Source organism: Candidatus Sodalis pierantonius str. SOPE (assembly GCF_000517405.1).
Taxonomy (GTDB): Bacteria; Pseudomonadota; Gammaproteobacteria; order Enterobacterales; family Enterobacteriaceae; genus Sodalis_C; species Sodalis_C pierantonii.
Map to the genome: position 1 here is coordinate 2,246,028 of NZ_CP006568.1, position 55,298 is coordinate 2,301,325.

52 protein-coding genes and 18 pseudogenes (2 of these 70 cut by a window edge) are annotated in these 55,298 nt (G+C 54.9%); 47 read left to right on the forward strand and 23 right to left on the reverse strand.

Features of this window, described 5'->3' with window-relative positions:
• Positions 1-2,934 carry the 5' portion of a ribonuclease E gene (gene rne, locus SOPEG_RS11425; protein ID WP_025245436.1) on the reverse strand. It extends 594 nt beyond the left edge of the window, so only the first 2,934 of its 3,528 coding nucleotides appear in the window; the start codon lies at positions 2,932-2,934; its stop codon lies off the left edge, out of view.
• 561 nt (positions 2,935-3,495) lie between these two features.
• Here rne and rluC point away from each other — a divergent pair.
• A complete protein-coding gene (gene rluC, locus SOPEG_RS11430) occupies positions 3,496-4,452 on the forward strand; it encodes a 23S rRNA pseudouridine(955/2504/2580) synthase RluC (RefSeq protein ID WP_025245437.1) in 957 nt (318 codons plus the stop codon).
• Positions 4,453-4,482: 30 nt separating this feature from the next.
• On the opposite strand, the pseudogene SOPEG_RS11435 reads toward rluC, so the two are convergent.
• Positions 4,483-5,067: pseudogene (locus tag SOPEG_RS11435) on the reverse strand (Maf family protein).
• 142 nt (positions 5,068-5,209) lie between these two features.
• Between SOPEG_RS11435 and yceD the strand changes: the two are divergent.
• The 17 genes and pseudogenes from yceD (at position 5,210) to SOPEG_RS11520 (ending at position 19,176) form a co-directional block, all read left to right on the forward strand.
• Complete coding sequence (gene yceD, locus SOPEG_RS11440; RefSeq protein ID WP_025245438.1) at positions 5,210-5,731, forward strand: 23S rRNA accumulation protein YceD; 522 nt, start codon at positions 5,210-5,212, stop codon at positions 5,729-5,731.
• Positions 5,732-5,747: 16 nt separating this feature from the next.
• A complete protein-coding gene (gene rpmF, locus SOPEG_RS11445; protein ID WP_025245439.1) occupies positions 5,748-5,918 on the forward strand; it encodes a 50S ribosomal protein L32 in 171 nt (56 codons plus the stop codon).
• 16 nt (positions 5,919-5,934) lie between these two features.
• On the forward strand, positions 5,935-6,969 hold the full coding sequence (plsX, locus tag SOPEG_RS11450) for a phosphate acyltransferase PlsX (protein ID WP_025245440.1): 1,035 nt from the start codon (positions 5,935-5,937) through the stop codon (positions 6,967-6,969).
• Between the two features lie 6 nt (positions 6,970-6,975).
• Positions 6,976-7,929, forward strand: coding sequence for a beta-ketoacyl-ACP synthase III (locus SOPEG_RS11455; protein WP_025245441.1), 954 nt, complete (start codon positions 6,976-6,978; stop codon positions 7,927-7,929).
• A gap of 18 nt (positions 7,930-7,947) precedes the next feature.
• Positions 7,948-8,877 (forward strand): ACP S-malonyltransferase, encoded by a 930-nt coding sequence (fabD, locus tag SOPEG_RS11460; RefSeq protein ID WP_025245442.1) that lies wholly within the window; start codon positions 7,948-7,950, stop codon positions 8,875-8,877.
• Positions 8,878-8,891: 14 nt separating this feature from the next.
• A complete protein-coding gene (fabG, locus tag SOPEG_RS11465; RefSeq protein WP_025245443.1) occupies positions 8,892-9,626 on the forward strand; it encodes a 3-oxoacyl-ACP reductase FabG in 735 nt (244 codons plus the stop codon).
• Positions 9,627-9,780: 154 nt separating this feature from the next.
• Entirely contained in the window at positions 9,781-10,017 is a 237-nt protein-coding gene (acpP, locus tag SOPEG_RS11470) for an acyl carrier protein (protein WP_011410921.1), read from the forward strand.
• Between the two features lie 80 nt (positions 10,018-10,097).
• A complete protein-coding gene (gene fabF, locus SOPEG_RS11475) occupies positions 10,098-11,339 on the forward strand; it encodes a beta-ketoacyl-ACP synthase II (RefSeq protein WP_025245444.1) in 1,242 nt (413 codons plus the stop codon).
• A 76-nt stretch (positions 11,340-11,415) separates the two neighbouring features.
• Positions 11,416-12,213, forward strand: a complete 798-nt coding sequence (gene pabC / locus SOPEG_RS11480) for an aminodeoxychorismate lyase (RefSeq protein WP_025245445.1) — start codon at positions 11,416-11,418, stop codon at positions 12,211-12,213.
• An 85-nt stretch (positions 12,214-12,298) separates the two neighbouring features.
• On the forward strand, positions 12,299-13,324 hold the full coding sequence (gene mltG / locus SOPEG_RS11485; protein ID WP_025245446.1) for an endolytic transglycosylase MltG: 1,026 nt from the start codon (positions 12,299-12,301) through the stop codon (positions 13,322-13,324).
• A complete protein-coding gene (gene tmk, locus SOPEG_RS11490; protein WP_025245447.1) occupies positions 13,314-13,952 on the forward strand; it encodes a dTMP kinase in 639 nt (212 codons plus the stop codon). Before mltG ends, tmk begins: the two co-directional genes overlap by 11 nt.
• Entirely contained in the window at positions 13,949-14,944 is a 996-nt protein-coding gene (gene holB / locus SOPEG_RS11495) for a DNA polymerase III subunit delta' (RefSeq protein ID WP_025245448.1), read from the forward strand. Before tmk ends, holB begins: the two co-directional genes overlap by 4 nt.
• Positions 14,945-14,963: 19 nt before the next feature.
• A complete protein-coding gene (locus SOPEG_RS11500) occupies positions 14,964-15,761 on the forward strand; it encodes a metal-dependent hydrolase (RefSeq protein ID WP_025245449.1) in 798 nt (265 codons plus the stop codon).
• Between the two features lie 327 nt (positions 15,762-16,088).
• The gene (ptsG, locus tag SOPEG_RS11510; protein WP_025245451.1) at positions 16,089-17,525 is read left to right on the forward strand and encodes a PTS glucose transporter subunit IIBC; all 1,437 of its coding nucleotides are present in this window, start codon (positions 16,089-16,091) and stop codon (positions 17,523-17,525) included.
• A gap of 143 nt (positions 17,526-17,668) precedes the next feature.
• The gene (locus SOPEG_RS28270; RefSeq protein WP_158382384.1) at positions 17,669-17,806 is read left to right on the forward strand and encodes a hypothetical protein; all 138 of its coding nucleotides are present in this window, start codon (positions 17,669-17,671) and stop codon (positions 17,804-17,806) included.
• Positions 17,803-18,863 (forward strand): annotated as a pseudogene (locus SOPEG_RS11515) (phage portal protein). The gene SOPEG_RS28270 and the pseudogene SOPEG_RS11515 overlap by 4 nt, the downstream one beginning before the upstream one ends.
• 46 nt (positions 18,864-18,909) lie before the next feature.
• Positions 18,910-19,176, forward strand: a complete 267-nt coding sequence (locus SOPEG_RS11520) for an ogr/Delta-like zinc finger family protein (protein ID WP_025245452.1) — start codon at positions 18,910-18,912, stop codon at positions 19,174-19,176.
• Positions 19,177-19,208: 32 nt separating this feature from the next.
• Here SOPEG_RS11520 and SOPEG_RS11525 read toward each other — a convergent pair whose 3' ends face one another.
• Entirely contained in the window at positions 19,209-20,135 is a 927-nt protein-coding gene (locus tag SOPEG_RS11525) for a Fic family protein (protein WP_051419640.1), read from the reverse strand.
• An 89-nt stretch (positions 20,136-20,224) separates the two neighbouring features.
• A complete protein-coding gene (locus SOPEG_RS22900) occupies positions 20,225-20,605 on the reverse strand; it encodes a hypothetical protein (RefSeq protein WP_148297062.1) in 381 nt (126 codons plus the stop codon).
• A gap of 208 nt (positions 20,606-20,813) precedes the next feature.
• Here SOPEG_RS22900 and SOPEG_RS11530 point away from each other — a divergent pair.
• The 3 genes and pseudogenes from SOPEG_RS11530 to SOPEG_RS27460 form a co-directional block, all read left to right on the forward strand.
• Positions 20,814-20,996: pseudogene (locus tag SOPEG_RS11530) on the forward strand (transposase); the annotation flags it as partial.
• A 76-nt stretch (positions 20,997-21,072) separates the two neighbouring features.
• Positions 21,073-21,996 (forward strand): IS5-like element ISSoEn1 family transposase, encoded by a 924-nt coding sequence (locus SOPEG_RS11535; protein WP_025243834.1) that lies wholly within the window; start codon positions 21,073-21,075, stop codon positions 21,994-21,996.
• 52 nt (positions 21,997-22,048) lie between these two features.
• Positions 22,049-22,801, forward strand: a pseudogene (locus SOPEG_RS27460) (IS5 family transposase); the annotation flags it as partial.
• A 45-nt stretch (positions 22,802-22,846) separates the two neighbouring features.
• Here the strand turns inward: SOPEG_RS27460 and SOPEG_RS11550 are convergent.
• The 9 genes and pseudogenes from SOPEG_RS11550 to SOPEG_RS11585 form a co-directional block, all read right to left on the reverse strand.
• Complete coding sequence (locus SOPEG_RS11550; RefSeq protein ID WP_051419646.1) at positions 22,847-24,400, reverse strand: replication endonuclease; 1,554 nt, start codon at positions 24,398-24,400, stop codon at positions 22,847-22,849.
• 71 nt (positions 24,401-24,471) lie between these two features.
• Complete coding sequence (locus tag SOPEG_RS28275; RefSeq protein WP_158382386.1) at positions 24,472-24,729, reverse strand: hypothetical protein; 258 nt, start codon at positions 24,727-24,729, stop codon at positions 24,472-24,474.
• Positions 24,707-25,453 carry a DNA adenine methylase gene (locus SOPEG_RS11560; RefSeq protein WP_236851451.1) on the reverse strand — a complete coding sequence of 249 codons (747 nt, stop codon included), beginning with the start codon at positions 25,451-25,453 and terminating at the stop codon, positions 24,707-24,709. Before SOPEG_RS11560 ends, SOPEG_RS28275 begins: the two co-directional genes overlap by 23 nt.
• Positions 25,454-25,466: 13 nt before the next feature.
• Positions 25,467-25,511, reverse strand: a pseudogene (locus SOPEG_RS29530) (hypothetical protein); the annotation flags it as partial.
• Positions 25,512-25,603: 92 nt separating this feature from the next.
• Positions 25,604-26,173, reverse strand: a complete 570-nt coding sequence (locus tag SOPEG_RS11565) for a 3'-5' exonuclease (RefSeq protein ID WP_025245458.1) — start codon at positions 26,171-26,173, stop codon at positions 25,604-25,606.
• Positions 26,170-26,430, reverse strand: a complete 261-nt coding sequence (locus SOPEG_RS11570) for a hypothetical protein (RefSeq protein WP_025245459.1) — start codon at positions 26,428-26,430, stop codon at positions 26,170-26,172. Before SOPEG_RS11570 ends, SOPEG_RS11565 begins: the two co-directional genes overlap by 4 nt.
• Positions 26,431-26,511: 81 nt before the next feature.
• A complete protein-coding gene (locus SOPEG_RS11575) occupies positions 26,512-26,724 on the reverse strand; it encodes a hypothetical protein (RefSeq protein ID WP_025245460.1) in 213 nt (70 codons plus the stop codon).
• Between the two features lie 303 nt (positions 26,725-27,027).
• Positions 27,028-27,240, reverse strand: a complete 213-nt coding sequence (locus SOPEG_RS11580) for a hypothetical protein (protein WP_025245461.1) — start codon at positions 27,238-27,240, stop codon at positions 27,028-27,030.
• A 46-nt stretch (positions 27,241-27,286) separates the two neighbouring features.
• Positions 27,287-27,511, reverse strand: coding sequence for a hypothetical protein (locus SOPEG_RS11585; protein ID WP_025245462.1), 225 nt, complete (start codon positions 27,509-27,511; stop codon positions 27,287-27,289).
• Between the two features lie 194 nt (positions 27,512-27,705).
• Between SOPEG_RS11585 and SOPEG_RS26315 the strand changes: the two are divergent.
• The 3 genes and pseudogenes from SOPEG_RS26315 to SOPEG_RS27475 all read left to right on the forward strand — a co-directional run bounded on the left by SOPEG_RS26315 (position 27,706) and on the right by SOPEG_RS27475 (position 30,789).
• A pseudogene (locus tag SOPEG_RS26315) lies at positions 27,706-28,586 on the forward strand (IS5 family transposase).
• A 40-nt stretch (positions 28,587-28,626) separates the two neighbouring features.
• Positions 28,627-29,835, forward strand: a complete 1,209-nt coding sequence (locus SOPEG_RS11600) for an IS256-like element ISSoEn2 family transposase (protein WP_025245465.1) — start codon at positions 28,627-28,629, stop codon at positions 29,833-29,835.
• 720 nt (positions 29,836-30,555) lie between these two features.
• Positions 30,556-30,789 carry a hypothetical protein gene (locus SOPEG_RS27475; protein ID WP_071882181.1) on the forward strand — a complete coding sequence of 78 codons (234 nt, stop codon included), beginning with the start codon at positions 30,556-30,558 and terminating at the stop codon, positions 30,787-30,789.
• Positions 30,790-30,957: 168 nt separating this feature from the next.
• Here the strand turns inward: SOPEG_RS27475 and SOPEG_RS11605 are convergent, their stop codons facing one another.
• Positions 30,958-31,137 (reverse strand): YciY family protein, encoded by a 180-nt coding sequence (locus SOPEG_RS11605; RefSeq protein ID WP_025245467.1) that lies wholly within the window; start codon positions 31,135-31,137, stop codon positions 30,958-30,960.
• A 173-nt stretch (positions 31,138-31,310) separates the two neighbouring features.
• Between SOPEG_RS11605 and cls the strand changes: the two genes are divergently transcribed.
• Both cls and SOPEG_RS11615 read left to right on the forward strand, forming a co-directional pair.
• Complete coding sequence (cls, locus tag SOPEG_RS11610) at positions 31,311-32,771, forward strand: cardiolipin synthase (protein ID WP_025245468.1); 1,461 nt, start codon at positions 31,311-31,313, stop codon at positions 32,769-32,771.
• A gap of 54 nt (positions 32,772-32,825) precedes the next feature.
• The gene (locus SOPEG_RS11615; protein ID WP_038470043.1) at positions 32,826-33,149 is read left to right on the forward strand and encodes an HI1450 family dsDNA-mimic protein; all 324 of its coding nucleotides are present in this window, start codon (positions 32,826-32,828) and stop codon (positions 33,147-33,149) included.
• Between the two features lie 129 nt (positions 33,150-33,278).
• Here the strand turns inward: SOPEG_RS11615 and oppF are convergent.
• The 4 pseudogenes from oppF to oppB (SOPEG_RS11635) all read right to left on the reverse strand — a co-directional run.
• Positions 33,279-34,294, reverse strand: a pseudogene (gene oppF / locus SOPEG_RS11620) (murein tripeptide/oligopeptide ABC transporter ATP binding protein OppF).
• A pseudogene (gene oppD / locus SOPEG_RS11625) lies at positions 34,291-35,284 on the reverse strand (oligopeptide ABC transporter ATP-binding protein OppD). Before oppD ends, oppF begins: the two co-directional pseudogenes overlap by 4 nt.
• A 44-nt stretch (positions 35,285-35,328) precedes the next feature.
• Positions 35,329-36,176 (reverse strand): annotated as a pseudogene (gene oppC / locus SOPEG_RS11630) (oligopeptide ABC transporter permease OppC).
• Between the two features lie 66 nt (positions 36,177-36,242).
• Positions 36,243-36,923 (reverse strand): annotated as a pseudogene (oppB, locus tag SOPEG_RS11635) (oligopeptide ABC transporter permease OppB); the annotation flags it as partial.
• Between the two features lie 76 nt (positions 36,924-36,999).
• Here oppB (SOPEG_RS11635) and SOPEG_RS11640 point away from each other — a divergent pair.
• Entirely contained in the window at positions 37,000-37,923 is a 924-nt protein-coding gene (locus tag SOPEG_RS11640; protein WP_038468663.1) for an IS5-like element ISSoEn1 family transposase, read from the forward strand.
• A 43-nt stretch (positions 37,924-37,966) separates the two neighbouring features.
• Here the strand turns inward: SOPEG_RS11640 and oppB (SOPEG_RS11645) are convergent.
• Both oppB (SOPEG_RS11645) and SOPEG_RS11650 read right to left on the reverse strand, forming a co-directional pair.
• A pseudogene (gene oppB / locus SOPEG_RS11645) lies at positions 37,967-38,227 on the reverse strand (oligopeptide transporter permease); the annotation flags it as partial.
• A 98-nt stretch (positions 38,228-38,325) separates the two neighbouring features.
• A pseudogene (locus SOPEG_RS11650) lies at positions 38,326-39,114 on the reverse strand (ABC transporter substrate-binding protein); the annotation flags it as partial.
• Positions 39,115-39,477: 363 nt separating this feature from the next.
• On the opposite strand from SOPEG_RS11650, the pseudogene SOPEG_RS11655 reads away from it, so the two are divergent.
• A pseudogene (locus SOPEG_RS11655) lies at positions 39,478-40,687 on the forward strand (IS256-like element ISSoEn2 family transposase).
• A 53-nt stretch (positions 40,688-40,740) separates the two neighbouring features.
• Here the strand turns inward: SOPEG_RS11655 and SOPEG_RS11660 are convergent.
• A pseudogene (locus SOPEG_RS11660) lies at positions 40,741-41,041 on the reverse strand (DUF1640 domain-containing protein).
• 386 nt (positions 41,042-41,427) lie between these two features.
• Here SOPEG_RS11660 and SOPEG_RS11665 point away from each other — a divergent pair.
• The 10 genes and pseudogenes from SOPEG_RS11665 to SOPEG_RS11700 form a co-directional block, all read left to right on the forward strand.
• Positions 41,428-42,048 carry a leucine-rich repeat domain-containing protein gene (locus SOPEG_RS11665; RefSeq protein ID WP_025245474.1) on the forward strand — a complete coding sequence of 207 codons (621 nt, stop codon included), beginning with the start codon at positions 41,428-41,430 and terminating at the stop codon, positions 42,046-42,048.
• An 11-nt stretch (positions 42,049-42,059) separates the two neighbouring features.
• Positions 42,060-42,323, forward strand: coding sequence for a helix-turn-helix transcriptional regulator (locus tag SOPEG_RS11670; protein WP_335333593.1), 264 nt, complete (start codon positions 42,060-42,062; stop codon positions 42,321-42,323).
• Positions 42,324-42,454: 131 nt separating this feature from the next.
• Entirely contained in the window at positions 42,455-43,207 is a 753-nt protein-coding gene (locus SOPEG_RS11675; protein WP_025245476.1) for a Rha family transcriptional regulator, read from the forward strand.
• An 11-nt stretch (positions 43,208-43,218) separates the two neighbouring features.
• On the forward strand, positions 43,219-43,863 hold the full coding sequence (locus tag SOPEG_RS11680; RefSeq protein WP_038468666.1) for a DUF7666 domain-containing protein: 645 nt from the start codon (positions 43,219-43,221) through the stop codon (positions 43,861-43,863).
• Between the two features lie 186 nt (positions 43,864-44,049).
• Positions 44,050-44,247, forward strand: coding sequence for a hypothetical protein (locus SOPEG_RS24700; protein WP_025244899.1), 198 nt, complete (start codon positions 44,050-44,052; stop codon positions 44,245-44,247).
• Entirely contained in the window at positions 44,240-44,491 is a 252-nt protein-coding gene (locus SOPEG_RS11690) for a hypothetical protein (protein WP_025245478.1), read from the forward strand. The genes SOPEG_RS24700 and SOPEG_RS11690 overlap by 8 nt, the downstream gene beginning before the upstream one ends.
• Positions 44,481-44,690 (forward strand): ParE family toxin-like protein, encoded by a 210-nt coding sequence (locus SOPEG_RS31190; RefSeq protein ID WP_071882182.1) that lies wholly within the window; start codon positions 44,481-44,483, stop codon positions 44,688-44,690. The genes SOPEG_RS11690 and SOPEG_RS31190 overlap by 11 nt, the downstream gene beginning before the upstream one ends.
• 15 nt (positions 44,691-44,705) lie before the next feature.
• Entirely contained in the window at positions 44,706-44,849 is a 144-nt protein-coding gene (locus SOPEG_RS27480) for a protease FtsH-inhibitory lysogeny factor CIII (RefSeq protein ID WP_148297019.1), read from the forward strand.
• A 311-nt stretch (positions 44,850-45,160) separates the two neighbouring features.
• Positions 45,161-45,631: an ATP-binding protein gene (locus tag SOPEG_RS11695; RefSeq protein WP_025245479.1), complete on the forward strand. Its 471-nt coding sequence runs from the start codon at positions 45,161-45,163 to the stop codon at positions 45,629-45,631.
• Positions 45,632-45,695: 64 nt separating this feature from the next.
• Positions 45,696-46,418, forward strand: a pseudogene (locus SOPEG_RS11700) (IS5-like element ISSoEn1 family transposase); the annotation flags it as partial.
• A 55-nt stretch (positions 46,419-46,473) separates the two neighbouring features.
• Here the strand turns inward: SOPEG_RS11700 and SOPEG_RS11705 are convergent.
• Positions 46,474-47,397, reverse strand: coding sequence for an IS5-like element ISSoEn1 family transposase (locus SOPEG_RS11705; protein ID WP_025243939.1), 924 nt, complete (start codon positions 47,395-47,397; stop codon positions 46,474-46,476).
• Positions 47,398-47,470: 73 nt separating this feature from the next.
• On the opposite strand from SOPEG_RS11705, the pseudogene SOPEG_RS27490 reads away from it, so the two are divergent.
• The 4 genes and pseudogenes from SOPEG_RS27490 to SOPEG_RS29535 all read left to right on the forward strand — a co-directional run.
• Positions 47,471-47,683 (forward strand): annotated as a pseudogene (locus tag SOPEG_RS27490) (IS5/IS1182 family transposase); the annotation flags it as partial.
• A 58-nt stretch (positions 47,684-47,741) separates the two neighbouring features.
• On the forward strand, positions 47,742-47,951 hold the full coding sequence (locus SOPEG_RS24710) for a helix-turn-helix domain-containing protein (protein ID WP_335334095.1): 210 nt from the start codon (positions 47,742-47,744) through the stop codon (positions 47,949-47,951).
• A gap of 287 nt (positions 47,952-48,238) precedes the next feature.
• Positions 48,239-49,996 carry a Mu transposase C-terminal domain-containing protein gene (locus SOPEG_RS11715; protein WP_335333601.1) on the forward strand — a complete coding sequence of 586 codons (1,758 nt, stop codon included), beginning with the start codon at positions 48,239-48,241 and terminating at the stop codon, positions 49,994-49,996.
• A gap of 41 nt (positions 49,997-50,037) precedes the next feature.
• Positions 50,038-50,607: pseudogene (locus SOPEG_RS29535) on the forward strand (AAA family ATPase); the annotation flags it as partial.
• Positions 50,608-50,913: 306 nt separating this feature from the next.
• Here SOPEG_RS29535 and istA read toward each other — a convergent pair.
• Positions 50,914-52,464 (reverse strand): annotated as a pseudogene (istA, locus tag SOPEG_RS11725) (IS21 family transposase).
• A 180-nt stretch (positions 52,465-52,644) separates the two neighbouring features.
• Between istA and SOPEG_RS27495 the strand changes: the two are divergent.
• The 5 genes from SOPEG_RS27495 to SOPEG_RS11750 all read left to right on the forward strand — a co-directional run.
• Entirely contained in the window at positions 52,645-52,980 is a 336-nt protein-coding gene (locus SOPEG_RS27495) for an ANR family transcriptional regulator (protein ID WP_148297063.1), read from the forward strand.
• Positions 52,977-53,756: a leucine-rich repeat domain-containing protein gene (locus SOPEG_RS29540; protein WP_025245484.1), complete on the forward strand. Its 780-nt coding sequence runs from the start codon at positions 52,977-52,979 to the stop codon at positions 53,754-53,756. The genes SOPEG_RS27495 and SOPEG_RS29540 overlap by 4 nt, the downstream gene beginning before the upstream one ends.
• Positions 53,753-54,385 (forward strand): helix-turn-helix transcriptional regulator, encoded by a 633-nt coding sequence (locus tag SOPEG_RS11740; protein ID WP_025245485.1) that lies wholly within the window; start codon positions 53,753-53,755, stop codon positions 54,383-54,385. Before SOPEG_RS29540 ends, SOPEG_RS11740 begins: the two co-directional genes overlap by 4 nt.
• 99 nt (positions 54,386-54,484) lie before the next feature.
• Positions 54,485-55,048, forward strand: coding sequence for a ProQ/FINO family protein (locus tag SOPEG_RS24715; protein ID WP_025245486.1), 564 nt, complete (start codon positions 54,485-54,487; stop codon positions 55,046-55,048).
• On the forward strand, positions 55,045-55,298 hold the 5' portion of the coding sequence (locus SOPEG_RS11750; RefSeq protein ID WP_025245487.1) for an Rpn family recombination-promoting nuclease/putative transposase. 673 nt of this gene lie beyond the right edge of the window; 254 of the gene's 927 nt are visible here — the first part of the coding sequence; the start codon lies at positions 55,045-55,047; its stop codon lies beyond the right edge, outside the window. The genes SOPEG_RS24715 and SOPEG_RS11750 overlap by 4 nt, the downstream gene beginning before the upstream one ends.

Sequence of the window (55,298 nt, forward strand, 5' to 3'; positions counted from 1 at the left end):
TTGTTCAAGCGACAGCGGTGCGGTTTCGGCGTTGGGGGTGGCCGGTGCGGCAATAGGCTGTGCTGGCGCTTGCGATACATCGTCGCCATCATCAGCCGTTGGCGTCACGGCGCTGCCGGCAGCCGGTTCGGCCCGCTCGATCTGCCGCTGCGCCATCGGCTGCTCGCCTGGGGCGATCACCGGCGGTACGTCATCAGCGGCAGCTTCCTGCGCAGGTGACGGTATCAGCGTTGACGGCGGCAGCTGTTGGCTGTTCAGCGCCTCGCTGACCGTCGCGGCTGCGGCTTCGCCCGCCGGCGTAACGGCAAACGCCGCCTGTTTCTGACCCACGGTGGCATCGGTACCCGCGGCCACATCGGCGCCGGCGTCATGTTCCGGTTGCTCAATGGGGGTGACGGGATAGCTCACCCAGACTTTACCCGAGGCCATTTCCGGCGACACTACCGCGCTAGTAAGCGGTACCGGCGATGAGAGCGGATAACGTTCGTCACGGTAGCGGCGACGGCGTTGACCGCTGACGCGCAGATGACGGGGTGAACGGCGGGAACGGCGCGGCAAGCCCGCCTCGTTGCCGTTACGTCCGCCGTCGGCATTGCCGGCCTCGAGCGCGACATCATTTTCACTTTGCAAACCGCCGATATCGTCATCTTGGCTTTCCACCGCCGCATTGAAGGCGGCCGTAGCGCTTTCCGCCGCGTCTGATGTCGGCGCTGCCCGATCGCCGACGCGGATTTTGCGGTTCAGCGCGCGACGCTGGCGGCGCGGCTGGGCCTGAATCGGTTTATCTTCCTCGCTGGCGGTGTCGTCTGGCGCTATCTCGGCCGGCAGCGTTTTCAACTCCTGCTCGGCGACTTGCGCTTTCGGCTCCTGCTGACGGCGCCGTTGGCGATCCTGGCGGGGTTCACGGCGCGATTGTTGCACCTGCCCTTCCTGCTGAGTCTCGCCAATCATCTCGCCCTCGGTCTCCGTCTCGGTGACGGCCTGGGGACGCTTGCGGCGCGTATCGTCGCGACCTTCGCGCGGCTGACGGCTTTCCTGACCGGCGCGGGTCGACTCGTTATTGTGCTCGCGTCGGCCACTCGGTTGACGGCGTTGACCGCGGCGATCCTGACGGCGCGGCGTTTCCGTTTCGGGCGGCATCTCAACGACAACCGCTTCGGCGGCGTTGGTTTCCGTCTGCTGCGCCGGCGTACCGATGAGGGATTTGAAGCCGGCGACCAGGCGGCCGAACAAGCCGCGGGAAGCGCCCGCGGCCTTTACCGCGGCGGCAGGCGCTGCCTGCACCACGGTTTCAGCGGCGGCGGGTTTCTCGCTGGCCAGCGGCGGATCGGGCATGACAAAGGCCGCCAGCGCCGGCTGCTCGGGGCGCTTGCGCTCTGCGGCGGGCTCCTCCGACGGCTGGATCATTTCCACTTCGTGCAATTGTGGCAGCAGATAGCTCAGCGTCGGGGCCTCTTCGCCTTTGCGCACGCGCAACACCGCATAATGCGGGGTCTGCATTTGATCGTTCGGGACGATAATCGCCCGTACGCCGCCTTGACGTTTCTCGATGGCGTTGACGGCTTCGCGCTTCTCGTTTAACAAATAGGAGGCGATGGGAACCGGCACAATGGCATGAACTTCGAGAGTATTCTCTTTCAGCGCTTCTTCTTCGATAAGCCGCAGTATGGAAAGGGAAAGGGATTCGTTATCACGGATGGTGCCGGTGCCGCCGCAGCGGGGGCAGACGTGATGGCTCGATTCACCCAGTGACGGACTCAGGCGCTGACGGGAGAGCTCCAGCAGACCGAAGCGGGAGATGCGGCCTATTTGAATACGGGCACGATCCTGGCGCACCGACTCGCGTAGGCAATTTTCCACTTCCCGCTGATGGCGCACCGGCGTCATATCGATGAAGTCGATAACGATCAGACCGCCCAGGTCGCGCAGACGCAGCTGACGGGCGATTTCGTCGGCCGCTTCAAGGTTGGTATTGAAAGCGGTTTCTTCAATATCGCCGCCGCGGGTTGAACGTGCGGAGTTGATATCAATAGCGGTAAGCGCCTCGGTGGTGTCGATGACAATGGAACCGCCGGAGGGCAATCGCACTTCACGCTGAAATGCGGATTCAATCTGTGATTCGATCTGGTAGTGGCTGAACAGGGGGATTTCACCGCTGTAAAGTTTAATCTTACTGGTAAAATCCGGGCGGCCAAGCGACGCGATATGCTCCTTCGCTAGATCCAGCACTTTGGGATTATCGATCAGGATTTCGCCAATATCGGGCCGTAAATAATCGCGGAAAGCGCGGACGATAACATTACTTTCCTGGTGAATCAAAAACGGCGCCGGGCGCCCTTCGGCGGCCTTCTTTATCGCTTGCCAGTGTTTGAGGCGAAAGGCAAGATCCCATTGCAGCGCATCGGCCGATTTGCCGACGCCGGCGGTGCGGACGATAAGCCCCATACCGTCAGGTAGTTCAAGGGAGGACAGCGCTTCTTTCAGCTCGGTGCGGTCGTCGCCTTCGATACGGCGCGAAATCCCGCCCGCGCGCGGATTGTTCGGCATCAGCACCAGATAGCTGCCGGCCAGGCTGATAAAGGTGGTCAGCGCCGCGCCTTTATTACCCCGTTCCTCTTTGTCCACCTGCACGATGACTTCCTGACCTTCACGCAGCACATCCTTGATATTGGGTCTGCCATGGGAAGAATATTGAGGAGGAAAGTACTCGCGGGAAATTTCTTTAAGAGGAAGGAAACCGTGGCGCTCGGCGCCATAATCCACAAACGCCGCTTCCAGGCTGGGTTCAATACGGGTGATTTTACCCTTGTAGATATTGGCTTTTTTTTGCTCATGCCCGGGGCTCTCAATATCTAGGTCATACAGCCGCTGGCCATCTACCAGAGCAACGCGCAACTCCTCCTGTTGAGTTGCGTTAATTAACATTCTTTTCATCGTAACTTACTCATTTTTTATGCATTGGCATCAGAGCTGCGGGCAAAAAACCGCATGGCCGGGTAATCACCGACGACCCCGTGACTTGGCGCAAAGCCGTCAACCTCACGGTTGTCGCTTGCTAAGGGGCGCATTATTTCGGTAGCCTGTTTCCCATAACGGAAAAGAGCACTTTTACAGGGGAATAACGTCTGATGGTTATTGCCAGAACGGATTCCTTTTGCCGACCAAGCTGCAATCCGCAGCCCGCTAACTGCCCGAATTAGCCATTACGTCTTACGCCATTGCCGCGTTTAGGCTAAACCAGACAAATTCAAAATTCCTCGATTACTCGTCCTAGACGCGAAAGCGTGGAAAGTAAATGCATTATTCCACTGCTGACACGCATATAGCAAGACAACTTTAGCCATCGATGACAAGTTTCAGACCCATCCTGATGGCTTCTCACAGAATAGCGTAACGAGGCCACCGGACCAGAAAAAACCTTTTACCGATGAAACCACAGTTAAGCACATAAAAAGAAGTGGCGCTATGGTATCGGTATATTTAGAATCCCGGCCCATGAATGAGAATAATCCCGGCGTACATTTTATCACCATCACCGCAGACGAAGCCGGTCAGCGGATAGACAATTTTTTGCGTACGCACCTCAAAGGGGTGCCGAAAAGCATGATTTACCGCATCGTGCGTAAAGGTGAAGTACGCGTCAATAAAAAAAGGGTAAAACCGGAATACAAACTGCAAAATGATGATGAAGTGCGTATTCCACCGGTACGACGGTCGGATGACGAGCAGGCGCCTGTTTCCGCCGGGATCGATAAAGTCGCCGTGTTAAATGACGCCGTGCTTTATGAAGACGATTATCTGCTGATCCTGAATAAACCGGCCGGCACGGCCGTACATGGCGGCAGCGGTCTGAGTTTTGGCGTTATTGAAGGCCTGCGCGCCCTGCGCCCCGATGCGCGCTTTCTGGAATTGGTTCACCGCCTTGATCGGGACACCTCCGGCGTGCTGTTGGTGGCCAAGAAACGTTCGGCGCTGCGCGCGCTGCATGAGCAATTGCGCGCCAAGGGGATGCAAAAGGACTATCTGGCGCTGGTGTGCGGTCAGTGGCAGTCCCACGTTAAAACGGTCGCGGCGCCGCTGCTGAAGAATATCCTCGCCAGCGGCGAGCGCATCGTGCGGGTAAACAGCGAGGGAAAACCGTCGGAAACCCGTTTCAAGGTGGAAGAGCGGTTTACGCTGGCCACGCTGGTCAGGGCGAGTCCAATCACCGGGCGCACCCATCAGATTCGGGTTCATGCCCAACATGCCGGCCATCCCATTGCGTTTGACGATCGCTACGGCGACGGCGCGTTCGATCAGCAACTAACAGTGTGCGGCCTGAATCGCCTGTTTTTGCATGCTGCCGCGCTGCGCTTTGATCATCCCGGCAGCGGCGAAACGCTGCGGATAGAAGCGCCGCTGGATGCGCCGCTGCGCCAATGCCTGCTGTATCTGCGCGCCCATCATAAATAGCCGTTTCGGGCGCGCGCCCGCTGTTAACGGTTACGCCCGCAGCGGATTCACCCCCTCCCGGCGCAACATGTCGGCTAGTGTCAGCAGCAGCAGCCCGATCAAGGTATTGGGATCGCGGCCTTCCAGCGCCTCGAACAGCGCGATCCCCAAGCCTTCGCACTGAAAACTGCCCGCACACTGCAAAGGTTGTTCCAAACGCACATAGCCGGCGATTTCCGCGTCCTCCAGCGTCCGAAAATGGACGACAAAGGGCTCCATACACATCTGTAGCCGCCCGCTGGCGCTGTTATGCAGTGCCAGACCGGTGTAGAACGTTACCGCTTTACCGGAAGCGCGGGTGAGCTGCGCAATGGCATTCGCTTCCGTTAACGGCTTGCCCGTGATCTGGCCCGCTAACACGTAGCACTGATCGGAACCGATTATCAGGTGGTGGGGATATCTGTCGGCCAGCGCCTGCGCTTTCGCGCTGGCCAGACGTTGCACCATTTACGCCGCCGTTTCGCCGGCGAGCGGGGTTTCATCGATATCTGGCGCCAGGTAATCAAACGGTATTTTCAGTTTCTCCAGCAGCGTGCGGCGGTAAGGGGAAGAGGAGGCCAACACAATTTTATTCATGACACTGTTACCCGCACTATGGCGAAAATGACTGCAGCATTTTAAACTGTCCGGCGTCAATAATGCGAATATGGGGGAAAAGCGGTGCAAAACACCCTTTTTCTTTGACTCCCGCCCGTTACAAAGTTAATATGCGCGCCCTATGCAAAATGTAAAATTACCCTTGACCATTGATGCGGTACGCACCGCTCAGAAACGCCTGGACTACGCTGGAGCCTATGCGCCTGAGCGGGTAACGCGTGTTGCCGAATCCGTGGTGAGTGTGGAGAGTGATGTCGAGGCCGCGTTGTCGTTCGCAATCGATAACCAGCGCCTGGCGGTGATTAGCGGCCACGCGGACGTAGAGGTGACTCTGCGCTGCCAGCGTTGCAACCAGCCGTTTGCGCATCAGGTTCACACGACATTCAGTTTCAGTCCGGTCGTCAGCGACGAGCAGGCTGAGGCGTTGCCGGAAGCGTATGAGGCGGTCTACGTCGATGAATTTGGCGAGATGGATTTGTTGGCAATGATTGAAGATGAAATTATTCTCTCTTTGCCTATCGCGCCGGTGCATGATCCTGAACACTGTGAAGTGTCCGCAACGGAACAGGTATTTGGTAAACTACCCGCCGAGGCGGAAAAACCTAATCCATTTTCCGTATTAGCCAGTTTAAAGCATAAGTAATCGAGGAGTAAGGTCCATGGCCGTACAACAAAATAAACCCACCCGTTCCAAACGTGGTATGCGCCGTTCTCACGACGAGCTGACCACCTCCACTGTATCAGTGGACAACGCTTCCGGTGAAACCCACCTGCGTCACCACATCACCGCCGACGGTTTCTACCGCGGTCGTAAAGTTATCGCCAAGTAATTCCCAAGGCGATACATTGAGACGTCTAACCCTTGCGTTAGATGCAATGGGCGGTGACTTTGGTACCGCCGTGACGGTGCCTGCAGCATTGCAGGCACTGGTCTCATATCCGCAACTTGAACTGCTGCTCGTCGGCAATCCCGCAGCGATTAATCCTTTACTGGTAAAAACCGATTCCGTTCTGCGCGAGCGATTGACGGTCATACCCGCTGAATCGGTTATTACCAGTGACGCCAAACCGTCGCAGGCCATACGGGCCAGCCGCGGGACATCCATGCGCGTTGCGCTGGAGCTTATCAAGGACGGCCGCGCCCAGGCCTGCGTCAGCGCCGGCAATACCGGCGCGCTGATGGGGCTGGCGAAGCTGGTGCTAAAACCCCTTGACGGTATTGAGCGGCCGGCGCTGATGGTGGTTTTGCCCCATCAAAAGCAGGGCAAAACGGTGGTGTTGGATTTGGGCGCCAACGTCGCCTGCGATGGTTCGATGCTGGCGCAATTCGCCGTCATGGGCGCGGTGATGGCGGAGCACATCGTGGGGGTGAATAACCCGCGCGTAGCGCTTTTGAATATCGGTGAGGAAGAAACCAAGGGCCTCGACCCTATTCAGCACGCGGCGGCACTGTTACGAGATGTTCCGTCAATCAATTATATAGGCTATCTTGAAGCCAATGAATTATTGACGGGAAAAACCGATGTCCTGGTCTGTGACGGTTTTGTTGGTAACGTCACATTAAAGACCATGGAAGGGGTGATAAGAGTTTTTCTGTCATTGCTGAAATCCTCTGGGGAAAGCGGCAGGCAGGGTTGGCTGATGCAATGGGTCAAGCGCTGGATGAAACGTCGCCTGATTCGTCAATTCGGGCAACTGAATCCCGACCAATATAATGGCGCTTGCCTGATAGGTTTGCGAGGCACCGTAATTAAAAGTCACGGTGCGGCAAATCAGCGCGCGTTTACCGCCGCTATCGAACAGGCAATGCAAGCGGTGGAGCGGCAGATCCCGGAGCGGATTGCCGCACGCCTGGATACGGTACTACCCAAGAGTGATTAAGCGTACATGTTTACTAAGATTCTCGGCACCGGGAGCTGTCTTCCGGCGCAAATCCGGTCCAACGCCGACCTGGAAAAAATGGTGGACACTTCGGATGAGTGGATTGTCACCCGAACCGGCATCCGCGAACGCCGCATCGCCAGTGCCGATGAAACTGTCTCCAGTATGGGGCGTCATGCCGCTGAACTAGCGCTGAATATGGCCGGCATCGAGGCGGAGAAAGTCGGCATGGTGATTGTCGCCACCACCTCGTCCAGCCACGCTTTTCCCAGTTCAGCCTGTCAGATTCAGCGCGACCTGGGGATCAACGACTGCATCGCTTTCGATATGGCGGCGGCCTGCGCCGGTTTTGCCTATGCGCTCGGGGTGGCGGACACCTATATCAAAAACGGCGCGGTCGAGTATGCGCTGGTGGTAGGGTCCGATACGTTAAGCCATACCCTGGACCCCGAGGATCGCGGTACGTTGATTCTGTTCGGTGACGGGGCGGGCACGGTGGTACTCGGACGCTCGGCGACACCGGGCATCATTTCCACGCATCTGCACGCCGATGGCCGCTATGGCGATCTGCTGACGCTTCCGTATCATAATCGCCTGGATCCCGCCGCTTCCGCTTACCTGACGATGTCGGGTAACGATGTGTTCAAGGTGGCGGTCACCGAACTGGCGCATATCGTTGATGAAACGCTCAGCGCCAACGCGCTCGATCGCAGCGAGCTGGACTGGCTGGTGCCGCATCAGGCCAACCTGCGCATCATTACCGCCACCGCCAAACGCCTGGGAATGGGCATGGAAAAAGTGGTGGTCACACTGGATAGGCACGGCAATACCTCCGCCGCTTCGGTGCCGCTGGCGCTCGATGAAGCGGTGCGCGACGGTCGCATTCAGCCGGGACAGCTGGTGCTGCTTGAAGCCTTTGGTGGCGGTTTCACCTGGGGTTCGGTGCTGTTACGGTTTTAATCTACAGGAAGCATAATAATGACTGTTTTTGCCATGGTATTTCCAGGACAGGGCTCCCAGACGGTGGAGATGCTGGCGGAGCTGGCGGTAGATCACGCGGTGGTCGAGGCGACGTTCGCCAAAGCTTCCGCCGCTCTGGGCTATGATTTGTGGCAGCGGGTGCAGCAAGGCCCGGCTGAAGAGCTGAACAAAACCTGGCAGACCCAGCCGGCATTATTGGCGTCATCTGTTGCCCTGTGGCGCGTCTGGCAGCAGCAGGGCGGACGAGCGCCGGCGCTGCTGGCTGGCCACAGTTTGGGCGAGTATTCGGCGCTGGTTTGCGCCGGCAGTCTGGATTTCACCGCGGCAATTGCGCTGGTGGCGCTGCGCGGCAAACTAATGCAGGAAGCGGTACCGGCCGGTAGCGGCGCAATGTCCGCTATCATCGGGCTGGACAACGATGCTATCGCCGCCGCCTGTGAGCGGGCGGCTCAGGGGCAAGTGGTTTCGCCGGTGAATTTCAATTCGCCGGGTCAGGTGGTTATCGCCGGGCATAAGGAGGCGGTGGAACGGGCCGGCGTATTCTGTAAGGAAGCCGGGGCCAAGCGCGCGTTGCCGTTGCCGGTCAGCGTGCCGTCCCATTGTGCCCTGATGAAGCCCGCCGCGGAAAAACTGGCGCAGGCGTTGGAAGCGGTAACATTTGTCGCACCGCAGATCCCGGTGATCAATAACGTTGATGTACGCGCGGAGCAGGATCCGGCGGCCATCCGTCAAGCATTGGTGCGCCAGCTTTATAGCCCGGTGTGCTGGACTGAAACCGTGGAGTACCTTGCGGCCCAGGGCGTAGAGGTGTTGTTGGAAGTCGGCCCGGGCAAGGTGCTTACCGGACTGACCAAACGTATAGTCGGCACCCTGTCGGGCGCGGCGGTGAACGATCCTGCCTCGCTGGCCGCAGCGATTGAACTTTAACATTGGGGTTACAGATGAGCTTTGAAGGTAAAATTGCGCTGGTGACCGGCGCTAGCCGGGGTATTGGCCGCGCGATAGCGGAAACGCTCGCGGCGCGTGGTGCGACTGTGATTGGTACCGCTACCACTGAATCGAGCGCGGCCGCTATCAGCGCCTATCTGGGCGACAGCGGTAAAGGAATGGAATTGGATGTTTCCAGTAACGATTCCATCGAGGCTTTTTTAGAGAAAATGCGCGCGAAATTTGGCGACGCGGATATTTTAGTGAATAATGCGGGCATTACGCGTGATAATCTGCTGATGCGCATGAAAGAAGACGAATGGCAGTCTATTCTTGATACTAATCTGACGTCCGTATTCCGCATGTCGAAAGCGGTAATGCGGGCCATGATGAAAAAGCGCTACGGCAGAATTATTACAATCGGTTCTGTTGTTGGCGCCATGGGCAATGCGGGACAAGCCAATTATGCCGCCGCCAAGGCGGGGTTAATTGGCTTTAGTAAATCGCTGGCGCGTGAAGTCGCCTCGCGCGGCATTACGGTCAACGTGGTGGCGCCGGGATTTATCGCGACAGATATGACCGAAGCGTTGACAGATGAGCACCGTGCGGGCATTTTGTCCCAGATTCCGGCAAATCGTCTCGGCTATCCGAAAGAAATCGCCAGTGCTGTCGCTTTTTTCGCCTCTGAGGAGGCAGCATATATTACCGGCGAAACGATACATGTCAATGGCGGCATGTATATGCTGTAAAAAGCACGAAAATCATTTGCGTTATTTGTGGTAAAAACCGCAAAATAGCATAAAATCGTGGTTCGACCAGCCGGGATTGAGTTGCATCTTTTTCAACATTTTATACACTACGAAAACCATCGCGTAAGCGAGTTTTGATAGGAAATTTAAGAGTATGAGCACTATCGAAGAAAGCGTTAAGGCAATCATCGCTGAGCAACTGGGCGTTAAGAAAGAAGAAGTCGTAAATAATGCTTCTTTCGTTGACGACCTCGGCGCTGACTCTCTTGACACCGTTGAGCTGGTAATGGCGCTGGAAGAAGAGTTCGATACCGAAATTCCGGACGAAGAAGCTGAGAAAATCACTACTGTTCAGGCAGCAATTGATTTTATTCAGGCAAGCCAGCAGTAAGCGAACATCCCTAGGCGGTCACTCGACCGCCTAAGTTTTTAGTCCCACAGTAAACTATTTTCCCTCCCTGGAGGACAAACGTGTCTAAGCGTCGAGTAGTTGTGACCGGACTTGGCATGTTGTCTCCTGTCGGCAATACCGTAGAATCTACGTGGAGCGCGCTCCTTGCCGGACAGAGTGGCATCGGCCTGATCGACCATTTTGATACTACTGCCTATGCAACACGTTTTGCAGGCTTAGTTAAAAATTTTAATTCTGAAGATTATCTGTCGCGCAAAGAAGCCCGCAAGATGGATGCCTTCATCCAGTATGGCGTCGCCGCCGGCCTTCAGGCAATGCAGGACTCCGGCCTGGTGGTAACCGAAGAAAACGCCGATCGTATCGGCGCGGCCATCGGTTCGGGTATCGGCGGCCTGGGGCTGATTGAAGAGAACCACAGCGCCCTGGTGAACGGCGGACCGCGCAAAATCAGTCCGTTCTTCGTGCCCTCGACCATTGTCAATATGGTGGTAGGCCATTTGTCCATCATGTGTGGCCTGCGCGGGCCGAGCATCTCCATTGCCACCGCCTGTACCACCGGCGTGCATAATATCGGCCATGCGGCGCGCATTATCGCTTATGACGACGCGGACGTGATGCTGGCGGGGGGCGCCGAGAAAGGCAGCACGCCGCTGGGCGTCGGCGGTTTTGGCGCGGCGCGGGCGCTGTCGACCCGCAACGACGATCCCCAGGCCGCAAGCCGTCCTTGGGATCGCGACCGCGACGGTTTCGTTCTTGGCGACGGCGCGGGCGTGATGGTGCTGGAGGAGTATGAGCATGCCAAACGGCGCGGCGCGAAAATCTACGCCGGAGTGGTCGGATTTGGCATGAGCAGCGATGCGTACCACATGACCTCGCCGCCGGATGACGGCGCCGGCGCCGCGCGATCGATGATCAATGCGCTACGCGATACGGGCATAACGCCGGCGCAGGTGGCCTATATCAATGCGCACGGTACTTCGACGCCCACCGGCGATAAAGCCGAAACCCAGGCGGTGAAAGCGGTATTCGCCGAATCCGCCGGCAAAGTGATGGTGAGCTCCACGAAGTCGATGACGGGGCATCTGCTGGGGGCGGCCGGCGCTATCGAAGCAATCTTCAGCGTGTTGGCGTTACGCGATCAGGCGATTCCACCGACCATTAACCTGGATAATCCCGACGAAGGTTGCGACCTGGACTATGTGCCGAAAGAAGCGCGTCAGGTCAAGGGGATGGATTACACCTTGTGCAACTCGTTCGGCTTCGGCGGGACCAACGGCTCGCTGGTGTTCCGCGCGATTTAATCGTAGCATGTTGCTTAATGGCCCGTTATCGGGCCATTTTTTTTTAGTCTTCCGCGACCGGCCCAGAGGAGGTGAAATGTATTGGATCAACGGTATCCCGCAGGCACAATTGCCGCTCACCGATCGCACCGTACATTTCGGCGATGGTTTCTTCACCACCGCCCGGTTGCTTGATGGAGACATTCCTCTACTGACGTGGCATCTCGAACGGCTGGCGCAGGCGGGGCAGCGGTTACTGTTCGCGCCATTCGATGTCGACGCCCTGCGTCGTGAAATGCTGGCGGCGGCACACGGCGGCGGCGATGGCGTGATCAAAGCGCTGATAAGCCGCGGCAGCGGCGGCAGGGGCTATAGCTTTCGCGGCTGCGACGCGCCGCAGCGCATCGTTGCGCGCACCCCTGCGCCGGCGCAGTATCCCCGCTGGCGCCAGGAAGGCGTGCGGCTTAGCCTAAGCTCGGTGCGCCTGGCGCGTAATTCGCTGCTGGCGGGTATCAAGCACAATAACCGTTTGGAGCAGGTGCTCGTGCGCGCCCACCTGGACCGCGACGGCGCGGACGAGGCGCTGGTGCTGGACACCGAGGGTGTTGTGGTGGAGTGTTGCAGCGCCAATCTTTTCTGGCGCCAAGGGCGAGAGGTGTTCACGCCCGCGCTGCGTTATGCCGGCGTCGCCGGCGTGATGCGTCGCCATGTCATGTCGCTGCTGCCGGCGCTGGGCTACTCGCTGGAGGAAGTGAGCGTCGGGCCCGACGCCCTGACCACGGCGGATGAGGTGTTTATCACCAACGCCCTGTTGCCGGTGGTGCCGGTGCAGGCGATAGACACCCGGCAGTATGCCGACAGAACGCTCTACTTGCAGCTTAGCCCGCTGTGTTGACCGACGCCGGACGTGAGGTCGTTATGTTGATTTTTGGCCGGTGTGCGACCGGCCTGTTGGTTTGGAAGGGAACGTGAACTTATCGATGAAAAAGAAAAGGCTTCTCATCATCCTGCCGCTGGTGCTGGTAGCGCTGGCCGTCGGCTGCCTGTTGCGGATCAAACATTTTGCCGCTGAGCCATTGATCCTCAAGCAGGAAACAATTTTTACCTTGCCGGCCGGAACCGGTCGCGACGGTCTGCAACAGTTGCTGCGTCGACAGCATTTGGCGCGACATCTCGGCTGGCTGCCGTGGCTGATGGAGCTGGAGCCATCGTTGGCGCCGGTCAAGGCCGGCACCTATCGGCTGAAGCCGGGAATGACGGTGCGCGATCTGCTGCAACTGCTGGTCAGCGGCAAAGAGGCGCAGTTTTCCATCCGTTTTATTGAAGGATCAACGCTGAAAGAGTGGCTGGGCATTCTCGGACGGGCGCCGTATATGAAACACGATCTGCAGGGCGCCACCGCGCAGACGCTGGGCGCGAAACTCGGTGAGGCGGCGGATAGCGTGCTGGAGGGGCAGTTTTATCCCGACACCTATCTTTATACCGCCAATACTCCCGAAAGCGCGATTCTCAAGCGCGCGCGCCAGCGCATGAATACTACCCTGGCGCAGATCTGGCAGGGACGGGCCGAGGGCCTGCCGTACAAGACGCAGCAGGCGCTGTTGACCATGGCATCCATCGTTGAGAAAGAGACCGGGGTGAAAGAGGAGCGCGCGCGCGTTGCGTCGGTGTTTATTAACCGGCTGCGTATCGGCATGAAACTGCAAACCGACCCGACGGTTATCTACGGTATGGGCGAAAATTATCGCGGCAGTATTACGCGGCAGAATTTAACGATGCCGACGCCGTATAATACCTATATCATTACCGGGCTGCCGCCGACGCCGATTGCGATGCCCGGCCAGGCTTCACTGGAGGCGGCTGCGCACCCAGTGAAAAGCGTCTACCTCTATTTCGTCGCCGACGGGAGCGGTGGTCATGTGTTTACCACCAATTTGGCGAGCCATAACCAGGCGGTACAGCACTATCGCCAGCGGCAGAACGCAAAGGAAAATCATGAACAGTAAATTCATCGTGATCGAGGGGCTGGAAGGCGCCGGCAAAACCAGCGCGATTGCCGAGGTGGTCGACGTTCTGCGTCAGCAGGGGATTCGCGATGTGGTATTTACCCGCGAACCGGGCGGTACGCCGCTGGCGGAGGCGCTGCGCACGCTGATTAAAGACGGCGTGGGCGATGAGCCCGTCACCGACCGTGCGGAATTGCTGATGCTTTATGCCGCGCGGGTACAGCTGGTGGAAGGGGTTATCAAGCCGGCGCTGGCCCGGGGCGCCTGGGTGGTGGGCGACCGCCACGATCTCTCGTCCCAGGCCTATCAGGGCGGCGGACGCGGCATGGATACGCGCCTGTTGCAAACGCTGCGCGATGCGGTACTGGGCGAGTTCCGCCCCGACCTGACGCTGTATCTGGACATTCCGCCGGCGCTGGGTCTGGCCCGCGCCCGCGCCCGCGGCGAGCTGGATCGGATCGAAGTGGAGTCGCTGGCGTTTTTCGAGCGCACCCGCGCCCGTTATCAGGCGCTGGCGGCGGACGCGCGTATCGTGACCATTGACGCCAGCCAGCCGCTCGCCGCGGTGAGCGCCGCGATCCACGCCCGCCTGACGCAATGGCTACGCGCGCAGGTGCCGTCGCCATGAAATGGTATCCCTGGCTCAACGCCCCCTACCGACAAATCCTGTCTCGTTATCAGCAGGGGCGCGGGCATCACGCCCTGCTGCTGCATAGCCAGCCCGGCAACGGCGAGGCGTCGCTGTGCTACGCCCTCAGCCGCTGGCTCATGTGCCGGCAGCCGGACGGTAGCAAAAGCTGCGGGGTCTGTCACAGCTGCCGGCTGATGATGGCCGGCAATCATCCCGACTTTTATCAACCGGAGCCGGAAAAGGGGCGACAGACTCTGGGGGTGGACAGTATCCGCGCCATTATCGATAGCGTCTATGGCCGCGCCCGCCAGGGGGGTGTGAAAGTGGTCTGGCTGCCCCACGCCGAGCAACTCACCGAGCAGGCGGCCAACGCATTGTTGAAAACCCTGGAAGAGCCGCCGGAGGACACCTATTTTCTGCTGGTCTGTGAAACGCCGGCGCGTCTGTTGCCCACGCTGAGAAGCCGATGCCTCTATTGGCCACTGCCGGCCCCGAATGAGGCGCTGGGCCTGCGCTGGTTACGACAGGCGGGTTTTGACGACTCACTGTCCGCTTGCACCGCGCTGCGCCTGTGCGCTAACGCGCCGCTGGCGGCGGAAGCGTTACTTCAGCCGGCGCGCTGGCAGGCGCGGCTGGCGCTGTGCGAGGCGTTGCAGGATGCGCTGACCAACGGCGATTTTCTGGCGCTGTTGCCGGCGCTGTATCGGGATAAAGACGACGATCCGCTGCATTGGCTGCTTAGCCTGCTGACCGATGCGTTGAAGTGGCAGCAGGGCGCGCAGGAATTTCTGGTCAACGCCGACAGGACGTCGCTGGTTACCGCGCTGGCGGCGCGCTGGCCGGCCGGCGTACTGCACGCGCAGTGGCAACAGTGGTTGCTATGTTTGCGCCAGTGCCAGGAGATAAGCGGCGTTAATCGCGAATTATTGCTGACCCACCATTTGCTTAATTGGAAGCAGGGCGTTGCCCATACCTATGCTTCCCAGTGATCTAGGATAAGGTTGAACTATGTTTTTAGTGGATTCCCATTGCCATCTTGATGGCCTGGATTACCAAGCGCTGCATCGGGATGTGGCGGATGTCGCGGCCAAGGCGCGCGCGCGCGACGTGAAACTGATGCTGGCGGTCTGTACCACATTGCCGGGCTTTCACGCCATGACGGCTATGATCGGCCGTCGCGATGATGTGCTGTTTTCCTGCGGTATCCATCCCCTGAATCTTGATGAACCTTACGATTTCGCCGAGCTGCGGCGTCTGGCGGCGGGTGAGGGCGTGGTGGCGCTCGGCGAAACTGGTCTGGATTACTATTACCAGCAGGATAACAAGGCGCAGCAGCAGGCGGTGTTCCGCGAACATATTCGCGTGGGACGCGCGCTGAATAAACCGGTCATCGTACATACGCGCAGCGCCCGTGAAGACACCCTGGCCATCTTGCGCGAGGAGCAGGCCAGTGATTGCGGCGGCGTGCTTCACTGCTTTACCGAAGATCAGGCGACCGCCAAGGCGTTACTGGATATGGGTTTCTACATCTCTTTCTCCGGTATTGTCACTTTCCGCAATGCAGAAGCGCTGCGCGAGGCGGCGCGCTATGTTCCTCTCGACCTCCTTCTGGTGGAGACGGATTCCCCCTACCTGGCCCCGGTACCTTATCGCGGCAAGGAAAACCAGCCGGCTTATGTGCGCGATGTGGCGGAGTTTATGGCGGCGCTGAAGGGCGTCTCTCTGACGCAATTGGCTGCCGCCACCACCGATAATTTCAGCCGCCTGTTTCACGTGGAGATGCAGCGCTACCTCGACGCCAACTGATGTAAGTCAATATCATCATTATTATACTCGAAATAAACTTCAAATAGTGTTACTCTTACGTTACGCGATTGCGGGCGCGCGGGCCAGGCAGATGATGTACGGCTGCCCGCCGCTGTTTCCATGCCCGCTGTGTTGTGACCGTTTTTCCTAAGCCAGGCGGGAAACGCTGACGCGGGCGGCGCGCGCTCTTCTTCAAGATGACAACGCCGATAAAGCCCGCGCCCTTTTTTATGCAAGGCGGCGACGCCAATTAACAGAAACCGCCGCCGGTCTGACCTGGCGTGGACTTTGATGCAGCAGTATTTTTGAGTCAGGGGTAAAAACACCATGTTACAAAATATATTCGCCCACCTGCAGAAAATCGGCAAGTCGCTGATGCTGCCGGTTTCCGTCTTGCCCGTTGCCGGTATTTTGCTGGGGGTGGGTTCCGCGGCGTTCAGCTGGCTGCCGGCGGTGGTCTCCGACGTCATGGCGGAGGCGGGGGGCTCGGTTTTTGCCAATATGCCGCTGATATTCGCGGTCGGCGTGGCGCTGGGGTTTACTCATAACGACGGCGTGGCGGCGTTGGCGGCGGTGGTGGCGTACGGGATTATGGTCAAAACTATCGCCGTGGTCGCGCCGCTCATTTTGCATCTCTCTGCCGGCGACGTTGTCGCCAAACATCTGGCGGATACGGGGGTTCTGGGTGGCACTATCGCCGGCGCCATCGCCGCGTCGATGTTTAACCGCTTCTACCGTATCACGCTGCCGGAATATTTAGGTTTCTTCGCCGGTAAGCGCTTCGTACCGATTATCTCCGGCCTGCTGGCGATTGTGTTCGGCGTGGTGCTGTCGTTTATTTGGCCGCCGATTGGCGCCGCTATCCAGGAGTTCTCACACTGGGCCGCCTATCAGAATCCGATGGTGGCATTCGGTATTTACGGGGTGGTGGAGCGGGCGTTGGTACCGTTTGGCCTGCACCACATCTGGAATGTACCCTTCCAGATGCTGGTGGGGGAATTCTCCAACGCCGCCGGTCAAGTCTTTCATGGCGATATTCCACGCTATATGGCGGGGGATCCTACCGCGGGCAAGCTATCGGGTGGTTTCCTGTTTAAAATGTACGGTCTGCCCGCCGCCGCTATCGCCATTTGGCACGCCGCCCGGCCGGAAAACCGCGCCCGGGTCGGCGGTATGATGATTTCCGCCGCGCTGACCGCCTTTTTGACCGGTATCACCGAGCCTATCGAATTTTCCTTTATGTTCGTGGCGCCGCTGCTGTATGTCATTCATGCCATATTGGCGGGGCTGGCGTTTCCGCTGTGTATTCTGCTCGGCATGCGTGACGGCACCAGTTTCTCTCATGGGCTGATTGATTTTGTGGTGCTAAGCGGCAACAGCAGTCGCATCTGGCTGTTCCCCCTGGTGGGCATCGCCTATGGTCTGGTGTATTACAGCCTGTTCCGTCTGCTGATCGTCAAGCTGAATTTAAATACGCCGGGGCGCGATGTCGCGGCCGTCGAGGCGCTGTCAACGGGCGGCAGTGAACGGGCCGCGGCGCTGGTGGCGGCGTTTGGCGGCAAAACCAACATCACCAGTCTTGACGCCTGTATCACCCGGCTGCGCATCAGCGTGGCGGATGTGGCGAAAGTCGATCAGACCAGACTGAAGCAGCTGGGTGCCCGCGGTGTGGTAGTGGTGGGTGCCGGCGTACAGGCGATTTTCGGTACCCAATCCGATAATTTGAAAACCGAAATGGATGACTACCTGCGTCAAACGGTATGACCGCCCCCTGGCTGGTGGGGCGGGCATGGCGCGCGGTGTGCTTACGCGGGGCATGCAGGCGGTGACGTGTCACTCTGTCCGCGGTGAAGCGCAGTGGGTCACCGCGTTAGCGCGGCGGCAGATTTTATGCGACGCAGGGAGGCATGACCTTTATTGCCGACCACAGCCAGGAAACCGGCCATGCGGATGTGTTTTTTGCCCTTTCACACGCGGCGGATAATGAACCGCTGAACTACGAAAATTCCCGCCGATCCATCTGGAAAATGAGTCAACACTCATGAAAAAACGTCAATCCCGCCGTCAGGCGGCGCGCAACAGTGGCAAGGTCGCCGTCAGCCGTCAGCGGAACATGAGCATGATCAAGACCGGCACCCTGGGCAATCCTGAACCGGTACTGACCACAGGTACTGATTACCGCGATATCTGGTACGACAACGCGGTCGATCACTATTCACTGCCCATTGACCGGCTGGCGCTGGCGCAGCTGGTAAACCTCAACGGCCAGCACGGAGGGGTGCTCTATGCCCGGCGCAATATGGTGGCCGCCGATTATCGGTGCGGCGGCCTGAGCCACGAGCAGCTGAAGGCCGGCATGTTTGATTACCTGACCTTTGGCGATCTGGCCATCCTGAAAGTGCGCAACGGCTGGGGCGAAGTGATCGCCCTGGCTCCGCTGCCCTAGCTCTATCTGCGTCTGCGCAAAAGCGGCGAATTCCTGATATTGCAACAGGGCGAGCCGCTAGTTTACACCCGCCAGAAGACGTCATTTTTCTGCAACAGTACGATCCGCAGCAGCAGATTTACGGTCTGCCGGACTATATCGGCGGGATCCACTCGGCGCTACTTAACAGCGAGGCCACTATTTTTCGGCGTCTCTACTACCATAACGGCGCGCATACGGGCGGCATCATTTACACCAATGATCCGAACCTCAGTCCTGAAATGGAAGAGCAAATCATGGAATGCGTTGAGCAGGGAAAAGGGGTCGGAAATTTTAAAACGCTGTTTGTCAGTATTCCGAAGGGCGATCCCGAGGGCATCAAATTTATTCCTATCGGCGATATCAGCGCCAAGGATGAGTTCAGCAATATCAAGAATATCAGCGCTCAGGATGTGTTAACCGCACACCGCTACCCGGCCGGGCTGGCGGGGATTATTCCCAGCAATGCCGCGGGCCTCGGCGACCCGGTCAAGGCGCGGGAAACCTACCGGCAGGACGAGGTGATCCCGCTTCAGCGCATACTACGGGATGCCGTCAATCATGACCCTGAGATCCCCGCGCATTTGCACCTGATGTTTGGTGAAGAGGCGGCAAAAACCGATACGGAAACGGCATAAAAAATGGTATAATTCAGTGTCTTTTACAGTTTTTGGTGAGATGAACATGCGCGTCATGAAACCCCGCTGCAAGGTCTGTGGCGCACCGGCCATCATAAAAAAAATCGTTCATCATCATCCCGAACTGGATACGCTGTATTGTGCCTGTAATGACATGGAGTGCGGGCATACCTTTGTGCTCAATATCACCTTTTCCCACACACTGAGTCCCAGTGCCAAAACTGCCGACAAGCTGTTTAAAGCCGTGGTTGACGGCATGAATCCGCAACAGAGACAAATGGTGATGGAATTTCTTCAACAACCCACCGCTTGAACTGAGAATGGCATGCCCAAAACGACGCTCCATTATTTTTTATTCATCTCGATTAATGCTTGCTTGATTTTGTCAAGAGATTTTTTCGGCGTATAAACGACCGGCTTGCTTCCACCACCACCTGACTTCAGCAAGAGGCCAGCCTCAAATAATTTTTCAAGGTTTTGCCTGGCCGCACTTTCAGAGATCCCGGCTTTCTTAGAAAAATCAGACACCAAAAAACGCGACTCAGGATCAATAATAATTTCATTAAAAATCATTATTTGAATATCAGATAGACGCGAAAGGAAGCCATGATTAAAAAGCCAGCTATTAAATTCTCTCAACTTTAATGATGATTCTCTTACATGCTCCAGCGTTTCATTTACCGCGCGTTCAAATATTCTGCATTGATAATCAACAAAATAAGTGACATCCAGATGATCGGTTTCAGTTTTCAAGTAAGCCTCACCGTACTGTATCGGTGCAACCTTTAATAATTTTGATATGGAAACATATTTAAGCAATTCATAACCGTGCCGAAAAAGCTGCCAGTAACATAGTGCTCTGGCCACACGTCCATTTCCATCAAAAAAAGGATGAATGTACCCTAATGAAAAATGCATAATGCATGCTTTTATTACAGGGTGAATATAATGACTCGGTTTTACGTTTTCCTCATGTTGGATATTGATCCAATTCACAAAACTCCTCAATAATTCCGGTAACAAAGCAGCTGAAGGAGGAACATGGATGATCTCGTCATCACGTCCCGCGACATAAACAGAATCATCGTCTCTGAGAGTGCCAGGACTGTATTTATCGTCGTCAATCCCTTTGCATGCGGTTGCATGAAACTGCAATAATAATGGCAACGTCATGTCTTCATGGTGACTCTCCCATGTCAGTTGCATCAAACGATGATTGCCCAATATCATCTGTTCGCCTTCACTGCGTGGTTCGCGCTTTTCCTCAAGCATTTGTTTCGCTACTGTCCGGTCCGGGTTGTCGAAGCGCCTTCAAGCTGGCTTGATGCAATACCTTTATCATGGGCAAACATGTGTAAAAATTACATCGATGCACTGACTTCCCGCGTTAATTCAGTTAGGGCGGCGCGAGTACAACGCCGATCAATGAGCGAGCAGGTTTTTTGCATACCCGGAAGTAGCATCAACAGCGGAACCGTGCCCGACCCCGTACCCAAGGCGGCAGATAACCCTTGAATAGGGCGTCTGGCATGCTCTCGGGCTAAGTTAATGAGTGACCAGATAGCCCGCCTTTTTTCTTCATTATCTGTTTTGTTACAAATATCATCCCAGTGCACATAACGCCCCTTATCATCCACAGGCGAGAGATAGTCGCTCATGACATCATCGAAACTGCACCTCAATATGCGCTGGCAGGGAAGGATTGCTTTTATCAGCGTGGTGCTGTGTGGGGCTTTTTTCATATCTCCCTCTTCTCTCTCATATATCTGGAAATATGTTAGCAATATAACACCGCTTATGTCCATTTATGGCATTCTTTTCCCCCGCCACGTAATAACATTCTTCCTCCGGCACACCTGGCCGTACAGTTAAAGAGGCTTTGTTGAATAAATCGAACTTTTAGGTGACTGGCGGCTCTGATCACTACATTCGTTTCAACATCAGGTCTCCATGGCAAAGCAAAAGTTTAAAATCACCAACTGGCCCGCATATAACAATGCGCTCAGGCAGCGGGGGGACCTGACAGTATGGCTTGATGAGTCAGCCATTGCTGCATGGACTGAGAGTACACCACCTGAACATCGTGGCCGGCCGCTTCACTACACCGATATGGCCATTACCACGGTTCTGATGAGGCTTTGTTGAATAAATCGAACTTTTAGGTGACTGGCGGCTCTGATCACTACATTCGTTTCAACATCAGGTCCCCATGGCAAAGCAAAAGTTTAAAATCACCAACTGGCCCGCATATAACAATGCGCTCAGGCAGCGGGGGGACCTGACAGTATGGCTTGATGAGTCAGCCATTGCTGCATGGACTGAGAGTACACCACCTGAACATCGTGGCCGGCCGCTTCACTACACCGATATGGCCATTACCACGGTTCTGATGATAAAGCGCGTGTTTAACCTTTCGCTCCGGGCGTTACAGGGTTTCGTTGACTCGATTTTTAAACTGATGGGGCTGTCGCTGCGCTGCCCAGATTACTCTCTGGTCAGCCGGCGAGCAAAAACCGTCGACATCAGCATAAAAACGCCAACCCGCGGCGAAATCTCACACCTGGTCATCGATGGCACCGGCCTGAAAATCTTCGGCGAAGGCGAATGGAAAGTCAGGCAGCATGGGGCTGAGAGGCGCAGAGTATGGCGCAAGCTTCATCTGGCAGTAGATAGCGCGACACATGAAATTATCTGTGCCGATTTATCGCTAAGCGGTACGACAGATGCGCAGGCGCTGCCCGGGCTGATTAACCAAACCCACCGGAAAATCAGGGAAGCGTCGGCTGACAGTGCTTACGATACGCGTTACTGTCATGATGCTCTGCTGAGGAAAAAAATAAAGCCGCTTATCCCACCGCGAAGTGGTGCGCAATATTGGCCAGCTCGATACCATGAGCGTAACCATGCGGTGGCAAATCAGCATCTGAGCGGCAATAACGATACCTGGAAAAAGAAAGTAGGTTATCACCGGCGTTCACTGGCTGAAACGGCCATGTTCCGGTTTAAAATACTTCTGGGTGGTCATCTGAGTCTGCATGACTATGACGCGCAGGTAGGTGAGGCTATGGCAATGGTCAAAGCGCTTAACCGGATCACGTTGTTAGGAATGCCAAACAGCGTCCGCATCATGTAACAATCGCCCTGATAGGGAGGAAGTCGTCACAAATTTCGGATTTATTCAACAAAGCGTTCTGATGATAAAGCGCGTGTTTAACCTTTCGCTCCGGGCGTTACAGGGTTTCGTTGACTCGATTTTTAAACTGATGGGGCTGTCGCTGCGCTGCCCAGATTACTCTCTGGTCAGCCGGCGAGCAAAAACCGTCGACATCAGCATAAAAACGCCAACCCGCGGCGAAATCTCACACCTGGTCATCGATGGCACCGGCCTGAAAGTCTTCGGCGAAGGCGAATGAAAAGTCAGGCAGCATGGGGCTGAGAGGCGCAGAGTATGGCGCAAGCTTCATCTGGCAGTAGATAGCGTGACACATGAAATTATCTGTGCCGATTTATCGCTAAGCGGTACGACAGATGCGCAAGCGCTGCCCGGGCTGATTAACCAAACCCACCGGAAAATCAGGGAAGCGTCGGCTGACAGTGCTTACGATACGCGTTACTGTCATGATGCTCTGCTGAGGAAAAAAATAAAGCCGCTTATCCCACCGCGAAGTGGTGCGCAATATTGGCCAGCTCGATACCATGAGCGTAACCATGCGGTGGCAAATCAGCATCTGAGCGGCAATAACGATACCTGGAAAAAGAAAGTAGGTTATCACCGGCGTTCACTGGCTGAAACGGCCATGTTCCGGTTTAAAACACTTCTGGGTGGTCATCTGAGTCTGCATGACTATGACGCGCAGGTAGGTGAGGCAATGGCAATGGTTAAAGTACTTAACCGGATCACACTGTTAGGAATGCCAAACAGCGTCCGCATCATGTAACAATCGCCCTGATAGGGAGGAAGTCGTCACAAATTTCGGATTTATTCAACAAAGCGAGTTAAAGACAGAACTCCGAGGCAACGCGTCCGCGTTGCTCACGTCAACGGCCAACTTCGGCACAATCTTCCACTGCTTCAGCCGGGTCAGGATCGGTGAGTCCCCGCCAACGACCGTATCGAACAGGCCGCGAATACTGAGCATTTCCTCGCCGTACTGATTGAGTACCTCAGCGGGCTGGTACCAGGTGCGCACCGCCAGATCATCACGCTTGACCAATGGCCCGCCCTGGGCATTGACGTACCCCGCCCAGTCGGGGGCGTTGGCCGCATCGTGGCAGGCAGCAAATTCCACGCTCAGGCCGTGCGCGGTTTCGCTGTCATTCAGGCGGCGCAGCTCCCGCCAGACGGTGACGGGAGTGCAGCCAATAAACTGAAATTGACGAATGCCCCAGCGTGAAGCCCAGGCGGTGGCGCGCTGTGCGCTTTCCTTTAGCGGTCTGCCGCTTTCGTCGTCGGTTTCACCGTCCAGGGCATAGCCGTCGATGTTTTTCGAGATGTATTTGGCAACGTACCCGGTGGCGCTGCCTTTTTCCGGGTCAATGGCTTTGGCATCAAACCGGGCGCTTGCCGCGACGGCGCTGCGTAATTCCTCACAGTCTGCCGCTATGGCATAGTCGCGTAGGATTTCCAGGATGCGGGGCATGTCTTCCGGGCGGGCAAATACCAGTAAATGGCTGTGCGGCGTACCGTCATGGTGTGGCTCGGCGACGCGCATACCAAAAAAGCGCAGCTTCTGGCGATGGCTTTTGGCGCGGGCGCAGGCCCAGACGCTATTAAGGTAGCGCTGGGTGTCTGCCGGGCTGGCCCCGTTCCATTTACGGTTAACGCGCCCATTTTTTAGCGTGGCGTGATGGCTTGAGGGGGCGGTAACAGTGACAAATGCGCCAATATAGCCCTGTTCATTGGCGATATCTTCATAACCCCTTATACGCACCATCAGTTCAGTCCGTCGGATGGCGGGATTGGCCTGGCTGGCGGCATAGCCATCCATCAGGCTGATACGGTTACCCTCTTCGTCTTCCAGCTCCATGCATTTGCGCCACTCGTTGGTGCGGCGACGCTGTTCGTGCCAGTCACGCAAGGCGGTTGTGCTGACGTTCGGGGAGGCCTGCTTGTGGACATACCCCATGGCGATAGCCAGATGTTCACGCCAGCGGTTGGCGGTACGGCGCAGGTTGTTCAGCCACCACCGCGCATCACACATTCGCCTGTTGGCCGGTTGGGCATCAAAGGGAACAAAACATTTTTCCAGCTTGTTCCAGAGCGACGGCTGTACGCCCAGCAGGCGGGTGATCCGAGCGAGATGGTGATAGTGGTCATAGACGATGCGCCATTCGGTTTTATCGCCCAGCGCGTGGGTCAGGCGGGCCACTTCCGTGGCGGCAACATGGGCGGCGGCGTTCGTCAAGGACTTAAGCGCCTGACTGTCCAGGTCGGGCAGGCGCTGATGCTGGGTGCGCAGGCGCAAAAAGGCCACCACGCCATTATGCTGGGGGGGATTGGGTTGCGCGGTCGCCAAACAGTGCACAGAAATCGTCATCTGCTATTTCATTCAAGCAATAACCGGGGTTCACTCGCGCAATGCGCGGTAACATCACCTTAACCACGGACTCAGTTTAACCAGCGGCGGGCGCTGTCAAAGCCCTTTTGCTTTTCGCGCTGGTCGAAGCGCCAGTAAATACTTGAACTGACCGTTTCCAGCTGGTCGTCAACCCGCCTTCTCGCCTGGAGAAACTCCTTGCGGCGAAGCTCGGCAAGACGCATTTCCTCATGGGTCGGAATACCCCGCTCAATCGGCAGCAGGAGCTTGTTGTTCCAAGGGTAGACGACGCTGGACTGCGGCATATCAGACAAACTCCAGCCACTCATCCGTAAGGAAACCATCCGCTTCGGAGGTCGACGGCCGAGACTGCCGCACCGGCAACGTGGCTATCACTTCCCCGGCTTTACCCCGACTAGCCCCCTTGGCGGCGATGCTGTAATGGGTGTGGGTGTAGTGAAACGTAAAGCCTTGATAGGCGGCGTGGGTCTTGGGGGTGTTATTGCCCGAAAGCACGACAGGGACGTCCCAGCGCAGGTGGGTCTCCGTCAGGGCATCGGCCAGCGCCTGATGTTCTTCGTCCCGAAACGGCGCGATGTAATAACCGGTGAAGCCGTCTCTGTCTTCAGGTGGTAAATAAGGCGGATCGGCATAAACTGCGCAGTGTTCATTTACATGGAACGCCAATGTTTCCTCAAAGAGCAGGCAGACAAACCGGGTATGGGTATCGCGCGCCTTTTCGGCGAACAGGCAGATTTCCGCGGCGGGGAAATAGGGCTTCTTGTAACGTCCATACGGTACGTTAAATTCGCCCCGCAGGTTATAACGGCACAGGCCGTTGTAGCCATGGCGATTCAGGTAAAGGAACACGGCGGCACGTTTAAGGCCCGTGGTCGCTCGCCATTGGGCGAAATCGGTGCGGTAACGAAAATAGTCAACAGAGGTGTTGGCGTGCTTGAATAGCGGTAGCGCGGCCTGTATGATACCTTCCGGGCTATCCACAACCGCTTGGTAGATAATTGATAAGGTCGGGGTTAATGTCTGCCAGTACATAGCGAGGGTAGTCGGTATCGAGGAAAACCGAGGTACCGCCGACAAAAGGTTCGACCAGGCAGTCAGCCGCCTGGCAGGAAGGGGCGCAAGCGGGGCATCAGGCGAGACTTGCCGCCCGCCCATTTCAGGATAGGTTTCATCTGCGCGTCCTCAGCAATGTTCGAGAAAGGGGGCGGAATGACGCTGCCAGATTTCCGCCACCACCTGCGCCTGATAGCGGGCATCATCAAGAGCGTAGTGCTCCGGGGTCTGGCGCGGCGGCGGGCAATAGTCGTTTGCTTGCGCCAGCGACAGCAGGGTGCGCATATTTCGCACTCGCCAGAAATGCCAGGGAATGGGCAGGCCATGGAGCTCAAAGGCCGCGCTTAAAATCACCACGTCAAAGCTGCCACCCTTGCACCAGATGTTCAGGTGCTTGCGGCCAGCGGGTATCTGGCTGGCGTTGATGTAATTCAGCAACGCATTCAGGGCATCACTCGCAGAAAGGCGAGGGTCAATAATCAATTCGGCGCGCGCTTGTGCGTCCTGACATAACCACCACAACGCCGTATCGACTTCCGCACGGGCGCCGGCAGCCTCATCACTGCGCGGGTCAACGCGGGCATAAAACGCTTTGCCCAACTGGCCGGTAGTCGGTTCAAAAAAGACGGCGCCAATCGCCGCCAGTGGCGCACTAGCACGAACGCCGAGGGTTTCAATGTCTATCATGAGATGATTCATCGTGGTGACCCCTCGGTGATATCATGCATTGACAAACGCAGCGCTATCCAGTCATTCAGCGCGTCCAGTATTTTGTCTGCGGGTACAGCGCGGGCGCGTTGCGATTCCAGAAAGGCGCTGAGCATGCCAAGCAGGTGTCCGCGTTCGCTTTTCCTGGCCGCCAGACCAATGCTCATGAACTCCGGATCGGTTAAACCGGGCGTCAGGCGAATGCGATTTGGCGCGCCGCCCTGACGGGTGTGGGTTATTTCAGTCATGGTGAATTCTCCTTTATTCAGGCCGTGCGAAGCCCTGGCGTCATGCGCCGTTTTTATTTCACTTTAATGGCAGGTAATAATTTACTGAGGTACTAAGCGATTAACATAATTTTCCATTAACCACTTTATGCGCTCCCTCAAATCCTTTTCTATTCCGGCAATAAATTCCTGTACGTAAGGCTTTTGTGGGTCAACATAAAAATAGGCGTAATTACCCTGCGCCAGAATAGAAAAACCGTTTTGCATGGCGGGCAATACATGATAGAGAATTTGGGTCATATCGTCGGCATTCATAATAAAAACCCTTAATGGTGACAACTATTTTTAGCAGCCGCCTGAACAGAACGGCATAACATGACGCTGTACCTCCTTCGGCAATATCGGCTCGGGGACATTGCCTAATGTCAGGGAGTTAAGTGCGGGCTTTAATGCCTCTACACTTCCCCTATCCCTCCCCGATGAAAAAGGCGAGCTGATGAAGTTCACGTATTTCATGTGCCATGGCACGAAAATAGACCGGCCACTTTTCCGGTTTATTCGCGCAGCCAACATAATAATGTCGTAATGATTCATTCATATAGTCGGCACAAAAATGATTCACGACAGACTCCTTTTATCCGCGATAAGCTTTTTTTTGAAGTGCCTTGCCGCATGTTTTCGGCGGGCTTTGGCGCGGATCTGGTCATCTTTGTGCTGCCTGCTCTCCCTGATATCGATAATGACCGCATAGAGGGAGAGCGGCAGTGCAATAAGCAGCAGGAGGGCCGGTACTAAATAATCCATCCACCATAAATCTTGTAATATCATCATGTCTTACCTCAAAAAAAGAGTAGCAATGTAAGTCATTCAGTGGTACTTATTCTTTTAGTCCGTGCTTTTCCTTGTATGCGTGTCCTGTGGCACTGTATAAGTTCGTTAAAACATCAGCCAGTACAGAGATATCCATTTCCGGGAGTCGCTTTCTCCAGTATTCTCTGGCTCGCATCGAATCCCAGATGCCGTAAATCTGGTATTTAGTTGCACGGTGCATTTCCTCGAAATAGCTGTCATACTTATCTTTGTTTTCTGCGAGAGTACTCATAATAAAATCACCTCAAAATATCGCTTTGTTTAAAAGGAGCAATAATCCATGGACAACTTATCCACTGAGTGCTGGTTCCGGTCACATCCGATCACTGATTCCGATTTCACCCGATCACTGGCTTTGTTGAATAAATCGAACTTTTAGGTGACTGGCGGCTCTGATCACTACATTCGTTTCAACATCAGGTCCCCATGGCAAAGCAAAAGTTTAAAATCACCAACTGGCCCGCATATAACAATGCGCTCAGGCAGCGGGGGGACCTGACAGTATGGCTTGATGAGTCAGCCATTGCTGCATGGACTGAGAGTACACCACCTGAACATCGTGGCCGGCCGCTTCACTACACCGATATGGCCATTACCACGGTTCTGATGATAAAGCGCGTGTTTAACCTTTCGCTCCGAGCGTTACAGGGTTTCGTTGACTCGATTTTTAAACTGATGGGGCTGTCGCTGCGCTGCCCAGATTACTCTCTGGTCAGCCGGCGAGCAAAAACCGTCGACATCAGCATAAAAACGCCAACCCGCGGCGAAATCTGACACCTGGTCATCGATGGCACCGGCCTGAAAGTCTTCGGCGAAGGCGAATGGAAAGTCAGGCAGCATGGGGCTGAGAGGCGCAGAGTATGGCGCAAGCTTCATCTGGCAGTAGATAGCGTGACACATGAAATTATCTGTGCCGATTTATCGCTAAGCGGTAGGACAGATGCGCAGGCGCTGCCCGAGCTGATTAACCAAACCCACCGGAAAATCAGGGAAGCGGCGACTGACAGTGCTTACGATACGCGTTACTGTCATGATGCTCTGCTAAGGAAAAAATAAAGCCGCTTATCCCACCGCGAAGTGGTGCGCAATATTGGCCAGCTCGATACCATGAGCGTAACCATGCGGTGGCAAATCAGCATCTGAGCGGCAATAACGATACCTGGAAAAAGAAAGTAGGTTATCACCGGCGTTCACTGGCTGAAACGGCCATGTTCCGGTTTAAAACACTTCTGGGTGGTCATCTGAGTCTGCATGACTATGACGCGCAGGTAGGTGGAGCCTGTTTAGAAATTTGTGTATTTGCCTGATTTTGATATGTTCAATCCAACATCAAAAACAGGTTAATTTATGGACGAAAAACAGTTGCAGGCTCTGGCTAACGAACTGGCCAAAAATCTCAAAACCCCTGAAGATCTCAGTCACTTCGATCGGCTGCTGAAAAAAATTAGCGTCGAAGCAGCTCCCAATGCCGAAATGACCCATCACCTCGGCTACGATAAAAATCAGCCTAAACCGGGGACCAACGCCCGCAACGGCTATTCCACAAAAACCGTTACCACTGGCGATGGCCCGCTGGCGCTGCGTACTCCGCGCGATCGTGACGGTTCCTTTGAACCGCAACTGGTGAAGAAGAACCAGACCCGGATTACCGGGATGGATAACCAGATTTTATCGTTGTACGCCAAAGGGATGACCACCCGCGAGATCGCCGCCGCGTTTAAAGAGCTGTATGACGCCGATGTCTCGCCGGCGCTGGTTTCAAAGGTCACCGATGCGGTCATGGAGCAGGTTGTCGAATGGCAAAACCGGCCTCTGGATGCAGTCTATCCCATTGTTTATCTTGACTGTATCGTTCTAAAAGTCCGGCAGGACAGCCGCATCATCAACAAATCTGTGTTCCTGGCGCTGGGCATCAACATCGAAGGCCAGAAAGAGTTGCTAGGTATGTGGCTGGCCGAAAATGAAGGCGCAAAGTTCTGGCTGAACGTGCTGACAGAGCTGAAAAACCGCGGCCTGAACGATATCCTTATCGCCTGCGTAGACGGGCTGAAAGGTTTCCCTGACGTTATTAACGCGGTGTATCCGGAGACGCGGCTCCAGCTGTGTATCGTGCATATGGTGCGCAACAGCCTGCGGTTCGTCTCCTGGAAGGACTACAAGGCCGTCACCCGCGACCTGAAAGCTATCTATCAGGCCCCTACGGAAGAAGCCGGCTTGCAGGCGCTGGAAGCGTTCTCCAGTGCCTGGGACATCCGCTACCCACAAATAAGTCGAAGCTGGCAGGCAAACTGGGCCAATCTGGCCACGTTCTTTGCCTACCCAACGGACATCCGCAAGGTGATCTACACGACCAACGCCATCGAGTCGTTAAACAGCGTGATCCGGCATGCCATCAAAAAGCGCAAGGTGTTCCCGACCGACGACGCAGTGAAAAAGGTGGTGTGGCTGGCGATACAGGCAGCCTCACAGAAATGGACAATGCCTTTGAGGGACTGGCGCATGGCAATGAGCCGCTTTATTATCGAGTTCGGTGACCGCCTGGACGGTCACTTCTGAGAAAAGGCATTTACACAGAATCGTGTACAGGGTCGAAAATCGGAATAACTGATCGGATGTCGCCGGAACAGCTGATCGGATACGTCGAAATCTGCAGCGACCGCGTCCCACACCTTTTCACCCGCGTCTTTAACGAAATTTAATAAACCCATTTCATTCTCCTCTCGGTAATCATCTCAAGTCAACGCCAATTAATTAGCACCGTAATAAAGTATAACATAACGGATTTACCCGCCAGATCGCGAGGGGAGCCAGGCGTTCAGCCTGGCGGCCGGTACCCCGCGCCCGGCATAACCGCGCTAAAACGAACCCCTAGCAGCGGCGCCATGGCGTGGCGACATTAACGCGGCACAAAGCATTAACGGCAGCGAAGGAAGGGTACGGCGTTTACGGCGTGTAGAGTGCGAAGAGAATAAATACAGCAGATACGCTGTCTATTACAGGCTGCGCCTAAAGGGCATGGCGTGGCTGTCATCAAAAATACACCTAAGGATAATATTACCGCTGTTTCCGTGAGCTAGGTTCGGTAAAATCATATTTAAGAATATTCGCAGTCAACTTTATAAATTGCCGAGTTTCAGTACGTTATCTGACCTCATTTTCCAAGATAGTTCCGAATGATCCCGCCTCCAGCCATATCCGGTTTGTACCTGGTCACTTTATCGCATAACGTAGAAAAGCTGTACTCCCCCGTTAAACACTTAACAGTAGGAGGTAATTATGTTGAAGAAGATACTGATGACGGCCTTGGCGCTGTCTGCAATCGGCAGTTCGACCGTTTATGCGGCCGGCGCGGCCGGTACGACCACAGCGGCATCACAGAGCACTTCCGGTAGTGCCAGCAGCAGTGACGCCAGCTTTGTGTCCAGCTCCGTCGCCGCGGTGGCATCGGCCAGCGACCCGGAAAATACCGGCTCGTCTACGTCGACCTCAACCACGACCGCCACGCAGTAACGCTGCGGACATCGCCTCAGGGAGGAAAACAGGCATTCGTTTGTCACACCTCAACCGGCATGAAGCCGGTTTTTTACTGCCCGTAAGCCGCCCGCCAGCGTAACGCCAGGCCGGCCGTTAGCCGTCAATAACCAAACGCATGTTTTCGCCGGTCAGCGCCGCGGTGGCTCAGTTCAGCGTATAGGCAAGGGCAAACAACAATGAGCACCGTTGCTGTTTGAGCTGGAGATGGCTTAAGCGCGTTAGGCAGCGGTAGGTGCGGGATTGCGCTTCAACCCACTGGCTACGCCGGCGCTGGACCTGACGCTGCATGCGCCAGCGGCTGACTTCGTTACGACTTCGTTTCATCACTAAGACCTTTAAACGGGCTTGAACCAACGGACGCCATTATAGCCATTTTTCCCGCCATGCCAAGCCGCACGCGGCTTGCGGGCATCACGCGTCCAGTAAAACAATTTCCTCTTTGCTCCCCTTATGCGTAAACTTAGGCTAACGCTCCGCGAACAGGATTTTTCGCCCCTATGACAACGCTTTATACCGTAATCAACTGGCTATTGCTCTTCGGCTATTGGTTGTTGATCGCAGGCGTCACCCTGCGGGTAATGATGAAACGTCGCGCGGTGCCTTCCGCCATGGCCTGGCTGCTGGTCATCTATATTCTGCCGCTGGTGGGGATTATTACTTATCTGTTATTCGGCGAGCTCAACCTGGGTAAACGCCGCGCCGAGCGTAGTAAAGCGCTCTGGCCCTCCACCGCCCAATGGATTGAAGATCTGAAAGGGTGTCGTCGCATTTTTGCCAGTGAAAATAGCGAAGTGGCTCGCTCTTTGTTTCAGCTCTGCGAGCACCGACAGGGCATGGGCGGCCTGAAAGGTAATCAAATGCAGCTGCTGACCAGTACCGATGATGCGCTGCGGGCGCTGATTCGCGATATCGGTCTAGCGCAAAACAATATTGAGATGGTGTTCTATATCTGGCAGGCCGGCGGCCTGGTGGACCAGGTAGCGGAAGCGTTAATGGCCGCGGCGCTGCGCGGCGTACGCTGCCGGCTCATGCTCGATTCGGCCGGCAGCGTGGCGTTTTTTCGCAGTCCCTACCCCGCGCTGCTGCGCGACGCCGGCGTGAATGTAGTGGAAGCGCTGCACGTCAGTATCCTGCGCGTATTTCTGCGCCGTATGGATTTACGCCAGCATCGCAAAATGGTGCTGATTGACAATTACATCGCCTACACCGGCAGCATGAACATGGTGGATCCGCGCTTCTTCAAACAGGACACCGGTGTTGGCCAGTGGATCGATATCATGGCGCGTATGGAAGGACCGGTGGCCACCGCCATGGGCATCATCTTCTCCTGCGATTGGGAAATAGAAACCGGCGAGCGCATTTTGCCGCCGCCCCCCGACGTCAATATCATGCCGTTTGAACAGGCGACGGAACATACCATACAAGTCATCGCCTCGGGGCCGGGGTTTCCCGAGGGCGTCATTCATCAGGCCTTGCTCACCTCTATCTACGCGGCGCGCGAGCAACTGGTTATGACCACGCCCTATCTGGTGCCGAGCGATGATTTGCTGCACGCCATCTGTACCGCGGCGCAGCGCGGCGTGGAAGTCCATATCATCGTTCCGCGTCATAACGATTCAATGCTGGTGGGCTGGGCCAGCCGAGCCTTCTTCGCCGAGCTGCTGGAAGCCGGCGTGTTAATCCATAAGTTCGAGGGCGGCCTGCTGCATACCAAAAGCGTGTTGGTGGATGGCCAATTAAGTCTGGTGGGAACGGTAAATCTGGATATGCGCAGCCTGTGGCTGAATTTTGAGATAACGCTGGTCATTGACGATGACGATTTCGGCAGCGATCTGGCGCGGGTGCAGGAGGATTATCTAGCCCGGTCGCGGCTTATCGAGGCCAGAGTCTGGTCGAAGCGTCCCTACTGGCAGCGTATCGTCGAGCGGCTGTTCTACTTTTTCAGTCCATTGCTGTAATTTTGCCAGACGGCATGCTGTAATAGCGCCAATTCAGTTAACGGGACAGTGATGATGGATCTGGACAATCTTCTGACGGATGACGAAACGCTCGAAGCGGCCTACGATATTTTTCTCGAACTGGCGCAGGATAATCTCGATCTGGCGGATATCCTGCTGTTCAATTTGCAATTTGAACAGCGGGGCGCGGCAGAGGTGTTTGACCCCTCAGAGGCGTGGCATGAGCAGGTGGATTTCGATCTCAACCCCGATCTGTTCGCCGAAGTGGTGATAGGGCTGGCGGAACAGGACAGGATGGCGGTCAACGACGTGTTTGCGCGTATCCTGATTTGCCGCGCCCGCACCGAGAAAGTCTGCCACATCTTGTGGAAGGAGTGAGTCGAATCGCGTCCGCGGTAGGCATCCGCCGGGCTTGCGCCGCCCCTTGAGAAAAAGCCGGTTCGGCGCGGGCGGTCAACTGACGCCCGGCCGCGGCGAAAGCCGACCCGCCGCCGGGCGGGTCAGGCGCTATTGCGCCAGTTGGGCAACATCCACCTTGATGCAGGAGCAGGCGTGGCGGAAACTGCCCTGTAGGATAGGCCGCGTCACGGCGCACGTCTCGTCGGCCATCGGGCAGCGAGTACGGAACACACACCCCGACGGCGGGTTAATCGGCGATGGCAAATCCCCCTCCAACAGCTGAATTTCCTTATTACGCTCTTTATCCGGGTCCGGAATCGGCACCGCCGACATTAAAGCGCGCGTATAGGATGCTGTGGATTGTGGTACACCTGATCATAGGTACCGAGCTCCACCGCGTGGCCGAGATACATCACCAGAACCCGATCAGAGATATGCTTGACCACCGCCAAATCGTGGGCAATGAAGATTAACGACAGCCCCATTTCCCGCTGCAGCTGCTGTAGCAAATTCACCACCTGCGCCTGAATCGACACATCCAGCGCCGATACGGGTTCATCGCAAATCACCAGCTTGGGCTCGAGGATGAGCGCGCGGGCAATACCAATGCGCTGGCATTGACTACCGGAAAACTCGTGGGGATAGCGGTTGATAAGGTTGGGCAGCAGCCCGACCTTCATCATCATGTTGCGCACTTTTTCCTTCACTTCCCGGCGCGGCATTATCGGGAAATAGGTTTGCAGCGGTTCCGCGATAATGTCGCCAATGGTCATACGGGGGTTTAACGAGGCCAGCGGATCCTGGAAAATCATCTGGATATCGCTGCGCGTGGCGCGCCACTGCGCCGTATTCATATCCTGCAACTCTTTCCCCAGCCAGGCGATGCGCCCGCTGGTGGCCTTGACCAGACCAATCAGCGCCCGGGCAAACGTCGATTTGCCGCAGCCGGACTCGCCGACCACGCCAAGGGTTTCGCCCTCGTACAGCCGCAGGGACACGCCATCCACCGCCTTCAGGCTTTTGGCGGGCTGCCAGAACCACTGTTTATCCCCTTTGACGTCGAAATAGACCTTTAAATTGTCGACGTCGAGAATGACTTTCTTCTTGTCGGCCAGGGTGCTCATACCAGCTCCTCCAATGGCTTATAACAGGCGCGCAGGCGCTGATCGCCAAAGCGTTCCAGCGGCGGCATGGTGGCGCAAATATCCATTGAATAAGGACAGCGCGGCTGGAACGGACACCCCTTGGGTAAGCGCAACAGATTAGGCGGATTGCCGGGGGATGGTGGTCATAATGGCGCTGCCGTCGGCATCCAAACGCGGCACCGCCGCCAGCAGGCCGATGGAATAAGGATGACTCGGGCGATAGAACACATCCCGCGCCTTGCCGTACTCCATGGTGCGGCCGGCGTACATCACCAATACCCGATCGCAGATGCCGGCCACTACGCCCAGATCGTGGGTGATCATGATAATGGCGGTATTAAACTCGCGTTTGAGTTCGTTGAGTAAATTCATGATTTGCGCCTGGACCGTTACATCCAGCGCGGTGGTCGGCTCATCGGCGATCAGCAGTTTCGGTCGGCACAGCAGCGCCATGGCGATCATTACCCGCTGGCGCATGCCGCCGGAAAACTCATGGGGATACATACGCATCCGCTTGCGCGCTTCGGACATTTTCACCGCATCCAGCATACGCACGGACTCGGTGAAGGCGTCATGCTTACTTATCCGTTTATGCAACTGCAGCACTTCCATCAATTGATCGCCCACGCGCATGTAGGGATTCAATGAGGTCATCGGATCCTGGAAAATCATCGAAATCTGCTCGGCGCGCAGTTTATTTAATTGCTTTTCCGGCAGGTTGAGGATTTCGCGGCCGTTAAACATCGCGCTACCGTCGATACGGCCATTGCCCGCCAGCAGCCCCATCAACGCGAAAGCGGTTTGGGACTTGCCCGAACCGGACTCGCCGACGATGCCCAGCGTCTCGCCGGCGCGCAAGGTAAAATTCAGATCGTTGACCACGGTCACCTCGCCATCCTGGGTAGCGAAAGTGACCCGCAAGTCGCGCACATCCAGCAGCGCCGGCGCGGCGGTGTCCGCAGGCGTCATCGCGCCCGGCACCGAAGTGTGATTCGTGCTCAACGCGGCACTCCTTAACGGTCTTTCGGATCGAGGGCGTCACGCAACCCATCGCCGATAAAGTTAAAACAAAATAACGTCACCACCAGAAGCAGCGCTGGGAAAATCAGCAGCCAGGGAGAGACCTCCATCGAGTTGGCGCCATCGCTCAACAAATCGCCCCAGCTGGACAGCGGCTCCTGGGTACCGAGCCCGAGAAAGCTCAGGAAAGACTCAAACAGAATCATGCTCGGCACCAACAGCGACGCGTATACCACCACCACACCCAGTACGTTCGGCACGATGTGACGCAGAATAATGTTGCGGGTGGACACGCCGCTGACGATCGCCGCCTCGATAAATTCTTTACGCTTGAGGCCCAGCGTCTGGCCGCGGACGATACGGGCCATATCCAGCCAGGAAACTAACCCGATGGCGACGAAAATCAAAAAGATGTTCTGCCCGAAAAACGTCACCAGCAGGATGACGAAAAACATGAACGGAAACGAGTTAAGGATTTCCAGCAGCCGCATCATCAGAGAATCGACCTTGCCACCGAGATAACCGGACATCGCGCCATATAACGTCCCCACCACCACCGCCACCAGCGCGGCGGCAATGCCCACCATCAGCGAGATACGTCCGCCGATGGCCACCCGCACCAGCAAATCACGACCGGAGGAATCAGTGCCGAAATAGTGCTGGGAGGCGATATCCGGCGCGTTGGACATCATGGCCCAGTCGGTATCGTCATAGCGGAAAGCGGACAACGACGGCGCCAATATCACGAACAGCGCAATCAGCAGCAGGATAAACAAGCTGGTCAGTGCCGCTTTGTTATGGATAAAGCGTCGGCCCACAGGCTGCGGCCCTCCACTTCCAATTATTCACTGAATTTCTCCAGAGCTTCGCTATTTTTCTTACTCACAATCATTTGCGCGCTCCAGCGTCAATAACGGATTTTCGGGTCGATAACCGCATACAGGACATCGACAATGGCGTTAAACAAGATGGTCAAGGTGCCCAACAGAATGGTCAGGCTCAGCACCAGCGAATAATCGCGGTTGAGCGCGCCGTTCACAAACAGCTGGCCAATACCGGGCAGATCATAAATCGTTTCTATCACCATTGAGCCGGTAATAATGCCCACAAACGCCGGTCCCATGTACGAAATGACCGGCAGCAGCGCCGGCTTCAAGGCGTGGCTGAAAATAATCCGCCGCATCGGCAATCCTTTGGCGCGCGCGGTGCGGATAAAATTGGAATGCAGCACTTCAATCATCGAACCGCGGGTTATGCGGGCGATGCTGGCGATATAAGCCAGAGAAAGCGCGACCATTGGCAAAATAACAAATTTGGGCTCGCCGCCGTTCCAGCCGCCACCGGGCAACCATTTGAGCGTGATGGCGAAAATCAGCACCAGCAGCGGCGCCACCACGAAACTGGGAATGACCACGCCGGTCATCGCGAACCCCATTGCGAGATAGGCCCATTTGGTGTTCTGCTTGAGCGCCGCCATGACGCCCGCAGCGACCCCGACCACTACCGCCAGCAAAAATGCCGCGAGGCCGAGCTTGGCCGAGACGGGGAATGAGTTGGCCACCAGATCGTTGACCAAGTAGTCTTTATATGGCTTTGTTGAATAAATCGAACTTTTAGGTGACTGGCGGCTCTGATCACTACATTCGTTTCAACATCAGGTCCCCATGGCAAAGCAAAAGTTTAAAATCACCAACTGGCCCGCATACAACAATGCGCTCAGGCAGCGGGGGGACCTGACAGTATGGCTTGATGAGTCAGCCATTGCTGCATGGACTGAGAGTACACCACCTGAACATCGTGGCCGGCCGCTTCACTACACCGATATGGCCATTACCACGGTTCTGATGATAAAGCGCGTGTTTAACCTTTCGCTCCGGGCGTTACAGGGTTTCGTTGACGCGATTTTTAAACTGATGGGGCTGTCGCTGCGCTGCCCAGATTACTCTCTGGTCAGCCGGCGAGCAAAAACCGTCGACATCAGCATAAAAACGCCAACCCGCGGCGAAATCTCACACCTGGTCATCGATGGCACCGGCCTGAAAATCTTCGGCGAAGGCGAATGGAAAGTCAGGCAGCATGGGGCTGAGAGGCGCAGAGTATGGCGCAAGCTTCATCTGGCAGTAGATAGCGCGACACATGAAATTATCTGTGTCGATTTATCGCTAAGCGGTACGACAGATGCGCAGGCGCTGCCCGGGCTGATTAACCAAACCCACCGGAAAATCAGGGAAGCGTCGGCTGACAGTGCTTACGATACGCGTTACTGTCATGATGCTCTGGTGAGGAAAAAAATAAAGCCGCTTATCCCACCGCGAAGTGGTGCGCAATATTGGCCAGCTCGATACCATGAGCGTAACCATGCGGTGGCAAATCAGCATCTGAGCGGCAATAACGATACCTGGAAAAAGAAAGTAGGTTATCACCGGCGTTCACTGGCTGAAACGGCCATGTTCCAGTTTAAAACACTTCTGGGTGGTCATCTGAGTCTGCATGACTATGACGCGCAGGTAGGTGAGGCTATGGCAATGGTCAAAGCGCTTAACCGGATCACGCTGTTAGGAATGCCAAACAGCGTTCGCATCATGTAACAATCGCCCTGATAGGGAGGAAGTCGTCACAAATTTCGGATTTATTCAACAAAGCGTCTTTATATTTAAACGACGGACCGAAATCACCGTGGGCCAGCTGCACTAAATAATTGCCGTATTGCGTGAGGATGGGATCGTTCAGATGATATTTGGCTTCTATGTTGGCCATCACTTCCGGCGGCAGGTTGCGCTTGCCGGTAAACGGGCTGCCGGGCGCCAGGCGCATCATAAAAAATGAGATGGTGATCAGAATGAACAGCGTTGGAATCGCTTCCAGCAGCCGTCGGAGAATAAACTTTACCATTACCAGACCTATAACATAGCAGTAGACGATAAAGCGTTTGTAGAACAAACAGGCCATGACCGCCAGCGGTCTGCCCTGTTGTCACGCGTTAAACATCCTTATTGTTTGATAATGTATAGATCTTTTACATATACATTATCCAGCGGATCTTTACCGGTATAACCCCCTACGTAAGGTTTAACCAAACGGGCGTTAACATAGTAATACACCGGGACGATTGCCGAGTCTTTATCCAACTGCTGTTCCGCCTGCTGATAGAATCCGGCGCGCGCATCTTCCGAACCGGCCTGTAGGGCCTGGACCAGCAGTTTGTCAAATGCCGGACTCTTATAATGTGCGCTGTTGTTGGAGCTGTTGGACTGCATAATGTTCAGGAAAGACGTCGGTTCATTATAATCCGCACACCAGCCGGCCCGGGAGACGTCGAAATTGCCCTGATGGCGGGTGTCCAGGAAAGTTTTCCATTCCTGATTTTCCAACTTCACATTCACGCCCAGGTTCTTTTTCCAGATGGACGCCACGGCGATAGCCAGCTTTTTGTGCAGATCCGAGGTGTTGTACAGTAAATCAAAGGTCAGCGGTTTATCTTTAGTGTAACCCGCCTCGGCCAACAATTTACGCGCCTCCTCGTTGCGCTTCTCCTGCGACCAGCCGGACCATTCCGGCGCCGTCAGCTTAGCACCGTCGGTGTAGGGCGGCGTAAAGCCGTAGGCCGGAAGATCGCCCTGCGCTTTCACTTTGTTGACGATGATATCGCGATCCAAGCCGAGCTTCAGCGCGGTACGCACGCGCGCATCGGTGAACGGCGCCTTCTGGTTATTGATTTCGTAATAATAGGTGCACAGGTAGGGATCAATGTAGCGATGCAAAATATTCTGGACTAATTTGCAAACAATTCTGGACTCCCTAAAACCCTAAAAAATAGCTATTTTGGACAGTCCAGAATTGGTTACAAAATTTATAGCTAAGGTAGACGTCAATGTAGTTATCGTATCTGTTAAGTTATGCAGCGAGAGATTTCTGCTCCCGATTTAGCCAAACTTCGTCCTGACAACTCCGGTTCCGTGTTTGACCTGACCACAGGTTAGATTACGGATTTTGACGGCCACACAGATCTATTTTCGTTTCTCCAGCGACTCCCCATTTTCTGCGGAGATACAGCTGATTGGGGAGTCACAGAGCCTGTTTAGAAATTTGTGTATTTGCCTGATTTTGATATGTTCAATCCAACATCAAAAACAGGTTAATTTATGGACGAAAAACAGTTGCAGGCTCTGGCTAACGAACTGGCCAAAAATCTCAAAACCCCTGAAGATCTCGGTCACTTCGATCGGCTGCTGAAAAAAATCAGCGTCGAAGCAGCTCTCAATGCCGAAATGACCCATCACCTCGGCTACGATAAAAATCAGCCTAAACCGGGGACCAACGCCCGCAACGGCTATTCCACAAAAACCGTTACCACTGGCGATGGCCCGCTGGCGCTGCGTACTCCGCGCGATCGTGACGGTTCCTTTGAACCGCAACTGGTGAAGAAGAACCAGACCCGGATTACCGGGATGGATAACCAGATTTTATCGTTGTACGCCAAAGGGATGACCACCCGCGAGATCGCCGCCGCGTTCAAAGAGCTGTATAACGCCGATGCCTCGCCGGCGCTGGTCTCAAAGGTCACCGATGCGGTCATGGAGCAGGTTGTCGAATGGCAAAACCGGCCTCTGGATGCAGTTTATCCCATTGTTTATCTTGACTGTATCGTTCTAAAAGTCCGGCAGGACAGCCGCATCATCAACAAATCTGTGTTCCTGGCGCTGGGTATCAACATCCGAAGGCCAGAAAGAGTTGCTAGGTATGTGGCTGGCCGAAAATGAAGGCGCAAAGTTCTGGCTGAACGTGCTGACAGAGCTGAAAAACCGCGGCCTGAACGATATCCTTATCGCCTGCGTAGACGGGCTGAAAGGCTTCCCTGACGCTATTAACGCGGTGTATCCGGAGGCGCGGCTCCAGCTGTGTATCGTGCATATGGTGCGCAACAGCCTGCGGTTCGTCTCCTGGAAGGACTACAAGGCCGTCACCCGCGACCTGAAAGCTATCTATCAGGCCCCTATGGAAGAAGCCGGCTTACAGGCGCTGGAAGCGTTCTCCAGTGCCTGGGACATCCGCTACCCGCAAATAAGTCGAAGCTGGCAGGCAAACTGGGCCAATCTGGCCACGTTCTTTGCCTACCCAACGGACATCCGCAAGGTGATCTACACGACCAACGCCATCGAGTCGTTAAACAGCGTGATCCGGCATGCCATCAAAAAGCGCAAGGTGTTCCCGACCGACGACGCAGTGAAAAGGGTGGTGTGGCTGGCGATACAGGCGGCCTCACAGAAATGGACAATGCCTTTGAGGGACTGGCGCATGGCAATGAGCCGCTTTATTATCGAGTTCGGTGACCGCCTGGACGGTCACTTCTGAGAAAAGGCATTTACACAGAATCCGGTACGGGCTCCGCGGGTGTATGGCTGAAGCTATTTCAGCACTTTCAAAATAGCGGTCATGAGGCCAACGGCAGCAATCAGCATCCCTCCGACACGAACCGTCATCTGTAATCCCAGCTTATCAAACCTGTTAGCAATATCCTACGGACATCGGCTATCTCTACACGGATAAGTCCTTACGGACATCGTCAAGGTCACGCTTGGTAGCCACACCCGCCACCTCATGAGACTTACGGACGGCAATAGAAATCGCCTTGGCCTGGTCTTTCGGCAACCCGGCGTTTTCCAGTGTCTCAACGAATTCTTGAGTATCAAATGCGACTTGGCCCATGGGGAAGTCCTCCTGTTTATGCCAAGTGTAGCGTATCCACCACATCAACGGAAGGAGTAACACCAATGGCTCCGGCATTTCCAAGCATTTATGGTGCTAACTATTCAACACAAAACGGAAGGTTCTTTCAACGACGAGGCGATATCTGGATACAGATTGAACGATATCTGCCATGTGCCACTGGAACTCTAAATGAACCGCTTGAGGCAACGGCCCTTCGTTGGCTAAACGAACTGGAGAACGGAACGCTCAAGACCAAACGAGCCATCGGAAGTACGGGAGCTACCAAGACCGCTGTATACAAGCTAACCGAAGGTGGCCTCAAAAATAGTTCACCTATGAAGTTTACAAAGTAATTAACTACATCAACGAAAGGAGTTACCTCCATGAACATGAATGACTTCATTGAAATGTTGCAGGAAAAGAAGATCCCGTACTCCATTGACGGAGATAAGATTTTCGTCAATGGAAACCTCAATCTCCATGATGCGAGCATTACCAATTTACCGGACAACCTGAGTGTTAGAGGCTGGCTTGATCTCCGCGGTACAAGCATAACCAGCTTACCGGACAATTTGAGTGTTGATGGCAGCCTTTACCTCCGCGGTGCAAGCATAACCAGTCTACCGAATGGTCTGAGTGTTGGCGGTGATCTTGGTCTCAGCCGCACAGGCATTACCCGCCTACCGAAAAACTTGAGCGTCGGTGGCAGTATTGACCTCTGCTATACGGGCATTTCTAGCTTGCCGGATAACCTTGAAGTTTATGGGTCAATATATTTACAGCCCAACAGAATAACCAACATTGTCTATCGTGAATTCTGGAAACATGACTATTACACGGTTTTTGCTGCTTGGCTAAATGGCGCGTACTGCGTTGTTGTTAACGAAAAGATTTATACATTGAAAGAGTTTGACGGCGAATCAGTAATAGCAGATGTCGAACAGGCGGCGCGGGAATGCGTGGCTGAATTAGAGCAACGCAGGAAAACCGGGGGTGCGGCATGAAGTCCTTTAACGTGAAACAAGTAGAGAAATTCCGTGATGTGTTCCCTGAGCTGACCACGATAGAACAGCTTGAAACGGCGATGCTCTTCTCTCTTGGCCTCTCCAAAAAAGAGATTGCAGCGGCGCGTGATGTTGCTTACATAACGGTTGAAAAGATGCTTGATGCAATAAAAAGCAAATTTAATCTTTACTCTTTAAATAATCTGCTTTCTGTCTTTCAGGTCCGGCTGGTGTTTTTTGCCTTAACTGGCGGCACAGTAAAAAATAAGAAATAAGGATAACCCACGCGCTAGAAAAATGGCAATAGGCGAACGTTAGCCAGTTCCTACAACGCCACTAATCACTAATCTCGCCCCGGTATCGTGCCGGGGTTCCATTATCGTTTTAACCAACGAGGTATATCTGCATGCAAAATTTAACCATTGCACAAACATTAACCATGTCCAGCCGCGAGATTGCGGAGTTGACCGAAAAGCAGCATAAACACGTGCTGGAGGACTGCCGCAAAATGTTCGAGGCGCTCAATATTCAATCGGCCGACTTTTCGGCTGATTACAAAGACAGCAAAGGACGCGTCTATCAGGAGTTTTTGCTTGACCAGGACTTAACGATGACACTCGTCATGGGGTACAGCATTGAGCTTCGCCATAAAGTTGCCAAGCGCTGGCGTGAACTGGAAGAACAAGCCAAGAAGCCAGCTATTCCGCAAACATACCCCGATGCACTGCGCCTCGCTGCCAAACTTGCAGAGGAAAAACAACATCTGGCATTGGTCAACAAGAAGCAAGAAAAAGAGATTCATTGCTTACAAAACTTATTTCAAACAGGAATGACGCCGGTCAAGTTCTGCAAGCAACTCAACGGCGTGAATATCAACCGTGTCAGCCTGTTTTTGGCCGAACGTAATTTTCTCTACGACGCGCAAAAAGACACGAACAAGTCCTATATATGGCGCGTGAAAGCTCACGCACGTGATAAATATTTCACTGAATCACCATATACCATCAAATCATATAAAGGCGACATGCAATTATATGAAGTCATTCTGTTACAAGACGGTGCTAAATGGCTTTATCGCCACTATCTGAAAGGCGAGCTTCCGATGAAGAAAGACTGGAACGGCGAATTCACCCACGACAAATATCTTCAGGCTGCATAAGGATAAACACCATGACCAAAATCACCGCCTACAAAGGCTTTAACGCCGATATGACTTGCCGTGATTATCAGTTCGAGATCGGGAAAACCTACCAGCACGAGGGCGCGGTAGAAATCTGTAGTTCAGGTTTCCATGCCTGCGAATATCCGCTCGATGTCTTCTGCTACTACGAGCCAGCAAACCATCGTTTTGCCGAGGTTGAGGTATCCGGCGATATCGCCCATGAAGCGGGAGGCGGCAAACTCACCAGTAGCACAATTACCATTAAGAAGGAACTGTCCCTTCACCAAATGGTTGGCCGCGCCGTCGAGTGCATAGCGAGTAAAATTGATAAGTCCGCAGAACAGACGATCATTGAAGGCCGCGGGTCAGCCGCTATCAACACTGGCGACTGGTCAGTTGCCACCAACACCGGCTACCAGTCCGTCGCCACCAATGCGGGCGACCAGTCAGCCGCAGGCGTTAGCGGCTTCGGATCGGTTGTCGCGTCTCTCGGCGCGCAGGGTAAGGCCAAAGCTGCTGAGGGCGGCGCAATTGTACTGTGCTATCGCAATAGTGAGGGCAACATTATCCACATCCGCGCCAGCAGGGTGGGTGATAACGGCGTGAAACCGGATACCTGGTATGTGCTTAATGCAAACGGCGAGTTTGAATAGGCCGATGATTAACCTCTGGTTCAGTTTTGCACTGGAAGCATTTGCACACCAGGAAGGGAACAAGTTGACGAGGATGTACGTCAGCCGCCCCGCAGTTTCGGAATAACATCTTTAAACATTAAACTCAGGATGCCCGCCAGCAGGAATCATTGCAGCAGCGTCCATGCACGCAGGAGGTAAGTATTGATGAATAATTTCCGTGGTAAGAAAGTTCACATAGAAATAAGTCACAATCAGGAAGGTGGTTTTTCTCTGCTCGTTTCTGATGACGATGTCGGATGCAGAGTGGCCGGGGCTAAAGTTGGAGGTTGTAAAACCCTGGAACGATTTACCGTAGATGCCCAGGAGCTTATCGACGCAATAATGGAGCATGCCCATGTTTAAAACATTCTGGACACTGAAGATTATCAACACGCTGTTCATTATTTCATGCATTGCTTGTCTGGTGCTGGCCCTTGCATCGTTCAGCGGTACAGCCACGCCCTATATGCAAGTCACCGACGGTATATTGGCATTACTGACACTGCTCGGCGTCAGGCTGACGTTTGAATGTATTGCTGTGCAATTTGTACAGGCCGAAACATTACAAAAGATTCTCAGTAAACTGGAGAAGGAGCATGAAACCTAAAATACCCATCGGGGTAAGAGAGCGGGCGAAACGATTTGAACGCCTGTACCGTGAAGGGCTTATCCACGCGAGACGTATCCGACGAACAGGCTATTTATCAATACGGTTTTCCCTTTGCTGGCGTATGTTATCGAAAGATAACGGTCAGAGTTGGAAAACCATGAGTCACGCAACATACAATACACAAATAACAATATAATAACAGGAGCACCCCATGAATTACGCATTCGCGGGTAATGCTGCCCTCATGGGGAGCTATCACCCGGAAGAAACCCTATTGGATAAAATCATAAAATGGCTGAGGAATGGATGCAGGAAACTTATCGATATTCTCCGGCAGGAAGGCAATCCTCTATGAGCTATGCCAATAAATTAATTCAGGCGCTAATCGCCGAATCTCTACGATTACACGACTCGTTGCTATGGGATATCACCATCAAGATATATGAAGCACGGAGGAGAAATGAGCTCATCAAGTAAACTGGCTGACTTCCCGCAAACACTGCGAATCAATCAGGAATGGCGACGCTTCTGCTTAATTCAGGCGCTTGAATATCGTCGATTAGGCATGCGTGAAGCCAAGAAGTAATCACTGCATTATGCACATACCGCAAAGCTAAATATCAGATACTTCATGCCGAACGGTAACGAACCTTTTTGAGGTGAACGATGAGTATAGCAACATTAGTATTGGGCGAATCAGGTAGTGGCAAATCTACCAGTCTGAGAAATCTTGACCCAGAAAAAACAGGGATTATTCAGTGCATCAATAAACCACTGCCATTTAAATCTTCTGGCTGGAAAGTGGGGCTTAACGTCGCAAGGACAAATGACCCAGTCAAGATATTAGATATATTAAGAGCGTACAATAAAGATATCATTGTTATTGATGACTTTCAAAGTGTCCTTGTTGATGAGTTTATGAGACGAGCGACCCAACGGGGTTATGACAAATTTACCGACATAGGGAAAATAGCATGGGACACATTTAATCTTGCCGGGGCGCTGGCAGAGCATCGCCGCGTCTACATTTTAACGCATTTTCATACTGACGATAATGGAGATATACACGTTAAAACCGTAGGAAAAATGGTTGACCAGGTTATTACCCCGGAAGGTTATTTCACCAGGCTTTGTTGAATAAATCGAACTTTTAGGTGACTGGCGGCTCTGATCACTACATTCGTTTCAACATCAGGTCCCCATGGCAAAGCAAAAGTTTAAAATCACCAACTGGCCCGCATACAACAATGCGCTCAGGCAGCGGGGGGACCTGACAGTATGGCTTGATGAGTCAGCCATTGCTGCATGGACTGAGAGTACACAACCTGAACATCGTGGCCGGCCGCTTCACTACACCGATATGGCCATTACCACGGTTCTGATGATAAAGCGCGTGTTTAACCTTTCGCTCCGGGCGTTACAGGGTTTCGTTGACTCGATTTTTAAACTGATGGGGCTGTCGCTGCGCTGCCCAGATTACTCTCTGGTCAGCCGGCGAGCAAAAACCGTCGACATCAGCATAAAAACGCCAACCCGCGGCGAAATCTCACACCTGGTCATCGATGGCACCGGCCTGAAAATCTTCGGCGAAGGCGAATGGAAAGTCAGGCAGCATGGGGCTGAGAGGCGCAGAGTATGGCGCAAGCTTCATCTGGCAGTAGATAGCGCGACACATGAAATTATCTGTGCCGATTTATCGCTAAGCGGTACGACAGATGCGCAGGCGCTGCCCGGGCTGATTAACCAAACCCACCGGAAAATCAGGGAAGCGTCGGCTGACAGTGCTTACGATACGCGTTACTGTCATGATGCTCTGCTGAGGAAAAAAATAAAGCCGCTTATCCCACCGCGAAGTGGTGCGCAATATTGGCCAGCTCGATACCATGAGCGTAACCATGCGGTGGCAAATCAGCATCTGAGCGGCGCTTTGTTGAATAAATCCGAAATTTGTGACGACTACCTCCCTATCAGGGCGATTGCTACATGATGCGGACGCTGTTTGGCATTCCTAACAGCGTGATCCGGTTAAGCGCTTTGACCATTGCCATAGCCTCACCTACCTGCGCGTCATAGTCATGCAGACTCAGATGACCACCCAGAAGTGTTTTAAACCGGAACATGGCCGTTTCAGCCAGTGAACGCCGGTGATAACCTACTTTCTTTTTCCAGGTATCGTTATTGCCGCTCAGATGCTGATTTGCCACCGCATGGTTACGCTCATGGTATCGAGCTGGCCAATATTGCGCACCACTTCGCGGTGGGATAAGCGGCTTTATTTTTTTCCTTAGCAGAGCATCATGACAGTAACGCGTATCGTAAGCACTGTCAGCCGACGCTTCCCTGATTTTCCGGTGGGTTTGGTTAATCAGCCCGGGCAGTGCCTGCGCATCTGTCGTACCGCTTAGCGATAAATCGGCACAGATAATTTCATGTGTCGCGCTATCTACTGCCAGATGAAGCTTGCGCCATACTCTACGCCTCTCAGCCCCATGCTGCCTGACTTTCCATTCGCCTTCGCCGAAGATTTTCAGGCCGGTGCCATCGATGACCAGGTGTGAGATTTCGCCGCGGGTTGGCGTTTTTATGCTGATGTCGACGGTTTTTGCTCGCCGGCTGACCAGAGAGTAATCTGGGCAGCGCAGCGACAGCCCCATCAGTTTAAAAATCGCGTCAACGAAACCCTGTAACGCCCGGAGCGAAAGGTTAAACACGCGCTTTATCATCAGAACCGTGGTAATGGCCATATCGGTGTAGTGAAGCGGCCGGCCACGATGTTCAGGTGGTGTACTCTCTGTCCATGCAGCAATGGCTGACTCATCAAGCCATACTGTCATGTCCCCCCGCTGCCTGAGCGCATTGTTGTATGCGGGCCAGTTGATGATTTTAAACTTTTGCTTTGCCATGGGGACCTGATGTTGAAACGAATGTAGTGATCAGAGCCGCCAGTCACCTAAAAGTTCGATTTATTCAACAAAGCCTCTGAGCGGCAATAACGATACCTGGAAAAAGAAAGTAGGTTATCACCGGCGTTCACTGGCTGAAACGGCCATGTTCCGGTTTAAAATACTTCTGGGTGGTCATCTGAGTCTGCATGACTATGACGCGCAGGTAGGTGAGGCTATGGCAATGGTCAAAGCGCTTAACCGGATCACGTTGTTAGGAATGCCAAACAGCGTCCGCATCATGTAACAATCGCCCTGATAGGGAGGAAGTCGTCACAAATTTCGGATTTATTCAACAAAGCGTCATAAAAGCTGAACTTCACAAACGTGGGATAACTTTTCGAGCCTTGGACGTTAAAGCCGGGGTCAAGCAAGACGTTGTTAAAAGTGTTTTAACAAGACCTTGCCGTAAATATGAACTATTGGTTGCTAACGCTCTTGGTGTCTCTCCAGAAACTATCTGGCCAAGCAGGTACGAAGCTAAAAATAACAGCTACATTCGCAAGGTTTCTTGATTATGTTTATAAGTATCAAGGAATTAATAGGGATTTCCGGATTACCAGGAACAGCCCCAGGACTAAGAAAAGCATTGCGCAGATTATTGCTTGACTCTCCAGATTTAGTCCGTAAACGTCCGGGTACCAAGGCTTTCGAGTATCACATCGATTGTTTGCCGGAACAAACACGCGAGATCATCAAACATCGGCACTATAAATCTTTGATTGCGCAAGCCCCGGCCCAGCCGGTTGATGAGTCAGTCAAGCGTGGCTGCGCCATCAAGTCACGCGATGAGCTGGCGATCATGCGCCAATGTCCTGTCCTGCTCGAGCGCAAAGTGCAGGCCCTCAACGATCACCAAAAGCAGATTGCCGATGCGCGCATGATGCTGGCACAGGAAGTGATCCGGTTACAGCAGGCCGGCATGACCCGCATTGCGGCGGTGACCTTTATCGTCGAGGAGTCAAAGGTCGGTACATTGCCCGAGGCCCTGCAGCGCGCCGCCACGCTGGCCAACGCCAAAAAGGGCCGCACCCGGCAAGGGGTGGGCAAAAGCAGCCTGCAGGAATGGGTGAGTCTCTATCTCAGCGCAGAGCGACCCCAGGAGCGTCTGGCGATACTGGCTCCGGGTCAGCCGAAGAAGCAGCGTCCCGAGGACATGACGTGGTTCTATACGCTCTTCTGGCCGCATTACGCCCGGCCCTGTGGCCCGACGGTGCTGGAAGCCTACCGCGCGTTTCAGGCCGACTGGCAGGGCAAATACCATGATCAGCCTGCCATGCTGACGGCCCTGCCGACCTACGACAAGGTCAATCGCATGGTCAAGCGGGTGGCACCTCACCGACGGGTCAAGGGACGGGTCACCGGTTCGGCGCTTAAGGCGTATCAGGTTTACCAGCAGCGGGATTGGGCACAGATGCCGGTGAACGGCTGCTGGATAGCTGACGGCAAGTCGCTGAACATGAAAGTGGCGCATCCGATACACAGGCGGCCCTTTACCCCGGAGCTGACCCTGGTGCTCGACGGGCGCACCCGCTATCTGGTGGGCTGGAGCCTGTCTCTGGCGGAAAACGCCATCGCGGTGGCCGATGCGTGGCGTTATGCTATCCAGCACCACGGCAAACCGCTGTTTTCCTACTCCGATAACGGCGGTGGTGAGACCAACAAGATGCTGGATGCGGATATCACCGGGATTTTCCCCCGGCTGGGCATTGAGCATATTACCAGTATCCCCGGTAACCCGCAGGCGCGGGGCATTATCGAGCGACTTAACGGCGTTCTCCCACGCCGGCTGGCCCTGCGCTTTCAGACCTATAACGGGTTAAGCGCTGACCCCAACGGGACGCGGGTGCAGGGGCAAAAGCTGCTGAGTCTGTCGAATGCCCTGCGTCAGGGGAAAGAGCTGAACCCTGTCCAGCAGAAAACGCTGGCGATATTGCCCAGCTGGCGGCAATTGATAGACGCCATCGAGGAGGAGGTGCAGCGCTATAACCACAGCCACGAGCACAGCGCGCTGCCCAAGGTCAACGGCAAGTCGATGACGCCGGCTGCTTACCGCAAGGCCCTGCTGACCGAGGAAGGAGACAACATTGAATACCTGACACCGGGCGAGTTGCGCGAGATGTTTATGCCGGAAGAGAAACGCGTGGCCCAGCGCGGCTGGGTTGAACTGCTGAATAACCAGTATTTTGCCCGGGAGCTGATTGAGGTAGACCGCCAGACGGTGCGGGTGGCCTACGATATCCATAATCCGAACGAGGTGATTATTCGCCAGATGGACGGCGCTTATCTCTGCACCGCGCTCTGGAATGGCAATACCGCTTCGCCGGTGCCGGTCTCCAGAGTGGAAAAAGCCCTGGAAGCGCGCGCTAAACGTCGCATTAAACTGGCTGAAAATAAAATTCAGGATGCGAAAGACGAATTACGCACGGTGATTGACGCGCCCAGGGAGAACGATTACAGCCTGCTGGTACCCAAGGCAGCGGAACCTGAAAAAGAGAAGGTGTATTTATTTGAATCCGAATATGAGCACGATATCAAGCAGGTCGGTAATAACCGCTAAGGATATATTGTATGACAACGCGAGAACGTATTTTCCAGCTGATGGAACGGTCAGGCTACACCCAGCGCAAGGTAGCCGATAAAACCGGATTAAGCGGCGCCACCATTTCACAATATTTAAAGGGGGTTTACAACGGCAATATTGATAACGTCGAGGGCACGTTACGGGATTTTCTTGACCGCGAGACAGAGCGCGCCCACCGGCGGGACATCAAGGTACATTTTGTGCCGACCCATCTGGCGAGGGTGGCGCTGGACCTGATTAGTGCCACGCACGACTTCGGCGATATCGGCGTGATATACGGCCCGGCAGGCATGGGAAAAAGCATGGTGCTGAAGGAGTATGTGCGCGCCAACAGCGCCAATAAAGGCGTCATCTTGATTGAAGCCGACCCCGGCTATACCGCCAAGGTGTTATTGCAGGCGCTGTGCGCCCGGCTGGGTCTGCGAAAAACTGGCAATATTCATGAGCTGGTCGAGGAGTGCGTACAGGGGCTGCGCGACAAGCACTGGCTGGTACTGGTTGATGAGGCTGAGCTGCTGCCCTACCGGGCGCTTGAGGTCCTGCGGCGCATTCACGACCGTTCCGGGGTGGCCATTGTATTGGCGGGGATGCCGCGTTTGCTGCTTAACCTGAAAGACTCTCGCGGGGAATACGCCCAGCTCTATAGCCGGGTGGGTATGGCGTTAGACCTGGAATCTCGTAAGAAAGAAAGTGAAGCCGAGGATTTCAGCGCCATTCTGGGCAGCCTGTTATCGAACGGTGAGGACTCGAGGGAGCCGCTTGCGCCGGAGATTGCCGCCGCCTTTCGCAAACATTCACGGGGCAATTATCGCGTTGCGTCTCCAACGCCTGGACCATTGCCGACAACTTCAGCTCTCGCAGAGCCATTAACCGTGTATCCATATTTATTCTCCTTAGTGATAACTGACCGGACCTCGGAGGTTTTCGTGAACCAGCATTGATACGCCGGCTCCGTCCTGGGTGACCTCACTTTCACGACCGTGTTTCAATACGTTGGCTATGAAAGAGCGGTTAATGCACCCTTTCTCCAACGCCAGCGCGCAGGCCTTCTCCAGTCGCGTCGTCTCATAGCGCCGTTGCAGATTGAGTAGCCCCAGCACGGAGCGGTAAGCCTGCTCCGGATGGGCTTTGCTCTTTTGGATGGACTCGACCACTTTCAGTGTGCACACACCCACCGACAGCGCCCAACTGCACAGCCTTTCCGGCGTCCACTGACTCTGCCCCTTATAGTTAGCCGGCATGTGCGCCGCCTGAGTCGTGTGCCTATAGGCGTTATCGCTGCGAGGGTGCGTAGCCACGCAGACACCTTTATGGTGGATTTGCACCAGCCGTTGGGTGGCGATGACGTCAACGCGCTCGCCAACCAGCGGATGCGGCACCGAGTACCAGTTTTTGCCGTAGTCTATGTGGTAATCAGGTCCCACTCGGGCAACGAGATACTCACTGTATTCCCATTGTGTGGGCGGTAGAGGCCCAAGAGCCGGTTTGTCCAGCTGCTCGAAGCGTTCAAGGCGACTTTGTCCGCCGTAATGACGCATCGGGCGCAGATTCAACTCATGATTGAGTTCTCGTATCACCTGGTTGAGTTCGGCCAGCGAGTAGAACCTACGTTTACGCAACCGGGCCAAAACCCAGCGTTCTACCTGCTGCACAGTTGATTCTGCCTTCGCCTTGTCTTTCGGTTTTCTCGGGCGCGCCGGTAGCACCACTGTCTCATAGTGATTTGCCAGCGCCTGATAGCTCTAGTTTATGACCGGCTCATAGCGGTCAGGGGTGCTGACAGCGCTGCGCAGATTATCAGGTATCATCAGCTCCGGAACCCCACCCATGAAGTGCAGGCAGCGGCTATTGGCGTTGAGCCACGATGCCATGTCCTGGCCTTCGCAGGCTTCGATATACGCATAGCCTGACACGCCCATGGCAGCGACGAAGATAGCGACCTGGCGTACGCTACCGGTCGCAGGGTTGACGATAGGTACGGTGGGGCCACAGAAGTCGATGAAGAGCTTTTCGCCAGTCTTGTGCTCCATACGCATGGAACGCCGCTGCTTCTTTTTCCAGTCACGGAACAGTGCACAAAACTGTGAGTAACCGAGGGCATCACCGCCCACGGCGGACTGATATTCCATCCAGAGCAGCTGCTTGGTCATGCCCTTGCGGCTTAACTCGGTATCGATATCAAGCCAGCTGGGTAAGGTATTGATAACTTTTCCGGATTTGCCGGGATAGAGCAGGCGGTCGAGGTCGACGGGGGACAGTTCCGCCGGCAATGGCCAGACCAGGTTAGCTACCGTGAATCGGCCGAGGATATCGTGCACGGTAGTACAGCCTATGCCGAGCGCTGCTGCGATAGTGCGATTCGAGCGACGCTGCTCGAATTTCATACGTAAGACATTAATATAGATGCACATTTCCGTTCTCGCTTTCTTCTTTTTACGTGCCATGCCATGCCCCCGGAAGCTAAAAGTCTCCAGAGTATGGCGGAACAGAAGATGAGCGATCGGACAGAATCGGAATCGCTGATCGGGCGACCGGAATCAGTGATCGGATGAAATCAGAATTAGTGATCGGATGTGACCGGAACCAGCAGCTAATCCAAAACCTAGTGTAGTAGGAGTCGGACTATGCAAAAGTCTACCTTCCGCGTGCGCATATTTGAAGCGTCCCGCCCGTTAATTACCCTGTTTGCGCAATTTAAACACCCGTCAGCGTCAATCTCTCCTGAACCTGGGAGGTGCGCAATGAATCGTTCCCTTTATGCGCATATTGCTGACTCTGCTGCGCGGTGTGAGCGTCATGGCCATTTTGATGAAGCGGAAAGCCTGTGGCGTCAGGCCAGCGAACAGGCGGTGCAACAGGAAAATCGTGACTGGACAGCCCTTCGTGCCAGAGTGTGTGAATCCCGCCGTCGTTTTCTGGCTGCTTGCCCTGCCCGTGTGAAAAACGGGGGTGTCGCATGACGGATTTCCTTGACGTTGTTAATCGTATGGGTCTTGTCGTCATTCCCTTTTCGGGTGGTCATCTTCTTGTCGAAGGCGATGTCGACCTCTCCGGCAGCGATATTGCTACATTGCCGGATAACCTGACCATCATCGGGTCATTGATAGCACTCGAGTGCGCCAGATTATCGGCACTGCCGGCCGGGCTCAATATCATGAACAGCCTCGACCTGCGTAATACGCCGATAACCTCGTTGCCGGCCGATATTGGCGTCGGGCTGGACATCATGCTGGAGAATACCCGTCTGCTATCCCTGCCAGCCAATCTGGCAGTGGGCGGTGCCCTCGACCTTGAAGGTACGCCCATTGCTGCACTCCCTGCCACGCTGAGTGTTGGTGGTTACCTCAATCTTCGTAATACCGCCGTGACCGAACTGCCGGAGGACTGGTGCATCGACGGGCCGCTGCTGCTCGATGTGGAAAAAATATCGAGTCCGCTGGCGTGGCGGCGGGTCCCTCTTGCCTCACTGACGCCGGATGCCCCCATCCTGCAGGATTATTTTTTGTCCGCAGCGCAAGACGAGACAGTGTCTGGCACGCTGGCAGTGGACGCGCTGGGTGTTGAGGTTTTTGCCGTCTGGGTGTGCGGGGAAATCCGGGTGTTCGCCGGGCGGCATGTGGCGTCCGCTGCCGGGTTTGACCATCTTGGTGTCTCTACCCTATTCCAGCAGGCGGCCCATGAATACGTGGCAGAGCTGTCAGCGCGTTTGAATGCCGGACGGGAGGGTAACCTATGACGCTCTCGCTCACCGCGCTCTGGCGACGCAGCCAGACCCCCTGCGTCTTCACCGATGCCGCAGGCACCCTGTTTGCCAATGCCCCCATGCAACGACTGCTGAGGTGCGACGAACGGGCATGCGGCAATGATTCTCCCCTGGTGTCGCTGTTCTTGGCGCAGGAGGCCCAGGCACGGCAGCAACGTCAACCGCTTGGGGTGTTTAACAGCCAGCCCTATGGCGCCCACGGCATCACGCAGCCCTGGCTGTTCTGCTTTCTTCCCGACGTGGATGATGACGGCGTGTGTCACGACAGCTTTTGCCACGCGCGGCCGTTCCCGTTCCTGTCGCTACCGGACTATCTCGAAGGCGGGTGTCCCCGACCGGTGGAGGACTGCCCCGTCGACGACAGGTTTACCGACAGGGAGCGGGGCATCATATTTTTGTCGTTGCAGCGCCTGAGCAGCAAGCGCATTGGGCTGCGGCTCCAGATATCGCATCGCACGGTAGAAAACTGGTTGCAGGACATCTACCTCAAGCTCGGTATCCACAATGTCTGGCAGCTGGATGACTATTGTCGCCAGCATGGGCTTATGCACGCCATTCCCCCACAATGGCGACCCCGCGTCAGTCATGTCATTAACCCGTAGTGCCCGGTACGTGGTCGCCGCTGGCGGCCGCGTATTCGCGGTGAGGCAGACCTGCTGGTATGATACCCATAAGCACCATCAAGCAAGAGAACAAAACCGATGACCGAACCCAAGCGGCCCCTGCTCAGTATCAGGCGCAAGCCGAAAATCTATGTGAACCCGAAGCATGCCGATAAACCCGCGCCGGCGCCAAAACCGGCGAAGCCGCCCAAGGCCAAGGCACCGAAGCCGGTCAAGGAGCCAAAGCCGAAACAGCCGCCGCCCAGGCCCCTGAGCCGGGAAGAGCGTATCGCACGGAACCGGGCGAAAAAATTACGTCGGGGTCAGGAGGCCATCGCCAGTCTGGTGGCACATTGGCCGCAACTCTTCAGCCTCGAACAACCGAAGCCGCTAAAAATTGGCATAGCGGCAGATATTTATAAGGATATCAAGGCGCGTGAACTGGATTTAATCCGCGCCAAAGCCAGCGCGGCGCTGATGTTCTATACGCAAACGCCAGCCTATCAGCAAGCGGTCCATGCCGGTGGCAGTCGGTTTGACCTTGGCGGGCAGCCTTGTGGTGAGATTACCGAGGAGCAGCAGACCCATGCCCTGAAGCAGCTGGAAAAATGGCAAGCAGAAACAGAGTCCGCGGAACCATCGGGCGCAGAGCCAACGCCATGAGCAAGAAATTTACCCCGACGCCCCATGATACGGTGTTCAGGCAGTTTCTTCACGACAAGGCCACAGCGCAGGATTTTTTTGATATCTGGCTGCCTGATGATATCAAGGCGCTGTGTGACTGGGAGACCCTGAAGCCTGAGTCCGGCTCCTTTATCGATTCGGACATGAAGCCTTACCAGAGTGATATCCTCTACTCGGTGAACGCCAACGGGGCTGATGGCTATGTCTACTGTTTGATAGAGCACCAGTC

What these genes read in the sequence shown, in the direction of transcription:
- SOPEG_RS11605 (WP_025245467.1), bottom strand. Translation starts at nt 31,137, where the DNA reads ATGAAACGAAGTCGTAACGAAGTCAGCCGCTGGCGCATGCAGCGTCAG.
- SOPEG_RS22900 (WP_148297062.1), bottom strand. Translation starts at nt 20,605, where the DNA reads ATGAAAAAAGCCCCACACAGCACCACGCTGATAAAAGCAATCCTTCCC.
- SOPEG_RS11615 (WP_038470043.1), top strand. Translation starts at nt 32,826, where the DNA reads ATGGATCTGGACAATCTTCTGACGGATGACGAAACGCTCGAAGCGGCC.
- SOPEG_RS24700 (WP_025244899.1), top strand. Translation starts at nt 44,050, where the DNA reads ATGAATAATTTCCGTGGTAAGAAAGTTCACATAGAAATAAGTCACAAT.
- SOPEG_RS31190 (WP_071882182.1), top strand. Translation starts at nt 44,481, where the DNA reads ATGAAACCTAAAATACCCATCGGGGTAAGAGAGCGGGCGAAACGATTT.
- SOPEG_RS11675 (WP_025245476.1), top strand. Translation starts at nt 42,455, where the DNA reads ATGCAAAATTTAACCATTGCACAAACATTAACCATGTCCAGCCGCGAG.
- SOPEG_RS27475 (WP_071882181.1), top strand. Translation starts at nt 30,556, where the DNA reads ATGTTGAAGAAGATACTGATGACGGCCTTGGCGCTGTCTGCAATCGGC.
- SOPEG_RS11570 (WP_025245459.1), bottom strand. Translation starts at nt 26,430, where the DNA reads ATGACTGAAATAACCCACACCCGTCAGGGCGGCGCGCCAAATCGCATT.
- SOPEG_RS11640 (WP_038468663.1), top strand. Translation starts at nt 37,000, where the DNA reads ATGGCAAAGCAAAAGTTTAAAATCACCAACTGGCCCGCATACAACAAT.
- yceD (WP_025245438.1), top strand. Translation starts at nt 5,210, where the DNA reads ATGCAAAATGTAAAATTACCCTTGACCATTGATGCGGTACGCACCGCT.
- cls (WP_025245468.1), top strand. Translation starts at nt 31,311, where the DNA reads ATGACAACGCTTTATACCGTAATCAACTGGCTATTGCTCTTCGGCTAT.
- SOPEG_RS11560 (WP_236851451.1), bottom strand. Translation starts at nt 25,453, where the DNA reads ATGTACTGGCAGACATTAACCCCGACCTTATCAATTATCTACCAAGCG.
- rluC (WP_025245437.1), top strand. Translation starts at nt 3,496, where the DNA reads ATGAATGAGAATAATCCCGGCGTACATTTTATCACCATCACCGCAGAC.
- SOPEG_RS11600 (WP_025245465.1), top strand. Translation starts at nt 28,627, where the DNA reads ATGGACGAAAAACAGTTGCAGGCTCTGGCTAACGAACTGGCCAAAAAT.
- SOPEG_RS11585 (WP_025245462.1), bottom strand. Translation starts at nt 27,511, where the DNA reads ATGAGTACTCTCGCAGAAAACAAAGATAAGTATGACAGCTATTTCGAG.
- SOPEG_RS27480 (WP_148297019.1), top strand. Translation starts at nt 44,706, where the DNA reads ATGAATTACGCATTCGCGGGTAATGCTGCCCTCATGGGGAGCTATCAC.
- SOPEG_RS28275 (WP_158382386.1), bottom strand. Translation starts at nt 24,729, where the DNA reads ATGAGTGGCTGGAGTTTGTCTGATATGCCGCAGTCCAGCGTCGTCTAC.
- ptsG (WP_025245451.1), top strand. Translation starts at nt 16,089, where the DNA reads ATGTTACAAAATATATTCGCCCACCTGCAGAAAATCGGCAAGTCGCTG.
- SOPEG_RS11575 (WP_025245460.1), bottom strand. Translation starts at nt 26,724, where the DNA reads ATGAATGCCGACGATATGACCCAAATTCTCTATCATGTATTGCCCGCC.
- SOPEG_RS11680 (WP_038468666.1), top strand. Translation starts at nt 43,219, where the DNA reads ATGACCAAAATCACCGCCTACAAAGGCTTTAACGCCGATATGACTTGC.
- fabG (WP_025245443.1), top strand. Translation starts at nt 8,892, where the DNA reads ATGAGCTTTGAAGGTAAAATTGCGCTGGTGACCGGCGCTAGCCGGGGT.
- SOPEG_RS11715 (WP_335333601.1), top strand. Translation starts at nt 48,239, where the DNA reads ATGCGCCAATGTCCTGTCCTGCTCGAGCGCAAAGTGCAGGCCCTCAAC.
- SOPEG_RS11525 (WP_051419640.1), bottom strand. Translation starts at nt 20,135, where the DNA reads ATGCTTGAGGAAAAGCGCGAACCACGCAGTGAAGGCGAACAGATGATA.
- SOPEG_RS11500 (WP_025245449.1), top strand. Translation starts at nt 14,964, where the DNA reads ATGTTTTTAGTGGATTCCCATTGCCATCTTGATGGCCTGGATTACCAA.
- SOPEG_RS11705 (WP_025243939.1), bottom strand. Translation starts at nt 47,397, where the DNA reads ATGGCAAAGCAAAAGTTTAAAATCATCAACTGGCCCGCATACAACAAT.
- SOPEG_RS11535 (WP_025243834.1), top strand. Translation starts at nt 21,073, where the DNA reads ATGGCAAAGCAAAAGTTTAAAATCACCAACTGGCCCGCATATAACAAT.
- SOPEG_RS11455 (WP_025245441.1), top strand. Translation starts at nt 6,976, where the DNA reads ATGTTTACTAAGATTCTCGGCACCGGGAGCTGTCTTCCGGCGCAAATC.
- SOPEG_RS11565 (WP_025245458.1), bottom strand. Translation starts at nt 26,173, where the DNA reads ATGAATCATCTCATGATAGACATTGAAACCCTCGGCGTTCGTGCTAGT.
- SOPEG_RS24715 (WP_025245486.1), top strand. Translation starts at nt 54,485, where the DNA reads ATGACCGAACCCAAGCGGCCCCTGCTCAGTATCAGGCGCAAGCCGAAA.
- acpP (WP_011410921.1), top strand. Translation starts at nt 9,781, where the DNA reads ATGAGCACTATCGAAGAAAGCGTTAAGGCAATCATCGCTGAGCAACTG.
- SOPEG_RS11665 (WP_025245474.1), top strand. Translation starts at nt 41,428, where the DNA reads ATGAACATGAATGACTTCATTGAAATGTTGCAGGAAAAGAAGATCCCG.
- SOPEG_RS28270 (WP_158382384.1), top strand. Translation starts at nt 17,669, where the DNA reads ATGACCTTTATTGCCGACCACAGCCAGGAAACCGGCCATGCGGATGTG.
- rpmF (WP_025245439.1), top strand. Translation starts at nt 5,748, where the DNA reads ATGGCCGTACAACAAAATAAACCCACCCGTTCCAAACGTGGTATGCGC.
- SOPEG_RS27495 (WP_148297063.1), top strand. Translation starts at nt 52,645, where the DNA reads ATGCAAAAGTCTACCTTCCGCGTGCGCATATTTGAAGCGTCCCGCCCG.
- SOPEG_RS11550 (WP_051419646.1), bottom strand. Translation starts at nt 24,400, where the DNA reads ATGACGATTTCTGTGCACTGTTTGGCGACCGCGCAACCCAATCCCCCC.
- SOPEG_RS11740 (WP_025245485.1), top strand. Translation starts at nt 53,753, where the DNA reads ATGACGCTCTCGCTCACCGCGCTCTGGCGACGCAGCCAGACCCCCTGC.
- SOPEG_RS11580 (WP_025245461.1), bottom strand. Translation starts at nt 27,240, where the DNA reads ATGATGATATTACAAGATTTATGGTGGATGGATTATTTAGTACCGGCC.
- tmk (WP_025245447.1), top strand. Translation starts at nt 13,314, where the DNA reads ATGAACAGTAAATTCATCGTGATCGAGGGGCTGGAAGGCGCCGGCAAA.
- fabD (WP_025245442.1), top strand. Translation starts at nt 7,948, where the DNA reads ATGACTGTTTTTGCCATGGTATTTCCAGGACAGGGCTCCCAGACGGTG.
- SOPEG_RS11690 (WP_025245478.1), top strand. Translation starts at nt 44,240, where the DNA reads ATGTTTAAAACATTCTGGACACTGAAGATTATCAACACGCTGTTCATT.
- mltG (WP_025245446.1), top strand. Translation starts at nt 12,299, where the DNA reads ATGAAAAAGAAAAGGCTTCTCATCATCCTGCCGCTGGTGCTGGTAGCG.
- holB (WP_025245448.1), top strand. Translation starts at nt 13,949, where the DNA reads ATGAAATGGTATCCCTGGCTCAACGCCCCCTACCGACAAATCCTGTCT.
- SOPEG_RS11695 (WP_025245479.1), top strand. Translation starts at nt 45,161, where the DNA reads ATGAGTATAGCAACATTAGTATTGGGCGAATCAGGTAGTGGCAAATCT.
- SOPEG_RS11520 (WP_025245452.1), top strand. Translation starts at nt 18,910, where the DNA reads ATGCGCGTCATGAAACCCCGCTGCAAGGTCTGTGGCGCACCGGCCATC.
- pabC (WP_025245445.1), top strand. Translation starts at nt 11,416, where the DNA reads ATGTATTGGATCAACGGTATCCCGCAGGCACAATTGCCGCTCACCGAT.
- SOPEG_RS29540 (WP_025245484.1), top strand. Translation starts at nt 52,977, where the DNA reads ATGACGGATTTCCTTGACGTTGTTAATCGTATGGGTCTTGTCGTCATT.